Below are 57,671 nucleotides of genomic sequence, written 5' to 3' on the forward strand. Positions count from 1 at the left end.
GGGTGGCCAGGGCGGTGCCGTCCGGCTGGTCTGCAGGGTTGCGTGCTCCGGATCCCGATCCCATCATTCCCGGCATGGCCCCCCGGTCCTGGTAGAGCGCGCGCAACGTGGAGTCCCCGGTCGTCGTGGTCACGAGGAGGTCTGCCCGATTCCCCGGCGTCAGGAGAAGTTCATTCACTGTCCGCGGTGTCGGGAAGCGGCCGGAGTCCATACCGAGGAGCTGCAGCCGCTGTCCGTCGAGCCGCAGACGGAGGTAGCGGGACACGCACGTGTTGATGATGCGCCACCGTTCGCGTTGTCCCGGGCGGGCGCTGATGTGGGGGTTGCTTTGACCGTTGACCAGGATCAGTTCACCCTCCCGGCCCCTCATCCGTTCCATCGCGGGGACCTCCGGGATGTTCCCCAGGTCGTCCAGGGTGGTGTCCGAGATGACCAGTACCCGTTCCGCACTTGCCTCGACGGGTTCAGGGTCCTCGACGATGATGGCTCCGAAGAGTCCGGCGAAGATCTGATCGGCGACCATGCCGTGGTGGTGGGGATGGTACCAGTAGACGCCCGGGGGATGATCGTCGGGGAGTCCGTATTCGTAGTCGAAGGTGCCGCCGGGGTCCACTGCGACGAAGACGTTGTCCCCGTTGCCCTCCGGGGATACGTGGAGGCCGTGCACGTGCAGGTTGGTGGTCTGGGCCAGCTTGTTGACGAGCCCGATCTTCAGGACGTCACCCGCCCGTATGCGCAGTGTCGGGCCGGGGATGCCGCCGTTGTAGCCAAGGGCCGCGGCCTGCCGGCCGGCCAGCAGCAGCTGTCCGGGTGCGGCTTCGAGCCGTACCTGCAGCTGGCCGTCGGTGCTCCGTTCCTCCGGAGGCTGGGTCAGGTCGCTTCCCGTGACGGGGGCCTCCCGCGCGGTCAGGGTCCAGATCAGCCCGGCCCCGCCGGCCGCCGTCCCCGCAACGCCGATCCCGCCCAGCAACAATGCCTGACGGCGACTGATGGGCTTCACTACGGGCCCTCACCGAGTACCTTGAGATATTCGCGGTACTGATCCGCGGTGAGTTCTCCTCGCGCAAAGCGCTCGTCGAGGATCTCGCGGGCCCTGCCCCCTCCAGCCGGCGGCGGCCCGCCCGGCCCCGAGGGGCCTGGAGGTCCGTATCCGTTACGGATGCCGCCGCCGAAGACTCTTACCGCCAGCAACACCAGCAGCGCGACCCCAATGAGTAGCAGAGGAATCCAGAGCCACATCCATCCCATGCCTTGTCCGTAGCCCGACATCATGATGTGTGCCTTTCGTGTCAGAGTTGCTTTCGACTCTTCGCGCGGCCTCAGCTGACAGGTAGAGTCCGAGGTCCCGCCCCCCTGGACCGGTGGTCTACGCACCGCAACGGTCGGCGGAAGGCCCGGCCCCATGTGGAACGCCACGACCGCCGTTCCAAGCAGCGACTCAACCGCTATTCCGGGCCGACAGTCACAGCTATGAGGCTCTTGCGACGGTTTGCTGCATCCCTGGCTCCGACCGTGGCGCGGCGCGCTGTCCTATCCCGGCGGATCCGCCTCCTCGTCGCCGCGACGATCACCTGCAACGTCCTTGACGCCGTGGTCGCGCTCAGCGCCGGCACCATCGCGTCCTCAAGCGCCCCGGGCCGGCCGCGAGCTCGGCTCCCGGTCCGCTGTCGCGGACTCCGAGCAGACCCTGCTGTGCGCCGTCGTTCGCAAGCCTCGACACCGACGCCACGACGGACGCCGCAGACCCAAGGAGCTGCGCGGGACTCGCACCACTGACGATCACGGCCCGACCCGCCGGTCCTAGCGCCCCGGTGAACATGACAGATGACACGGCGTCGACCACGGCCAGCTCTTCCTGATCTCCGCTGAAGCGTCCCGCGATCGTCCTACTCGCCAGCCCCGCCTGGCGGGCATCCGTCTGGTGCACATCCGTGTCTTGTGGCAGCAGGTGCCTACGGCGCCACGGGGTTGAATGTTGCCCCGTTGTCGCTGGATACTTCGATCCCTTCGTTCGTGGCTACCCAGATGCGGTGCGTGTCATCTCCTGCGTGGTCTGCGGCGATGGCTGCGGGTTCGCCCTGGATGCTTCCTGCTTGTGTCCAGGTGAGTCCGGCATCGGTGCTGGTGTGGATCGTTCCGTCGGGGGTCACGCCGATGGCGGTGTCCCCGGCGAAGGTCGTGAAAGCCAGGAGGGGAGCGTTCGGGACGGTGGTCCAGGTGGCCCCGCTGTCCGCGGACCGGTAGAGCCCTTGCTCGGTGGTGGCCAGGACGGTCCCGTTGCCGGCTCCGGCGAGGTTGTACACGGGTACATTCTCGGCGGTGACGGTCCAGTGATGCCCGTCGGCGCTGGTGACGATTCGCCCTTCATAGCCGATGAGCCCGGTGCCGGTTGCGGCGAGGGCGTGGAAATCTGTCTCACCCTGGCGGGAGACGGGCTCCCATGAGCGCCCGTCGTCGGTGCTGGTGATCAGGCCGACCGGGTCGGGAAGATCGGTGCCGGGGCCGGGGTGCCCGGAGGCGTAGAGGGTTCCATCACTGGTGCCGGTGAAGCCCATGAGGTCGATCGTCGGGCCGATCTGCTGTGCGGGGGACCGCGTGACATCGAACAGGCCGTCGTGGGTGGCCAGCAGGATGCGGTTGGTTCCCGGGTCCACGCTCATCCCATGGATATGCCCGGACGGGTACCCCGCCGACGCGGCAGGAGCCACGGGCGTGTCCTGAATCGTGGGGGTGGAGGTGGAGGTGGTGGTGCAGGCGCTGAGCAGGACGGCGACACCGGCCATCAGGCTCAGGCGTGTGGTGCGGGACAGGGTCGAAGGCAACAGGCAATCCTTGAGGAGTCGAGGGCGGGCAGAGCGGGTGGTCGACCTGATGGTCGACCTGGTGGTCGGAAGGGTGCCGGTGTGGATGGAACGGGGACACCTACACCGGCACCGGTCAAAGGCCAATCACAGTCCCTGCAACGCCGGACCGGACCGGACCGGATCCGATCACGGCGCAGGGGATCCGGGGTCGGGGACGGATTGCGGGGTGGTGCTCGCGGGGATCAGAGGCCCGCGAGGAGCTCTTCCATCTCGGTGATCTCGGCCTGCTGCGTCGTCGCGATCGTTTCCGCCAGCTCGATCGCTTCCGGGCTCCGGCCGTTCTCGATCTCGTTTTCCGCCATGCCGACCGCGCCCTCGTGGTGAGCGGTCATCGACTCCAGGAAGATGCGGGACGCCTCGGTGCCCTCGGCGGACTCGAGCTCGGACATCTGGTCCTCGCTCATCATGCCTTCCATCGACCCGGACCCGCCCATGCCAGATCCCGTGGTGCTCATGGAGTGGCCGTCCATGCCGCCTTCGGGCTCCATGGGCTCATCCCAGGCTTCCAGCCAGCCGGTCATGGTCTCGATCTCGGGACCCTGGGCGTCCTTGATCCTCGTCGCGAGGTCGGTGATCTCCGGGCTGATGCCGTCCTTGGAGAGCATCATGTCGCTCATCTCCACGGCCTGCTGGTGGTGGGGGATCATCATCTGCGCGAACATGACGTCCGCGTCGTTGTGCTCGGCCGTGGCCTCGGATGAGCCCGGCGTCGCTTCGGTGGTCGCCCCGGTGCCGGCTTCGGCAGTAGCGCTGGGGGCGGCCGCTGCGGAGCTTTCGCCGCTCGTGCCCGCCGTGTCTCCGCCGGAGGAGGAGCCGCACGCGGACAGGGTGATGAGGGTTGCGACGGACAGGGATGCAAGGGAAAGGGAACGCTTCATGGTGGTCAGATCCTTCAGTACTCAGGGGGATGTCAGCTGCTCGTACGGCACAGGGCGGGTACGGCGAGGGCCAGGCCGCGCGAACGCGCAGTCCATGGCGTGGCGGCGGCCCTGCTGCTCCGGTGAAGGGGCAGGTGCGGGCCGCGGATTCTAGGTGCGGCTGATACAGAGCTGAGTCAGGGAAGGAGCAGGTGCAGGTCGGGACACCCAGGACAGTACAGGAGGACCCCGCCGCCCCATCGTCGACAGGAGGGCGCGGCCGGCAGGAGTCAGCAGACCGGCAAGGCCGACGACGATCATCGCCAGCACACACATGCCCAGCATCATCTCGTCGGAGCAGTCCCCGGCGCACCCGACCGACCCGCCACCGTCCGGGACAGCCGTCATGACGGTGTGCGAGGCGGCATGCGGCGCGGCGTCCAGGACAGGTGCTTCGACCGTTGCTATGGCAGCGACAGCCGCAGTCGTTGTCTGGGCAGGACGGGTCGTGTGTCCGTGGCCTGTCCCGTCGACCGGATGAGTACTCGCGGTCGTGCTGGCGGCGGGAGCCGCTACATGGTGGGGGGTGGACCCGTGGCCGCCCATCCAGACGTGCATCGCGAGGATCCCGACGATGACCGCTGTCAGGCCGACGAAGGCGACAACTGACGGTACGGCGGCGCGTAGCAGGGAGGAAGCAGTGCGTGATGCCCGGTTTCTCGTCACCTATTCCGTCCTCTCTGTCCGCGCTGTCACTGACGCCTGGGCGCCACGGTCGCCATCTGGTGTCGTCCTACCAGCCTAACGAAACGGGCGAGTCGTCCCGTTCACGCCGTCCGTCCGGTCACAGCTCTGTCCACGGCGCCACCTGATGAGCGGCCAGGCCCGTCCATGCGTTCTCCGATGAGCCCGGGCTCACGTCCCGAGGGGCCCTGCATCCACTGTCTCGGGGCTGGTCCGGTCGGTGCCGATCCGCTCGGGACGGAGATCGATCCGCCGCAGCAGCTGCGCGTTGAGGGCGACGACGATCGTGGAGACGCTCATCAGGACGGCACCCGCCGCGGGGGAGAGGAGGATCCCCGCGAAGGCCAGCACCCCTGCGGCGAGGGGCACGGCCAGCACGTTGTACCCGGTGGCCCAGACCAGGTTCTGGATCATCTTGCGGTAGCTGGCGCGGGACAGGTCGATCATCGCCAGCACCGAGCGTGGGTCGTTCCCCGCCAGGACCACGCCGGCGGACTCCATGGCGACATCCGTGCCGGCTCCGATGGCGATGCCCACCTCGGCGCGCGCGAGGGCCGGGGCGTCGTTGACGCCGTCCCCGACCATCGCGACCCGCAGGCCGCGCGCCTGCAGTTCGGCGACCTTCGAGTCCTTGTCCTGCGGCAGGACGTCGGCGAACACCTCGTCGATCCCCAGGTCCGCTGCGACGCCGTCGGCCACCTGCCGTGCGTCGCCGGTGATCATGGCGACCTTCACCCCGCGGGCCTGCAGGGCGTTCACGGCGGCCCGGGATTCCTCGCGGACCTTGTCCTCGAGCCGGAGGGCGCCGATCACGGCGCCGTCGCTGATGACGTGCAGGACGGACGCGCCTCGGCCCACCCATGCCTGGACGGTGCCCCCGATGTCCGCCGGGGTGTCGAGGCCGAGTTCCCTGAGCAGGTTGGGCCCGCCCACCATGACGTCGTGGCCGTCGACGGTCGCCCGGACGCCGCGGCCGGTCAGGGAACTGAACCCTGTGCCGGGGGAGGAGAGGCTTGCCGCAGCCGGATCGGCCTGTGCGGCCGCGGTGATGGCCCGTGCGACCGGGTGCTCGCTGTCCGCCTCCGCGGCACCGGCCAGCGCCAGCAGCTCGGCCTCGGTCACGCCGTCGACGGCGGTGGTCGCCGTGACCGCGGGACGGCCCTCGGTGAGGGTGCCGGTCTTGTCGAACAGCACGACGTCGACCGTGCGCGTGCGTTCGAGCGCCATCCGGTTCTTGATGAGCACCCCGGCCTTCGCGGCGCGTTCGGTGGAGATCGCGATGACCAGGGGGATGGCGAGTCCCAGGGCGTGCGGGCAGGCGATCACCAGGACGGTGACGGTGCGGATCACCGCATCGTCCGGACTCCCGAGGAGCATCCAGGCGATGAAGGTGAGGATGCCGGCGCCGAGCGCGAAGTAGAACAGCAGGGCCGCGGCCCGGTCCGCGAGGGCCTGGGCCTTCGACGAGGACGCCTGCGCCTCGGCCACGAGGCGCTGGATCCCGGCGAGCGTGGTCTCCGAACCGACGGCGGTCACCTCCAGGCGGACCGCGGTGTCGGTCGCCACCGTGCCGGCGACCACCGTCTCCCCGACGCCGCGGGAGACCGTGCGGGACTCCCCGGTGATCATCGATTCGTCGAACTCCGCGGTCCCGTCGACGATCCTCCCGTCCGCCGGGACCCGCGCACCGGAGCGTACGAGCACGACGTCCCCGGTGACCAGCGAACTCACCGGCACGGTCTCGACACCGGCCTCGGTGACCCTGTCCGCCTCGTCGGGGAGCAGCGCGGCCAGGGCGTCGAGCGCTCCGGCGGCCGAGCCGAGGGCCCGCATCTCCATCCAGTGCCCGAGCAGCATGATGACGATCAGCAGGGCCAGTTCCCACCAGAAGTCGAGGTCGAACCCGCCGATACCCAGGGTGGTGATCCACGAGGCGGCGAACGCGACGCTGATCGCCATCGCGATCAGCAGCATCATGCCCGGCTGCCGCGACCTCAGCTCCGACACGCCGCCCTTCAGGAACGGGGTACCGCCGTAGACGAAGATCACCGTGCCCAGGATCGGGGCGATCCACGCGGAGCCGGGGAACTCGGGCGGCATGGACCCGAGCAGCATGGTGAACATGGGACTGAACGCCAGGACGGGGACCGTGAGGGCCAGGCTGACCCAGAAACGCTGCCTGAACATCGCCGTCGAATGGCCGGCGTGCTCGCCCTGGGAGTGGACCTGGTGGTCCTCGTCCACGCCGTGACCCTCGTGCTCCGCCGTCGATGGAGCTTCGGTGAATCGATTCCTGTTCATGGTGTCCTCTCCTTCTCTCCGATGTCCGCAAAGATATACCCCCAGGGGGTATGCGTCAAGGGTCTGGCCCGCATCCCACCCATGGTCATTTCGCCGGGCCGCGCCTACGGTGGTGGGATCACGCGAGGGGGACTTCCATGAAGCAGTTCAGGGCGCCCGTGGCGCGCATCGTCGTCGAGCCGGGCCGGTATGCCGAGGCGGAGGACGCCCTCCGGCGTTCCGCCTTCCGGCTCGGCGTGGCACTCGTCGCACGCCCCGACAGCAATCAGGTCGCCAGCCCGGTCAGCGCGCTCTATGCCCTGTCCATGCTGCGCGCCGGCGCGGGGACCACGACGGCGGCGGAGCTGGACGCGGCGCTGGGGCTCCCAGCGGAGCACCATGCGGCGATGAACGCCCTGCTCGCGACCGTGCAGTACTTCGACGGCGATCCCGCCGCCGTCGACGAGGAGGATCTACCCGGACAGCCCCTGGTGCACCTCGCCAACGCGGTCTTCGTCCCCGAGGGCGGTGCGATCGGGGAGGCGTTCCTCGACACGCTCGCCCGGTACTACGGCACGGGGGTCCGCCCGGTGGACTTCGCGGACCCCGCCACGCCCGGGCTGATCGACGACTGGGTGTGGCGGGAGACCGGGGGCCGTGTCGCCAGGGCCCCGCTGGCCGTCGGCCCGGACATCGGGCTGTCCCTGCTGAATGCCGTGTACTTCGCCGCGGCCTGGGACGAGCCGTTCGATCCCGCCGGTACCGGCGAGGACCCCTTCACCCTGGTCACCGGCACGCGGGTCCTCGTCCCGACGATGCACGGCTACCGCTGGGTACGGTATGCCGCGGGACACGACTGGCAGGGCATCGACCTGCCGTACGGGGGCGGTTTCTTCCTGCGGCTCGTCCTGCCTGCGGAGGGGGTCCTGCCCGCCTGGGACGAGCAGGAGCTGGCCGTGGTCGCGGACGGACTCGACGCGGCGGAGAGCCTCCGCGTGGATCTCTCGCTGCCCAGGTGGGAGCACACCCACCACCTGGACCTGATCGAGGTGCTGGCGGGGCTGGGGCTGGCGAAGACCGTGGGTCCGGGCGCCGACTTCGACGCCATCCATCCCGGGCTCCGCGTCTCGGGGGCTGCCCAGGCCGCGACCATCACGGTCGCCGAGAAGGGCACCATCGCCGCGGCCGTCACCCAGCTGGCCATGATGACGAGCGCCCCGGTATCTCCCGAGGTGAGCATCTCCTTCGACCGGCCGTTCGGCTACCAGATCATCCACGAGGACACCGGGCTGCCGCTCTTCCTCGGCACGGTCGCCGATCCACGCTGACGGACCGCGAGCGTCAGCGGACGCTGCGCCGCCAGGATCCGGGGCCCGGCGTCGGACCCAGCCGCAGCAGCGCCCGCCGCACCCAGGACCGCCGATGGTTCCGGCCGTCGTCCTCGGTACCGGCTCCCTGCAGGGCGACGACGACGGCGGTGAGCGCCGCGAGCTCCTCGTCGGTGGGGTTGCCGGACACCACGGAGAGGACCGCCTCGTCCTCCGCGGGGGGAGCGACGGCAGCGCCGTCGCCGGCCCTGGCGCCGGCCGTGTCGTCCCGGGGATCCTGGCCGGTCACAGCGGGATGTTCCCGTGCTTCTTGGCCGGGTTGGCCGAGCGCTTGTCCCGCAGGGCACGGAGGCCGCGCACGATCTGCAGGCGCGTCTCGGACGGCGCGATGACCGCGTCCACGTAGCCGAGCGCGGCCGCCTGGTACGGGTTGAGCAGCTCCTCCTCGTACTGCTGGACGACGTCCGCGCGTGCTGCCTCGACGTCCCCGCCGGCGTCGGCGACGGCCTTCAACTGACCCCGGTACAGGATGTTGACGGCTCCCTGCGCACCCATCACCCCGATCTGCGCGGTGGGCCAGGCGAGGTTGAGGTCCGCGCCGAGCTTCTTGGACCCCATGACGATGTACGCGCCCCCGTACGCCTTGCGCGTGATGACCGTCAGCTTGGGGACCGTGGCCTCTGCGTAGGCGTAGAGCAGCTTCGCGCCGCGGCGGATGATGCCCTGGAACTCCTGGTCCTTGCCGGGCAGGAAGCCCGGCACGTCCACGAGGGTCAGGAGGGGGATGTTGAAGGCGTCGCAGTGGCGCACGAAGCGCGCGGCCTTCTCCGAGGCGTTGATGTCGAGGGTCCCGGCGAACTGCAGGGGCTGGTTGGCGACGATGCCGATGGTGTGCCCCTCCACCCGGGCGTAGCCGGTGATGATGTTCGGCGCGTACAGCGCCTGCATCTCGAGGAAGTGGGCGTCGTCCACCACCGCCTCGATGACGGCGTGCATGTCATAGGGCTGGTTCGCGGCGTCGGGGATCAGGGTATCGAGCGCGAGGTCCTCGTCCGTCTCCTCGGGTTCCTCGAGGAACGCCGTCAGCGGGGCCTCGGCGAGATTGTTGGAGGGCAGGAAGTCGAGGAGTTCACGGACGAAGCCGATGGCGTCCGCCTCGTCCGTGGCGAGATACGCGGAGGTGCCCGTCGTCGTGTTGTGCTGGCGTGCCCCGCCGAGGGTCTCCATGTCCACGTCCTCGCCCGTCACCGTCCTGATGACGTCCGGACCCGTGATGAACATGTGCGAGGTCTTGTCCACCATCACCACGAAGTCGGTGAGCGCGGGGGAGTAGGCCGCCCCGCCGGCGCACGGTCCCATGATCAGGGAGATCTGCGGGACCACCCCCGAGGCGTGGACGTTGTTGCGGAAGATGTCGGCGAACATCGCCAGCGACGCCACACCCTCCTGGATGCGGGCGCCGCCGCCGTCGTTGATGCCGATCACCGGGCAGCCGTTACGCAGTGCGAACTCCTGCACCTTGACGATCTTCTCCCCGTTCACCTGGCTCAGCGAGCCGCCGTAGACGGTGAAATCCTGGCTGTAGACGGCGACCAGCCGGCCGTCGACGGTCGCGTACCCGGACACCACGCCGTCGCCCAGGGGTTTCTTCGTCTCCATGCCGAAGGCCGTGGAGCGGTGCACCGCGAGGGCGTCGAACTCGACGAAGGAGCCCTCGTCCACGAGGAGGTCGATGCGCTCGCGCGCCGTGTTCTTGCCGCGGGCGTGCTGCCGCTCGATCGCCTGGGGCCCGGAGGGCTGCTCCGAGAGCTCCTTGCGCCTCCGGAAGTCGGCGAGCTTCCCGGCCGTCGTGGTGAGGTCGGGCTGCAGGTCCTGATGCATGAATACTCCGGTCGGCGGGTCGGGGAGGGCGGGCGCCGCGGGGGATCCCAGCCATGACTGGAGGTTTCCGACAACGGACGGCGCGTTCGTTCCAGTCTAGTGAGGATCCGGAAGCCCACCGTTGTAGGACGTCTACAGTTTCCGCTGCCATCACTTAGCCGGGCCACCGATGTTACCCACGGGTAACATCGGTGCGTCGCGGGCCGTCCGGGACCCGTCGCTGCTTATGGTGGAGCCATGACCGAACGCAACGAAGCGCACGCATCGCAGGCCCCCACCACGCTCGCCGGGCGCACCATCCTCATGTCCGGCGGGAGCCGCGGCATCGGCCTGGCCATCGCCCTCCGCGCCGCCCGTGACGGCGCGAACGTGGCCATCATGGCCAAGACCGGGGAACCGCACCCGAAGCTCGAGGGCACCGTCTACACCGCGGCGGAGCAGATCGAGGCCGCGGGCGGGATGGCCCTGCCGATCGTGGGGGACGTCCGGAACGACGACGACGTCGCCTCCGCCGTGGACGCGACCGTCGAGGCGTTCGGCGGCGTCGACGTCGTGGTGAACAACGCCTCCGCGATCGACCTGTCGAAGACCCCCGATGTGGACATGAAGCGCTACGACCTCATGGCCGACATCAACGTGCGGGGCACCTTCATGCTCAGCAAGTTCGCCCTCGAGGCGCTGCGCGGCTCGCAGAACCCTCACATCCTGACGCTCTCCCCGCCCCTGAACCTCGCGCCGAAGTGGGCGGGCCTGCACCTGGCCTACACCATGGCGAAGTACGGGATGAGCCTGACCACCCTCGGCCTCGCGGAGGAGCTCAGGGACGACGGCGTGGCCGTCAACTCGCTGTGGCCCGCCACCCTGATCGACACCGCGGCCATCCGCAACATGCCCGGCGGAGGCCGCCTCGTGCAGGCGGCCCGTAGCCCCGAGATCGTCGCCGACGCCGCCCACGCCGTGCTCGTCCGTCCCTCGCGCAGCTGCACGGGGAACTTCTACACCGACGAGGAGGTGCTGCGGGAGGAAGGCGTCACCGATCTGACCCGGTACAGCCTCGGCGCGCCGGAGGACCGGCTGGTCCCCGACATCTTCCTCTAACGCTCCGGCCGGTGCGGGCGGGGCCGGATAGGATCGATGACATGTCCTCCCCCTACTCCAATCTCGAGCGCCCCGGCTTGAACCTCGGCGCCCTGAGGACAGCCCTGTGCATGCCGGCCGGCCCGTTCCCGCGGCTCGACATCGTGGACACCACCGGTTCCACCAACACCGACCTCGTGGAGCACGCCCAGGTGGAGGCCGCCGGGTGGCCGGACCTCAGCGTGCTCGGCGCGGAGACGCAGACCGCGGGGCGCGGCCGGCTGGACCGCCGCTGGGTGGCGCCGGAACGCTCCTCGCTCTTCGTGAGCGTGCTCCTGCGCCCCTTCGACCGGCACGGACGGCCCGTGCCCACCACCGCCTACTCCTGGTTCTCACTGCTCGCCGCGCTCGCGCTCGCCGAGAGCGTCGAGGAGCGCACCGAGATCTCACCGCAGCTCAAGTGGCCCAACGACGTCATCGTTGACGGCCGGAAGCTCGCCGGCGTCCTCGCCCAGTTCGTGCCGGGCGCGGGTGCCGAGCCGCCCGCCGTCGTCGTCGGGGTGGGACTGAACGTCAGCCTCACGGACGACGAGCTCCCCGTGCCCACCGCCACGAGCCTGCTCCTGGAGTACGCGGGGACCACGGACCGCAACATCCTGCTGAAGTCCTTCCTGCGCACCTTCGCCGACCACTACCGCGCCTTCTGCGACGTGGACGGCGACGCCGCCGCGGCGTGGGACTCCGGGCCCTCGCTGCTGGAGCGCATCGGAGCCCGCATGGCGACGCTCGGCCAGGACGTCCGCGCGGAACTTCCCGGCGGCGTCGTGGTGGCCGGGCGAGCGCTGGCCCTCGACGCCCACGGCGGGCTCGTGGTGCGCGACGACGACGGCGAGCGGCACACCATCTCCGCCGGCGACGTGGTGCACGTGCGCCCGCAGGTGTAGCCCGTGCGGATCAGGCTGCTGCCCGGGGAGCGTGTCCTCGTCCGCACCCGGCCCAACCCCCTCCCGCTCGTCGGGCCGGTCATCGCCGGGTTCCTCATCCTCGCCGTCGGGGGCTTCGGGCTCGGCTACCTCGCCCGGCCGGACCTCCCCGGCGTCCTGACGGGGTGGCAGCCCGTGCTCCTCCCGGTGGTGTTCGGCGTCGTGGTGCTGGTCCTGCTGCGGGTGGTGGCGCTGCCGCTGGTCCGCTGGGCCGGCAACCGGTACGTGATCACGAGCATGCGGCTCATCCACCGGACGGGGACCGCCCGGCGCACCGAGCACCAGATCAACCTGTCGGCGATCTCGCAGCTCCAGACGGAGCAGGGGCTGGTCGAGCGGATGGCGGGCAGCGGGACGCTGGTCGCGGACCTCGGGTTCGACCGGTCGCACGCCTACCGGCACGTTCCGCAGATTGCGACGTTCAAGGACTATGTGGTCCAGGCCATCGGCGAGCTCCCGCTCACGCGCATGTTCGACGGAGTAGACATGGAAATCGATCCGCAGTACGCCCACGGCGGGACGCCCTGGGTGCAGCAGGAATGGAGGGACGCGCAACCGTGACAGTCGAGGACCGCCGTAAGGCCGGGCAGCCCGCAGACCCCGAGGGTGGCGCCGAGATCGCTGCCGGCGAGGCCATCCGGGCTTCCGGACAGGCCGACGCCGCCGACGCCGCGGCGTCCACGGCGTCGAAGGCCGTGTGGCAGCTGCTGCCCGACATGGCGACCGGCGGCGGCCCGGAGGCCGGGCCGTCGAGCGCGGCGCCGATCGAACTGGACCGCGAGACGATCCGGCGACTGGAACGCGAACTCCTCGGGGCCGAGCGCACACTCAAGCGCCGCGACATCGCGGCGGGCGCGGGCGTGTCCCTGCTGTCCGCCCGCAAGCTGTGGCGCGCCATGGGCTTCCCCAACATCGGGGACGACGACATCGCCTTCACCGAGAAGGACCTCGGCGCCCTCACCACGATCATCGACCTGGTGCGCCAGGAGCAGCTCACCGAGGACGCGGCCATCTCCATCACGCGGGCCGTCGGCCAGATGACGGACCGCATGGTCGTCTGGCAGATCGAGGCGATCGTGGAGGAGATGGTGGCGCAGCGCGGACTCTCCGACGCCGACGCCCGGAAGACGCTCGTGTCCGAACTGCCGGACCTCATCGATCCGCTCGAGAAGACGCTGGTCTACGCGTGGCGCCGGCAGATGAACGCCGCGGTCCAGCGGCTGGCGCTCCGCGCCGAATCGGGCCTGGCCTCGAGCGAGACGGGCCGCGCCGGCGACGAGCAGGACGCCCCGCTGCCGCTCGCGCGCGCCGTGGGCTTCGCCGACCTCGTCTCCTACACGAGCCTGTCCCGGCAGATGAACGAGCGGACGCTGGCGCAGCTCGTGCAGCGGTTCGAGAACAAGAGCGCCGAGATCATCTCCGTGGGCGGTGGCCGGCTCGTGAAGACGATCGGTGACGAGGTCCTCTATATCGCCGAGTCCCCGGAGGCGGGCGCCGAGATCTCACTGGCGCTGGCCAAGGCCTTCTCCGAGGACGAGTTCCTCCCCGCCGCCCGCTGCTCCCTCGTCTGGGGTCGCGTGCTCTCGCGGCTCGGCGACATCTACGGGCCCACGGTCAACCTCGCGGCGCGCCTGACCGCGCTCGCGGAACCGGGCGAGGTCCTCGTGGATTCCGGCACGGCCGCGACCCTCACCGCCAACGAGAAGTTCGTGCTCACGCCGCACGAGCCGCGGCAGGTGCGCGGCTTCGGCGAGGTCCAGCCCGTGACCCTCGCGCGGGGGACCGGCACGGGGATCGTCCTGGACTGATTCCACGACCTCGAGGGTCCTGCGGCGGCGCCTCGGCGTCTCCGGCCGGGTAGAGGGCAGAATGGGGACATGACCGACCAGCAGGGCTGCATGCCCCTCACCCCGGCCCGTCCCCTCCCCATGTCAGGGCGAACGGCATGAGTGAACCGCGGGCCAACGGCTCCCACGCCGTCGACATCGGCCATACCTCCGGCCCCGCCCCCCGCCAGCAGGACGCCGGGACGGCGCCCGGTCTCGGTGTCCGGCTCACCTACGGCTTCGGCACCGATCGCGGGCTGCGCCGCGAACTGAACGAGGACTCCTTCCTCGCCGTCGAGCCCATCTTCGCGGTCGCCGACGGGATGGGCGGCCACGAGGCCGGCGAGGTGGCCAGCAGCGTCGTCGTCCGCACCCTGGAGGCCAGCGGCATCGCCGGGGCGCCGATGTCGAAGCTCACGGCCGCCGACCTCGAGGACATCATCCAGCAGGCCGACCAGCGCATCCGGAGCGAAGCCGGAGGGCAGGCCGGAACCACGCTGACGGGCGTCGTGCTGGTCGAGGAGTCGGGCGCTCCCGCCTGGCTGTTCTTCAACGTGGGGGACTCCCGGGCGTACCGGTCGAGCAGCGGGACCTTCGGGCAGATCTCCGTGGACCACTCCGAGGTGCAGGAACTCGTGGACCTCGGGAGCATCACCGAGGACGAAGCCCGGACCCACCACCGGCGGCACGTGGTGACCCGCGCCCTGGGGACGGGCGACGACGCCGACCCCGATTTCTGGCTGATGCCGGTGGAGGACCGCGACCGCATCCTGCTCTGCTCGGACGGGCTGAGCGGCGAGGTGACCGACGAGGACATCCACACCATCCTGGACACCGTCCGCGATCCGCAGGAGGCGTGCGACGCGCTGATCGCGGCGGCCCTCCGGTCCGGCGCCCGCGACAACGTCACGGTGATCGTCGTCGACGCCTCGGATCCGGACGTCTCTGATCCGGCCGGGGACGTGCAGCGTCCCGGCGCCGCTGCGGGCGGCCGTTTCACCGCGGACGGCGACCGGTGGCCGGTGTCGGAGGCGTAGGGCAGGATGAGGAAAGTGACCCCAGGACCTGAGAGTGCATCGGTAGACGCCACCCCCGCCGGGCAGGGCGGACTTCCCAGCGAGGAGCTCCGCGAGGAGTATGCGCAGCTCGCCGAGGACGTCCGCGCGCACCGCACCGCGTACTACCAGGACGCGGCGCCCACGATCTCCGACGCCGAGTTCGACGCCCTGTTCCGGCGCCTCGAGGAGCTCGAGGCGCTCCACCCGGAGCTCGTGGCGAACGACTCGCCGACGCAGGAGGTGGGTGGCGAGGTGTCCGCGGCCTTCACGCCCGTGGACCATCTGGCCCGCATGTACAGCCTCGAGGACGTGTTCTCCCTCGACGAACTGACGGCCTGGCTGGACCGCGCGAGTGCCGGTGTGGAGCAGCGCAGCCCCGGCGCGACCATCGGGTGGCTGACCGAACTCAAGATCGACGGCCTCGCCGTGAACCTGCTGTACCGCGACGGCGAACTGGTGCGTGCCGCGACGCGCGGCGACGGCGTCACGGGGGAGGACATCACCCACAACGTCCTCACCATCGCCTCGATCCCCAGGCACCTCGCGGGCACGGACCACCCCGAGGAGGTGGAGATCCGCGGCGAGGTGTTCTTCCCCACGAAGGAGTTCGGCCAGCTCAACGAGCGGATGGTGGCCGCGGGCAAGGCGCCTTTCGCCAACCCCCGGAACGCGGCCGCAGGGTCCCTGCGCCAGAAGGACCCGGCCATGACGGCGGAGCGGCCACTGGACATGTACGTGCACGGCATCGGCGCCCGGACGGGTCTGGCGGCGGCGACGCAGTCGGAGACCTACGAGCTGCTGAAGGGGTGGGGCCTGCCCACGTCGCCCTATTACAGGGTGCTCCACAGCCAGGACGAGGTGGTCGACTTCATCGCGCACCACGGCGACCACCGCCACGACCTGCTGCACGAGATCGACGGCATCGTGGTCAAGGTGGACAGCTTCGCGCTGCAGCGCGCACTGGGCCACACCTCCCGCGTGCCCCGCTGGTCCGTGGCCTACAAGTACCCGCCCGAGGAAGTGAACACGAAGCTGCTCGACATCCTCGTGAATGTCGGGCGGACCGGTCGCGTCACGCCGTTCGGCCTCATGGAACCGGTCAAGGTCGCCGGCTCCACCGTGGGCATGGCCACGCTCCACAACCAGGAGGTGGTCAAGGCCAAGGGCGTCATGATCGGCGACATCGTGGTGCTCCGGAAGGCCGGCGACGTCATCCCCGAGATCGTGGGGCCGGTCATGGCGCTGCGCGACAAGCAGGACCCGCCCGTCCGCGAGTTCGTCATGCCCACCGAGTGCCCGTCCTGCGGCACCCCGCTGCAGCCGGCGAAGGAGGGCGACGTCGACATCCGCTGCCCCAACGCCCGCTCCTGCCCCTCGCAGCTGCGCGAACGGGTGTTCCACCTCGCAGGCCGCGGTGCCTTCGACATCGAGGCCCTCGGCTGGGAGGCGGCCATCGCGCTCACGCAGCCCGCCGAGCCCGCGGTGCCGCCCATCACCACCGAGGCGGACATCTTCGACCTCACCCCGGAGAAGCTCGCGGACGTCCGGATCGAGCGGGACAAGAAGGTCAAGGGCGTGGTCACGGGCCGCGAACTCGTGCCCTACTTCTACTCCAAGGGAACGGCGAAGAAGCCCTCCGAGCCGAGCGCCACCACCCGGAAGCTGTTCACCGAGCTGGAGAAGGCGAAGACGCAGCCGCTGTGGCGCGTACTCGTGGCGCTGTCCATCCGGCACGTCGGCCCCACGGCGTCCCGCGCGCTCGCCACGGCCTTCGGGTCCATGGAGCGGATCCGCGCCGCGAGCGAGGAGGAGCTCGCCGACGTGGACGGCGTCGGCCCCACCATCGCCGTCGCGCTCACCGAGTGGTTCGCGGAGGACTGGCACCGGGAGATCGTCGACCGGTGGGCTGCGGCGGGCGTGCGCATGGAGGACGAGGTCGACGAGAGCACGCCGCGCACCCTCGAGGGCCTGACCGTCGTCGTGACCGGCTCCCTCGAGCGCTACAACCGCGACGAGGCGAAGGAAGCGATCATCACGCGCGGTGGCAAGGCCGCCGGCTCGGTGTCGAAGAACACGAGCTACGTGGTGGCCGGGGAGAACGCGGGCACCAAGCTGGAGAAGGCCGAGACGCTCGGCATCCCGGTCCTCGACGAGGAGGGGTTCACCGCCCTCCTCGAGAACGGTCCCGCGGGTGCGGGGCCCGACGACGGCGACACTGCGGGGACCGACGGCGACGAGAGCGAGGACGCCGAGGTGGCCGAGGAGCTCGAGGCGGGCGCCGGCACGGATCCCGGCGGGCGGGCCGTCCCATGACCGTTGCGCCGGGGAGCGGCGACGCGCGGGATCCCTCCCCGGAGGTGCTCCTGCACCTCGCCCGGCAGGCAGCCGCGGCGGGCGCCGCGGTGCTGGCCCGGCGTGATCCCGAAGCGCTGGACGCCACCAGCAAGAGCTCGGACAGCGACTGGGTGACGGCGTTCGACGTCGCCGCGGAACACGCGGTCCGGAGTGTCATCAGGTGCGCGCGGCCGCACGACGCGATCACGGGCGAGGAGCTCGGGACCACCGTGCCCAGCGGGTTCATCCCCGACGGCGACCGCGTCCGCTGGTCGATCGATCCCCTCGACGGCACCACCAACTTCATCCGCAACATCGTCTACTACGGCACGTCCGTGGCCGCCGCCGGCGCGGACGGCACGTGGCTCGCCGGCGTGGTGCACGCGCCCGCGCTCCACCGCATCTACTGGGCGTCCCGCGGCGGGGGAGCCTGGGTGAGCGAGAACGGGTCCGTGCGGCGCCTCATCGGCCCCCGCGCCAGGCAGGGACGGCTCCTCGGCACCGGGTTCTCCTACGACGCCGCCATCCGGACGGAGCAGGTCGTAGCCCTCGGGACGCTCCTCGAGGGCTACGGCGACGTGCGCCGGCTCGGTTCGGCCGCCCTGGACCTGTGCCTCGTGGCCGACAGCACGCTCGACGCCTTCGTGGAGCGCGGCCTGCACGAGCACGATTTCGCGGCGGGCGCCCTGATCGCCGAGGAGGCAGGACTGTCCGTCCACCGGCCGGCGCTCAGGCCCATGCTCGACGGCGGCCCCACCGAGGCAGAGCGGCTGGCGGGCGTCACTGCGGCCGGACCCGCAGAAGTCATGGACTCCCTCACCGGTTCGGCGTCCGGTTCGGTGTCCGGTTCGGTGTCCGGCGAGGACCGGGCGTGACCGCGCCGTCCTGGCAGAAGGTCCTGTCCACGCTCGCCGGCGCCCGCTCGCTCGAGCTGTACGCGCGGGCCGTGCTCGGGCAGCCGCTCGACGCCACGCCGAAGGAGCTGCAGCGGCTGGTCGACGCCGGGTTGCTGACGCCGGAGCACGCCGTGGCGGACGGACTGTTCAAGGAGGTGCTCGCCACCGCGACTGCGCCCACCCCGAAGGGTATGGACCGGTTCTTCCGGGACGGGCGGATCGACGGCCTGCCGCGTGCCGGGCAGGATCGCACCGATCTGCTGGCGCACCTCGCCGGGAGGCTCCTCCCGGCCGACGAGGAGCTCGGCGAGCCCGAGGTCAACCGGCTGCTGGCGACCGTCACGCACGACATCCCGACGCTGCGGCGTGCGCTCGTGGACCACGGCTTCGTGGAGCGCCGGCCCGATGGAAGCGGCTATCGGCGGGTCGCAGAGGCCACCTGAGGACACATGCAGGTGTTCGGTCGGGGTGCCGTCGGTCGGGGCATCGTCAATCCGCGTGCCGTCAGTCCAGGTGCCGGAACCGCGGCCAGAGATCCGACCACGGCTGGGTACGATCGCACACGAGGACGGGCTGCCCCTGTTCCTCGTTGTCGACGTCGAGCCCGTTGTCCAGGCGCGCCACCTCTTCGCAGGACACGAACGGGGCCCCTGCCAGGTCGGCCTGCCCGCCGACCACGATCACGGTGCGCGCATCCTCAGGAGGGGTGGAGAGGTAGTACAGCTCGTTGTGGCCGCTGTGCGCCGGGGGCAGTCCGCGGGCGGGCCCGTACCGGTGCAGGGCCCCGGCCTCACCGTAATTGCCGGCGATGATGGTGACGCCGGACGGGTCGGGAAGATTCGCGACGACGTCGCCGATCTGGGCGACATACGCGGGCCAGCCCACCTGGTCGCGCGCCAGCTGGTTGATCTCCGGGACCGGGGTGCGGCCCACCACGCCGACGGGGATGACTGGCAGGGCGATCATGGTGGAGGCGACGGCATTGACCGCCACCACGGTCCACACCGCAAGGCGTCGTGCGCGGGACCGCATGATCTCGGCGGAGGGGATGCACCCGACGGCGAAGAACACGACGACGAGCCCGGCGGAGTAGTAGATCTGTCCTCCGGCCGCGAAGGCGAGGGCCAGGAGCACCAGAAACGCGATGGCGATGAAGCGCACAGGTCTCCACGCGGTGCGGCGCATCAGGTGCCACCAGCCGAGGCACCACACCAGGGCCAGCGGCGGGCCGAGGGTGACGAACAGGAACCACCACATGTCCACGCGGGTATCGGCGGCGTTGTTCTCGTTCAGGGCGGCGCCCATGGACAGCTGCGGCCAGCCGTGGGTGGCCTGGTACGCGAGGTTGGGGGCTGCCACGGCCAGGGTGAGGGCGCCGCCGATCCACGGCCACGGAGTGGTGAGCGCTGAACGGGGACCGGCGACGAGCAGCCCGGCCAGGAGTGAGATCAGCAGTCCCGCGATCAGCAGCTTGTTGTAGGTGGCCAGCCCGGCGATGATCCCGGCGGCCAGCCACCACGCGGGTGCCTGCCGCAGGAGCGCCCGGACCACGCACAGGACGACGGCGGGCCAGAACACGAGGTCCACCGATGCGGTCAGCATGACGTGGCCGAAGAGCAGGGGCACCACGCCGAAACCGAACCCCCACGCACACAGGCCCTGGGCGTAGGCTGCGCCGCCGAATTCCCGCGTGATCAGGACAACGACCACGAGTGCCAGGAGGGTCGAGAGGGTCGCAGGGATTCGGACGGCCCACACCTCGTCCGCGATGAGGCCGAACGATCGGACCAGCCACGGCGTCAGGGGCGGCTGATCGATATATCCCCACGCGGGAGGGAGCATCCGGAAGTACAGTTCGTCCCGGTGATAGCCGTAGTTCCCGGACACGAGCGTGAGCAGCAGGCAGAGTGCCGCTGCGGGTATCGCCACCGTACGACCCGCGAAGGGTGGCAGAGTGCGCGTCGGCGCCGCCGGGGACATCGCCGGCCGTGTCGTCCCGTCGCCGATCATCGGGACGGCTCGCATTCGGGCCGTCGACAGGGTGGGCGCGGGTGGACCGCAGGCATACGATCTCCCCTTCGTCGCGTGCTTGGCGGATGTCAGGGCGGGCTTAGCAGGAAGCTTGCAGTGTTGCACCCTGGTCGTCACCACACCAGAGGTAGTTGCCCAGTCCTCTGCCTCGGCGGTGCCGGTCCCGCCCGCGGAGGCCAGTGGGTGGGGCTGCAGGCCACGGACGCCTGGACTCCACGTCGACTGGTCGTCACGGCCCGATGTCGATCAATAGGCGCAGAACCGGTGGACCGACGGGCGATCTATCCTGCCTTCGCGCTGGGCGGGTCGGTCAGGCGTCCTCCCTGCACGGTCAGGCGAAGAGCAGTTCTGCCCGTCGGGAGGCTCGCGTGGAAGGGTATGCCGGGGTGTTGTGATCCTCCGGCGCGAAACTCGACGCTGCGGGCGGTGTCGGCGGGAGTGGGTGTCTCCCGGTCTCCTGTTTGCGTTCCCGTTGGTGCCCGCGTTCAGTCGGGCTGCTGCCGGGGAGGGGTGGCGCGGTGGAGTGGTAGGTGTGGCCGGTGGGCGTGGTGAGCTCGAGGGTATGCCGGGCGTGGCTGGTCCCGGGATCGGGGTGCGGTCTGGTCTTCCAGCCGGGGAGTTCCTTGGTGTGGTTGCAGGCCTCACACAGTCCGGCACCATTGGCGAGGCTGGTGGGCCCGTCCTTGTGCCAGGGGATGATGTGGTCGTAGTGGCGGATCGGCGCATCACAGTACGGGGTCCTGCACAGATCGTCCCGGGCCTGGATGAACCGGCGCTGATTTGCGGTGAAGAGTCGGGTGCGGGACTCGGCAGCCGCCAACTCACCGGTTCCCGGTGCGGTGTAGAGGCGCCGCAGCCAGACCTCGAAGCCGTGCGCCTGATCTGCTGACGGCCCGCAGTCCTGTGTAGGGGGCTGCTTGGCGGGCTGACCGGAAGCCTGCCCGGTGGTTTGCCCGGTGGTTTTCCCGAGGGTGAGGAGGTCCCGGGCCCAGCCGGCGGGGACGATCCCGTAGCCCGGCAGGCGGGCCGGCTCGCTGTCGCCCTGGATGAGGGTCCGGTCNGCGGCCATCGTATGCGGCATCTCCGCCACCAGCGCCCGCGCGACCCCGAGCAGCCGCCCGCCCCGGGCCGGGGACTCACGCCGGGCCAGGGCCACCTGCGCCGCCACACCCCGACCCTGCTCCGCCACCGGCACACCCGCCCCAGCCTGGGCGTGCCGTTCCCCGACGTCGAACGCGACCGCGGTCCGGGCCTGCCGGGCGGCGATCGCCGACGTGAAATCTTCCAAGGACCGCATCTCATCGATCAGCTCCACACCACCCGCCGGCATGGGAAGCGCGGTCATCTCCTCCATCAACTCGCGCATCCGAGCCGCCGACGAAGAGGCAGGGACAGCCGCAGGTGCGACGTGGTCTGCCGAGGACGTGGCCAGGACGGCAGCAGACGAAACGTCGCCCTGATGCTCAGCCCCACCGGACATGGGGGCGCCTTGGTGCGCAGCACCACCGGACACGGTGGCGCTGAACCGATGAATCAACTCGCTCAGGTGCTGGATGAATTCAGCACTCCCGGTGCCCGCAGGAAGGGACGCCACCAGATCGATCAGATCCTGCACAGAGTCAGCATGAACCGCAGCGGACGGGACAGCGCCACGCCGCGAACCACCACCAGGATCGGTGGTTTCAAGCGGAGCGTTCGAGCTGCTGGCCATACTGAAGTCTCCCAACCACCACCGACATCATGAGGCCGTCACGGCCAGCCGGCGCATGGTGAAATCCCGCCGGTTGCCGGTGGCGGCGCTCGTCCCTCACTCGTCCAATGGCGGGCGACTGGCGTCACGGATCGGGTCGAGAACGAGCAGGGGGCAAGTGGAAGTCCCGGCATCGGATCCTGAGGACGCAGGCGTCCCGAGGGACGAGCCGGATCACCGTGGTCGCGCTATCCCGAGCCGGGCGATCCTGCGGTAGATGGTCGCGCGACTGATGCCGAGTTCCGCCGCCGCCGCGGTGACCGTTACCCCCGGCTGGGTCAGGCTCCGCACGATCTCGTCGCGTTCGAGCGCCTCGATCCGGCTGAGATGCGGGCCGGGCCTGCCCAGGATGTAGGCGGGCAGATGCCGGACATCGATTCGCTCCGCGCGGACCGCCGCATCGTGCACCACGGTGAAGAGTTCGTCCACGTTGTCGGGCCACTCGTGCTCCAGGAGTGCCCGCTCGGCTGCTGGAGTGAAGTCGATCTCTCGCAGCCGGGTCTGGCGGGCAGCGAACCGCGCCAACTGGAGGACGTCATCGCCGCGATCCCGCAGCGGTGGCACGGCGACCACGGTGTCCACCGCGGCTGCCAGCGGACGCGGGATGGCGTCCAGGGCGGTGGCCGTGACCGCCCATGCGAGGGCCGGTGTCGTTCCCGTGTCCGACGGCGGGAGGGCCCGCAGTGCGCGAACGGCATACGCCTTCAGCTCCTGGGCGGCCCAGGCGGGCAGGAGGTCGATGTTCTCGACGATCACCGCGGTGTCCGGCTTGGCCAGTTCGGGGGTCCAGACCGACAGCCAGGCGTCGACGTCGTCGGGCGCGGGTGCGGCGGCCGACAGGATGCGGGCCCCCGGCCGTGAGCAGCGGAACGCCTGCGCCAGGAGCGTCGCCCGCCCCGCTCCGTGCTCCCCGACGGCGGCGACGACGCGCCCGGCGGCCAGTGCCTTCGTCGCCTGGTCGAGTGCGTCCGTCCAGGACGAGGACAGGGCTCGCATGGTCCCGACGGCGGGTTCGAGTCCGTCACGCCGCATCCGGAACACGCCGCCCCGGGGGCCCTGCTTCTGCCGGTGGCCGTGGGCCCGAGCGAGCATCAGTGCCGTGGCGTTCCCGGCCGCCGACTGCGCAAGGGCCAGCAGCAGCCCGGGGGAGGCATCGGACCACGTGGTGATGTTGACGCAGCCCTCGAGGTTTCCGCTGGCGGGGTCGAAGACGGGAGCGGCAGCGCACGTATAGGTGCGCAGGCTGGCGCTGTAGTGCTCCTCCGCGCGGACCAGGACCGGCGAACGGTCCGCCAGCGCCAGACCCATGCCGTTGGTCCCGGCGTCGCGCTCGGAGTAGGTGAAGCCGGGGGCAAGATGCACCCGGTCGAGCGCGCGCAGGAGGGTGGAGCTGCCGCTCAGCCGTTGGAGCAGCAGGCCGTCGGCGTCGGTGAGCATGAGGCTCACGGGCTCGTCCGCCAGTGTGCTGCGCAGGGCCGTGAGCACTGCCTGCCCGCACTCGAAGAACAGGGAATCGGTCGGCGCCGGGCCGGCCCAACTCGGGTCCACCTCCTCCGCGGACACCCCGTACTCCTCGCTGCGCAGCCATGAGGCAGCCAGGCGTTTGGCCGTGACGAGCGGCCGCCCGGTGTCAGGGTCCCGTCCGAGCGTGAAAAGCCCGCCGTCCTGGTTCGGCACCATTGCCGTCCTCCTCGGTCGATGTCGAGGCTGCTGACCCGCGTCCCACCCCAGGGGAGGAGGATCGTCTCAAAATGAGACACACCCCGCGTGATAGGAGCCATTTTCGCACCTAACGTCGGTCCTGTCGCGGCTACGGCAGCCGCCAGGAGGAGACCGAAGATGTACAGCAAAGACGGCGAGAACTATTTCATTGTCGACGCGCACATAGCTCTTTGGGACGCCCGTCCCGAGAACCAGCGCAGCATCCACGGCAAGCAGTTCATCGATTGCTTCTACGACTACCACCGCAACCTCTCCCCGGAATCGGAGACGTGGAGCTACGAGGACTATCTCTACCAGGGTGGCGAACGCCTGATGAAGGACCTGTTCACCGACGGGTACGTGGACCACGCGATCTTCCAGCCCGCATACCTCGGCGAGTTCTACCACCGGGGGTTCGGGCAGACCGAGGAGGCCTACGGCCTCGCCTCGGCGCACCCGGACAAGCTCACGTACAACCACTGCTTCGACCCCCGGAACGGGGAGGCGGGCCTGGACCAGCTGCGTGCCGACCACGAGAGGATGGGGTTCAAGGGCGTGAAGCTGTACACGGCGGAGTGGCACGGCGACTCGCGCGGCTACAAGCTGTCCGACCCGTGGGCCTCCCGGTACTTCGAGGAATGCCGCGCCCTCGGGATCAAGAACATCCACGTCCACAAGGGCCCTACCATCCGGCCCCTCGACCGGGACGCGTTCGATGTGTCCGACGTCGACCACGCCGCTACCGACTTCACCGACCTCAACTTCATCGTGGAACACGTGGGCCTGCCCCGGCTGGAGGACTTCTGCTGGATCGCCACGCAGGAGCCCAACGTCCACGGCGGCCTGGCGGTGGCGATGCCGTTCATGCACACCCGACCGCGGTACTTCGCGCAGATCATCGGCGAGCTCATCTACTGGATCGGGGAGGACCGCATCCAGTTCTCCAGCGACTACGCGCTGTGGACACCGCGATGGCTCGTCGAGCAGTTCGTGGACTTCCAGATCCCTGAGGACATGACCGAGTACGCGCCGCTCACCATCGAGCAGAAGAAGAAGATCCTCGGCCTCAACGCGGCGAAGATGTACGACATCCCGGTGCCGGCGGAGCTCCAGCTCCCCGACGCCGGGGAGACGGCGACAGGGCCCCGGCAGCCGGAACGGGCCGATCTGGCGAGCGCACAATGACCGCTGCGCACGCAGAACTCGCGGGAAGCGTGCACACGGTCACCGAGGACGCCGTCCGCCGGAGCCTGGCCACCGTCTTCGACCCGGAGCTCGACGAGCCGATCACCGAGCTCGGATTCGTCCGCTCCATCCGGGTGGACGGGGGCCCGGACCCGACGGTCCGGGTGCACCTGCGCCTGCCCACGTCCTTCTGCTCGCCGAACTTCGCCTACCTCATGGCGTCCGACAGCAAAGATGCGGTCGCGGCGATCCCCGGAGTGGCCGCCGTCGTGGTCGAACTGGACGACCATCACGACTCGGACCTGATCAACACCGGCCTCGCCGCGGACGCGGGGTACCGCGGCACGTTCCTCCACGAGGCGGAGGACAGTCTCGAGGACCTGCGGCGGATCTTCCGCAGGAAGGCCCACACGGCCGCGATGGAGCGCTGCCTCACCGGCCTCCTCCGCGCGGACCCCGCACTCCGCGTGGAGGACGTCGGCGGCGTGCGCCTCCGGGACCTCCTCCCGGGCCGCGAGACGGACGCGCTGCTGCGCCGACGGACGGCGCTCGGACTGTCAGCAGACCCCGAGGCGCCCGTGCTGGTCGATGACGACGGCCTTCCCTACCCCGCCGAGGCGGTCCCGCTCGCCCTGCGTCGCGCCCGGTCCACCCGCATCTCGATCGACGGGAACGCGCACTTCTGCCGCGGGCTCCTCCGGACCCGCTACGAGGGCTCCGGCGCCGACCAGGCCTTCCGGCCGGAAGGCGCCGAACCCGCCGACCACCACCCGCTACTTCCCCTCACCGTCAAGGAGTCCCACCCATGAGCAGCATGCGAGCAGTGCAGGTCGTCGGCTACCACGAAGCCCTGAAGATGGCCGAGGTGCCCATGCCCGGCATCACCGGCCCGTTCGACGTCGTGGTCAGGATCGGCGGCGCGGGGGTCTGCCGCACCGACCTGCACATCCTCGAGGGCCAGTGGTCGGCGAAGTCCCAGGTCCCCCTGCCCTACACGATCGGGCACGAGAACGCCGGCTGGGTGCACGCCGTCGGGAGCGCCGTGACGAACGTCGGCGTGGGCGACAAGGTGATCCTGCACCCCCTCATCACCTGCGGGCTGTGCCGCGCGTGCCGGTCCGGGGACGACGTGCACTGCGAGGTCAGCCGGTTCCCGGGCCTCGACACCCACGGTGGGTACGCCGAGTACCTCCTCACCTCCGCCCGCTCCGTGGTCCGGATCGACGATTCCCTGGAGCCGTCGGATGTCGCTGCGCTCGCTGACGCAGGGCTCACCGCCTACCACGCGGCTGCCAAGGCCGCGAAGCGGCTCACCCCGCGGGACACGTGCGTCGTCATCGGGGCCGGCGGGCTCGGGCACATCGGCATCCAGGTCCTGAGGGCGCTCACCCCGGCCCGCATCGTGGTCGTGGACCGCAACGCTGAGGCCCTCGAGCTCGCGCTGGGTATCGGGGCGCACGAGGGCGTACTGGCCGACGGCAGCCAGGTGGAGCAGGTGCTGGCCCTCACCGGCGGGAACGGCGCCGAGGCGGTCATCGACTTCGTCGGCGAGGGCGGCGCGACCACCCAGGGCCTCGCCATGCTGCGGCGGGCGGGGGACTACTACGTGGTGGGGTACGGGGAGAACATCGACGTCCCCACGATCGACGTCATCTCCACAGAGATCAACATCATCGGGAATCTCGTCGGCTCCTACAACGACCTGCAGGACCTCATGGCGCTCGCCGCGCGTGGCGCCGTCAAACTCCACACCCAGAAGTACGCGCTGGACGACTTCCAGCGGGCCATCGACGACCTCGACGCAGGCCGGGTGAGAGGCAGGGCCGTCCTCGTCCCCTGACACACCACCGGTCACCAACCAGCCCACCCACGAGACCCCCAGGAGGTCCCCATGCCCAGCCCCATCCGCTCCGTCATCAGTCCCGGCCGGTACGCCCAGGGTCCGGGGGCCATCTCCCGGCTCGGCGAGTACCTCGCACCGATCGGGAGCACACCGCTCGTCGTCGCCGACGACGTCGTCTGGGGGTTCGTGGGACACGACGTCACCGCGTCCCTCGAGGCGGCCGGGCTCCCGGTCACGCGGGAGGCCTTCGGGGGCGTGCCGTCCGCCCGCGAGATCGACCGCCTCGTCGAGGTGATCAAGCGGACGAAGGCCGACGTCGCCGTCGCGGTGGGCGGGGGGAGCACCATCGACGCCGTCAAGGCCTCCGGATTCCTGGCCGGCATCCGCTGGGTCACCGTCCCGACCGTTGCGTCGACCGACGCCCCGACGTCCGCCCTGGCCGTGGTATACACCGAGGACGGCACCTTCGAGGAATACCGCTTCTTCCCACGTAACCCGGACCTCGTGCTCGTCGACTCCCTGATCGTCGCCAACGCGCCGGCCGCCTTCCTCGCTGCCGGCGTGGGCGACGCCCTGGCGACGTGGCTCGAGGCGCGGGCGACGGCGGCGTCGAGCTCGCAGACCATGGCGGGAGGGCTTCCCACCCTCACCGGCACGGCCCTCGCGCGGCTGAGCTGGGACGTCCTCTGGGACAACGCGCTGCCGGCCCTCGACGCGGTCCGCGACCACCTCGTGACCCCGGCCGTGGAGAAGGTCATCGAGGCCAACACGCTGCTCTCGGGCCTCGGCTTCGAGTCGGGGGGCCTGGCGGCGGCCCACGCCATCCACAACGGGCTCACCGCGGCGCCGCAGACCCACGGGCTGGCCCACGGCCAGAAGGTGAACATCGGCTCCCTCACCCAGCTCGTCCTCGAGGGCGCCCCGACGCAGGACATCCGGGACTTCATCGAGTTCACGACGCGGGTGGGGCTTCCCACCACCCTCACGGAGATCGGGCTGACCCCGGAGGACACCACGGAGCTCGAACTCATCGCGACCACGGCGACCGTGGCGGGCGAGACCATCCACGCGATGCCGTTCGAGGTCCGGCCCGCGGACGTCGTGTCCGCACTCACGTCGATCGAGCGGTTCGCCCGGCGGGTCCGGGAGGAGGCAGGCCTCCCCGCACCGACGCCCTACACGGCCAAACACTGAGCAGCGTCAGGGTCTTTCGTCCCTGTCCGTGCCGGCAGTGTCGGTGTCTACTCGGAGGAACCTGGCCCTGATCGGGCCGATCCCACCGAGAGTCTGGAGTTTGTCATGACTGATGCACGGCGATGGCCGCCCTTCGGGTCCAGTCGGCGGAACTTCCCCTTCAACGGCGGCACCAGGTCGCCCATGGACCTGCTCGATTCGATGGAGCGGCTCTTCGAGTCGTCGTCGTCCGGGCCGTCCTCCATCCGGGTCGAGGAGTTCGTCGACGGCAAGGACATGGTGGTCCGTGCGGAGATGCCGGGGCTCGATCCCGAGAAGGACATCGAGGTCAGCATCGAGAACGGCTTCCTGCGGATCAGCGCCCACCGCGAGGAGAAGGAGGAGCACAAGGAGAAGGACCGCTACCGGTCCGAATTCCGGTACGGATCCTTCCGGCGCGACATCGTGCTCCCCGACGGGGTGAGGGACGAGGACATCCGGGCGAGCTACGCCGACGGTGTGCTGAACGTCAGGACGCCGCTCCCGGACGACGCGAGGCGCGAGGGACCCCGGAAACTCCCGATCACGCGGGGCTGACCTCCCGCACCGGCAGCACCGGCGGCCGCCGGGACGACGGCGTCCCGGCGGCGTCGTCGCGTGGCAAAATGGGCCGGTGACCACCCCACCCTCCGACGCCCGCATCACCGTCCGGCCCGTCCGGCCCGAGGACTACGACGACGTCCGCCGCATCACGCGCGGCGCCTACCTCGAGGCCGGGTACTTCACCGACGAGGCCCACCCCTACATGGCCGTGCTGGCCGACATCGAGCACCGCGCCGAGCACGCCGAGGTCTGGGTGGCGGAGCGCGACGGCGTCATCGTCGGGTCGGTCGCCCTCACGTTCGCCGGCCAGCGGTACACCGACATCGCCGTCGAGGGGGAGCTGGAGTTCCGGATGCTCGCGGTGGACCCGGCCGTGCAGCGCGGGGGCATCGGCCGGGCCATGGTGGAGCGCATCATCGAGCACGCCCGCACCCTCCCCGGCATCGAGGCCGTGAGCCTGACGAGCGGTTCCGACATGGTCCGGGCGCACCGGCTCTACGAATCGATGGGCTTCGTCCGCGTGCCCGGCCGCGACTGGGAGGTCCCGAACGAGGACATCCTGCTCTGGGTCTTCCGCCTGCCCCTGTAGGCGCACGCGTCGCCGGCGCCGCGTGCCGCCTCCGCTGATGCCGGGCGCCGACCGCGCCAGCACTAGACTGGGGGCAGATACCCACCTCCGACTTCCAGGGGAGATCCATGGCTGAGATCAACCGGGACGACGTCGCGCACCTTGCGCGGCTCGCCCACATCGACATGACCGACGACGAGCTCGACCGCATGGCCGGGGAACTCGCGGTGATCGTCGAATCCATCAAGAGCGTGAGCGAGGTCGCCGGCGACGACATCCCCGCGACGAGCCACCCGATCCCGCTGAGCAACGTGTTCCGCGACGACGTCGTGGGGGACACCCTCAGCAACGAGGAAGCCCTCCTCGGCGCGCCCGACAACGCCGACGGCCGCTTCAAGGTCCCGGCAATCCTGGACGGGGAGTAACCCATGACAGACCTGATCCACCTCTCCGCCGACGCCCTCTCGCAGAAGCTCGCCGCGAAGGAGGTCTCCGCCGTCGAGGCGACGCAGGCCTACCTCGACCGCATCGACGCCGTGGACGGCGCGATCAACGCGTTCCTGCACGTCAACACCGACGAGGCGCTGCTCGTCGCCGCCGGGGTGGACAAGGCCCGGACCGACGGCGACACGCTGCACCCGCTCGCGGGCGTCCCCATCGCCGTGAAGGACCTGATCGTCACGCGAGGTCAGCCCACCACGGCCGGGTCGAAGATCCTCGAGGGCTGGCAGAGCCCCTACGACGCCACCGTGGTCCGCAAGCTCCGCGCCGCGCGGATGCCGATCCTCGGCAAGACGAACCTCGACGAGTTCGCCATGGGCTCCTCCACCGAGCACTCCGCGTTCGGGCCCACCCGCAACCCCTGGGACCTCGACCGCATCCCCGGCGGGTCCGGCGGCGGGTCAGCGGCCGCCGTCGCCGCGTTCGAGGCACCTTTGGCACTCGGCACCGACACCGGCGGCTCCATCCGCCAGCCCGGCGCCGTCACCGGCACGGTCGGCGTGAAGCCCACCTACGGCGGCGTCTCCCGCTACGGGGCGATCGCCATGGCCTCCTCGCTCGACCAGATCGGCCCCGTGTCCCGTACGGTCCTCGACAGCGCCCTGCTGCACGAGGTCATCGGCGGCCACGACCCGCACGATTCGACGTCGCTCACCGACCCGGTCGGTGCGCTCGTCGAGGCCGCCCGCCTGGGCCAGGTCGAGGGCATGCGCATCGGCGTCATCAAGGAGCTCCAGGGCGAGGGCTACCAGGCCGGCGTCCTCACGCGGTTCCACGAGTCGCTCGAGCTGCTGCGCTCGGCGGGCGCCGAGATCGTCGAGGTCTCCTGCCCCAACTTCCGGTACGCGCTCGCCGCCTACTACCTGATCATGCCGTCCGAGGCCTCCAGCAACCTGGCCAAGTACGACGGCGTGCGCTTCGGCCTGCGCGTGGTGCCCGAGGGCACGCCCACGATCGAGCGCGTCATGGGAGCCACCCGCGCGGCCGGCTTCGGCGACGAGGTGAAGCGCCGCATCATCCTCGGCACCTACGCACTGAGCGCCGGCTACTACGACGCCTACTACGGTTCGGCGCAGAAGGTGCGCACGCTCATCCAGCGCGATTTCACCGCCGCGTTCGGGCAGGCCGACGTCCTGATCTCGCCGACCGCGCCGACCACGGCGTTCAAGCTGGGCGAGAAGCTCGACGACCCGCTGGCCATGTACCTGAACGATGTCGCGACCATCCCGGCGAACATGGCCGGCGTCCCCGGACTGTCCCTTCCCGGGGGCCTCGCGGACGAGGACGGGCTGCCCGTCGGCATCCAGCTCCTCGCCCCCGCCCGCCAGGACGCACGCCTCTACCGCGTGGGCGCCGTCCTCGAATCGCTGCTCGAAGAGACGTGGGGCGGGCCGCTGCTGGCCCAGGCCCCCGAGATCACAGGTGGTAAGTAATGACTGCTGGAACAGATGAGGTCCTGTCCTTCGACGAGGCCATGGAGAAGTACGATCCGGTGCTCGGGTTCGAGGTCCATGTGGAGCTCAACACCCGGACCAAGATGTTCTCCTCCGCGCCCAACGCGTTCGGGGACGTGCCCAACACCAACGTGACCCCGGTGGACCTCGGCCTGCCCGGCGTCCTGCCCGTCGTCAACGGCGTCGCCGTCGAGTCCGCGATCAAGATCGGCCTCGCGCTGAACTGCAGGATCGCCGAGAAGTGCTACTTCGCGCGGAAGAACTACTTCTACCCGGACACCCCGAAGAACTTCCAGACGTCCCAGTTCGAGGACCCCATCGCCTACGACGGCAGCATCGACATCGAACTCGCCGACGGCACGGTGTTCACCGTGGAGATCGAGCGCGCACACATGGAGGAGGACGCCGGCAAGCTCACCCACATGGGCGGCGCGACGGGCCGCATCCAGGGCGCCGAGTTCTCCCTCGTGGACTACAACCGGGCGGGCGTGCCCCTGATCGAGATCGTCACGAAGCCGATCGTCGGCGCCGGCTCGCGGGCCCCCGAGCTCGCGAAGGCCTACGTGGCCGCGATCCGCGAGATCGTCAAGAACCTCGGCGTCTCGGACGCCCGCATGGAGCGCGGCAACGTGCGCTGCGACGCGAACGTCTCCCTCAAGCCGAAGGGCCAGGAGAAGTTCGGCACCCGCACCGAGACCAAGAACGTGAACTCGCTGCGCGCCGTCGAGCACGCCGTGCGGTACGAGATCCAGCGGCACGCCGCCGTCCTGGACTCGGGTACGCCGATCCAGCAGGAGACGCGCCACTGGCACGAGGACACGCGCTCCACGACGTCGGGGCGCCCCAAGTCCGACGCCGACGACTACCGCTACTTCCCGGAGCCGGACCTCGTGCCGGTCGTCACCAACGACGCCTGGATCGAGAAGCTGCGCGCCGAACTCCCCGAACCGCCCGCCGAGCGCCGCAAGCGCCTGCAGGCCGACTGGGGCTACTCCGACGCCGAGTTCCGCGACGTCGTCAACGCCGGGGTCATGTCCTCGATCGAGGACACGATCGCCGCCGGTGTCAGTGCCGCCGTCGCCCGCAAGTGGTGGATGGGCGAGATCTCCCGCCGCGCCAAGCTGGCCGACGTCGAGCCCGCCGAGCTCGGCGTCACGCCCGAGCTGATCGTCGAGCTCAACGCGCTCATCGAGTCCGGCAAGATCAACGACAAGCTCTCCCGCGACGTGCTCGACGGCGTCCTCGCCGGCGAAGGCACGCCCGCGGAGGTCGTCGAGAAGCGCGGCCTCGCCGTCGTGTCCGACGACGGCCCGCTGCTCGAGGCGATCGACGGCGCCCTCGCGGCCCAGCCCGACGTCGCGGACAAGATCCGCGGCGGCAAGGTCCAGGCCGTCGGCGCGATCGTGGGCGGGGTCATGAAGGCCACCCGCGGGCAGGCCGACGCCGGCCGCGTGCGCGAGCTGATCCTGCAGCGCCTCGGCGTCGAGGGCTAGCGCCGGCAGCATCCACGGGGAGGGCACGATGGCGGGTCTGCCGAGGGCGGAGCACGACATCGTGCCCTCCCTCGTCATGTCGCTGCTCGCCGACCAGCACCCGGACCTGGCGCACCTCCCGCTGCGTCCCGCCGGTCACGGCTGGGACAACACGCTGTTCAGGCTGGGGGAGGATCTCGTGGTGCGCCTGCCGCGGCGCGCCGTCGCCGACGCGCTGATGGTCGCGGAGCAGCGGTGGCTGCCGGGTCTCACCCAGCCCCTGGCCGTCCGGACGTCGGCGCCCGTGCGGCTCGGCCGGCCCGGTGCCGGCTACCCCTGGCACTGGTCCGTCTCCCGCTGGATCGACGGGGCCGGCGGCATCACGGTCCCGCGGGCCGGGCGCTCCGCCGCCGCCGTGCCGCTCGCGCGGTTCCTCGCGGCGTNCCGACCGTCAGGTGTACGTGGGCGAGCCTGCTGCCGAGCGTCCTGATCTCCTCGTAGGAGTCCATGCCGGCGATCGCGGCGTGCGAGAAGTCCCAGGTGATGCGCTCGTACGGCTCGGGGATCGGGTTCCAGTGCGGCAGGTAGGCCTTCGCCTCGCGGCCCCGGACCTTCCACGGGTACATGTTCTCGACGGCGATGTCGACGCCGTACTCGGTCGCGATGCGCGCGATGCCCTCGGGGAACGCCTCGGCGTACCCGGTCTGCCAGCGGAACGGCGGATGGGTCACGACGGTCGCGGCGCGCGACGACGTCGTACGTCCGCGGCTGGCGTCGCTCCCGGAGATCCCCGGCCTCCCCGCGGACGCCCTGCTGAGCGCCTGGGAGTCCGCCCGTGCGGCACCGGGATGGTCGGGGGAGCCGCTCTGGCTGCACGGCGACCTGCATCCGGCCAACGTGGTCCTCGCGCCCGACGGCGGGCTCGCCGGCGTCGTCGATTTCGGCGACCTGTGCTCCGGGGACCCCGCGACGGACCTCGCCGCGGCGTGGCTGCACTTCGACGCCGACGGTCGGTCCGCGTTCCGCGCAGCACTCGAGGCGCTGCGCCCGATCGACGCCGCGACCTGGGCGCGGGCCCGGGGCTGGGCCCTGAGCATGGGGAGCGCCATGGCGGCATCCTCCGACGACTCCCCGGCGTTCTACCGCCTCGGCGTCGGGACGCTGGCCGCCGTGCTCGAGGACGGACCGCGCTGATACTGTTGCTCCGGGCACATTCCGCCCAGGCACTCGTACCGCACCATCCCGACGCGACCCGTCGGGACGGGCGCGGGATGGAAGGGACCGTTCAGTGAAGGCGCTGTACAAATCCGGGGCGCACGCCGGCTTCGAGCTCGTGGACCGGCCCGAACCCGACGCAGGGTGGGGCGAGGTCAAGATCCGGGTCATCACCACCGGCATCTGCGGCACGGACCTCCACATCGAGAGCTGGGACCCCTGGGCGCAGGGCATGATCACCGCCCCGCTGATCCCCGGCCACGAGTTCTACGGCGAGGTCGTCGCCCTCGGCGACGGCATCCGGGACGTCCGCATCGGCGACCGCGTCTCCGGCGAGGGCCACATCGTCTGCGGGATCTGCCGCAACTGCCGCGCCGGCCGCCGCCAGATGTGCATCCGCACCTCGAGCGTCGGCGTCCAGCGCGACGGCGCGTTCGCCGAGTTCGTCGTCGTGCCCGAGACGAACGTCTGGGTGCACGACGCGACCATCACGCCCGAGCTCGGCGCGGTCTTCGATCCCTTCGGCAACGCCGTCCACACCGCGCTCAGCTTCCCCCTCGTCGGGGAGGACGTGCTGATCACCGGAGCCGGCCCCATCGGCCTGATGGCCGTCGCCGTCGCCCGCCACGCCGGAGCCCGCAAGATCGCCATCACGGACGTCTCCGCGCCGCGGCTCGCCCTCGCGTGCGGCGTCGGGGCGGACCTCGCCATCGACGTCAGCCGGATGCGTGTCGCCGACGCGCAGCGCGAGCTCGGCATGAAGGAGGGCTTCGACGTGGGGATGGAGATGTCCGGTCATGCCACCGCGCTGCCCGAGATGATCGACAATATGAACCATGGCGGGCGCATCGCCATGCTCGGGCTGCCGGCCGGCCCGATCTCCATCGACTGGGGCAAGGTGGTCACCCACATGCTCACCCTCAAGGGCATCTACGGCCGGGAGATGTTCGAGACCTGGTACGCGATGAGCGCCATGCTGCAGTCCAACGGGACCCTGCGCGAGGCCGTCTCGTCCGTGGTCACCGACTGCCTGCCCGCCCGGGACTGGCAGCAGGGATTCGCAACGGCGCGCAGCGGCGCGAGCGGCAAAGTGGTCCTCGACTGGACCACCCTCTAGAGAGGCTTGGAACACCATGTATTCAGCAGTCCGCGACCAGCTCGCCACGGAACTCGACGAGATCCGCGAGGCAGGCCTGTTCAAGCACGAGCGCCGCATCTCCTCACCGCAGTCCAGCCACATCACGGCCGGCGCGCTGGGGGCCGGTGACGCAAGGGTCCTGAACTTCTGCGCCAACAACTACCTCGGCCTCGCCGACCACCCGGACATCATCGCCGCCGCCAAGACGGCCCTGGACGAGCGCGGCTTCGGCATGGCGTCCGTCCGGTTCATCTGCGGCACCCAGGACCTCCACCTGGAGCTCGAACGCCGCGTCGCGCGGTTCCTCGGCACCGAGGACACCATCCTGTTCTCCTCCTGCTTCGACGCGAACGGCGGCGTGTTCGAATCGCTCCTCGGAGCGGAGGACGCCGTCATCTCCGACGCCCTGAACCACGCGTCCATCATCGACGGCATCCGCCTGTCCAAGGCGCAGCGCTTCCGCTACGCCAACCGCGACATGGCGGACCTCGAGGCGAAGCTGCAGGAGGCCTCGGGGGCACGGCGCCGCCTGGTCGTCACCGACGGCGTCTTCTCCATGGACGGCTACCTGGCACCGCTCGAGGCGATCTGCGACCTCGCCGAGCGCTACGACGCGATGGTCATGGTCGACGACTCGCACGCCGTCGGGTTCATGGGCGCCACCGGCGCCGGCACGCCCGAGCACGCCGGGGTCGCCGACCGGGTGGACATCTTCACGGGCACCTTCGGCAAGGCGCTCGGCGGGGCGTCCGGCGGCTACGTGGCCGCACGCGCCGAGATCGTCGCCCTCCTGCGCCAGCGCGCCCGCCCCTACCTGTTCTCGAACTCGCTCGCGCCGTCGATCGTCGCCGCGACCCTCACGGCCCTCGACCTCGTGCAGAACAGCACCGACCTGCGGTCCACCCTGACCACCAATGCCGCGCTGTTCCGCCGCCGCATGACGGAGGAGGGCTTCGACCTGCTCGCGGGGGAGCACGCCATCGTCCCGGTCATGTTCGGCGACGCCGTCCTCGCGGCCCGCACGGCCGACGCCATGCTCGCGCAGGGCGTCTTCGTGACGGCCTTCAGCTACCCGGTGGTCCCGAAGGGAGCCGCCCGGATCCGCGTGCAGCTCTCGGCAGCGCACACCGCGGAGGACATCGAGGCCTGCGTCCAGGCGTTCGTCGCCGCCCGCGCCGAGGTGGCCGGCAGTCCGGCCGGCGTTGAAGGCGCCCCGGGTGCGCACGTGGGCTGACGGCCGACGGACAGGGCAGGGAGCGGGGGCGCCGGCTGGGGGAGGGCGCGCCTAGGATGACGGGATGAGCTCCCTCGAGTGCGACGTCCTGATCATCGGCGGCGGGATCGCCGGCCTCTCGCTGGCCTCCGCGCTGGCCCCGTTCTCCAGCGTGGTCCTCGTGGAGGCCGAGCCGACCCTCGGGTACCACACCTCCTCCCGCTCCGCGCGGCAACTCATCCCGAGCTACGGGCCCGAACCCGTCCTGGACCTGACCCGGCGCACGCTGGAGCTGCTGGGCGGCGTGCAGTCCTCCACGGGACTTCCCCTGACCGTGCCGAGGTCCTTCCTCCTCGTCGGATCCGAGGCCGACGTCGATGCGCGGGCCGGCGCCGCGATGCACCGGATCTCCCACGCCGAGGCCCTCGACCTCTGCCCGCAGCTGCGCCCGGAGGCCTTCGCGGCCGCTGCCATCGACACGGACTGCGTGGGCACGGACACGGACCTGCTGCTCGAATACCACCGGCGGAGCGCGAGCGACGACGGCGTCATCATCCTCACCGGCGCGCACGTCACCGAGGCCCGCTACGACGGCTCCTCGTGGAGTGTCCGCGCCGGGTATCGCCCGATCACCGCGGAGGTCGTGGTCGACGCCGCGGGAGCCTGGGCCGACGGCGTCGCGGCGCTGTGCGGCGTCGCGCCCCAGGGGCTCGTGCCGCTCCGACGGACCGCGGCGATCGTCGCGGCGGACAACGCGCCGCAGGCCGGGTCCCCGATGGTCGCGGCCGCCGACGACTCCTTCTACTACCGCCCGGACGCCGACGGCGTCCTCATCTCGCCCGCCGAATCGGAGCCGGCGGAGGCGGGGGACCCCCAACCGCACCCGGGCGACGTCGAGCGCCTCATCGAGCGGCTCGGAACCGTGACGACCCTCGGGATCACGGCCGTCCACCGGTCCTGGACGGGCCTGCGGACCCAGCGGGAGTCCACCGTGCCGGTCGTGGGGTTCGACCCCGGCCACCCCGGGTTCTTCTGGCTCGCGGGGCAGGGCGGGTACGGGTTCCAGACGTCGTCGGGCATCGCGGAACTCGCCGCCGTCCTCCTCACCGGCGCCGATCCGGCCGATCTCGGCGCCGACCCGCACAGCGTGCTCGCGGCGGCCGCCGCGCTCCGTCCTGCCTGAGGGCACAATACTTTCCGGCCACGGGCGGTCCACATGTCCGTACAGTGGGGAACGGAGGCGGTCCCGGGGCACGACGCCGGCGGCCGGCCCCATACCGGCGGGACGACCCGGCGGACGCGGGGCAGAAGGAACGGAACGGATCATGTCGGCAAGCGGAGGCAACAAGGCGATCATCGCGGCCCTCGCCGCGAACCTCACGATCGCCGCACTGAAGTTCGTGGCCTTCGCGCTCACGAGGTCCTCGTCCATGCTCGCCGAGGGCATCCACTCCGTGGCGGACTCCGGGAACCAGGTCCTGCTGCTCGTCGGAGGCAAGCGCGCCAAGCGGCAGGCCAGCCCGGAACACCCCTTCGGCTACGGCCGCGAGCGGTACATCTACGCGTTCATCGTCTCGATCGTGCTCTTCAGCGTCGGCGGCCTCTTCGCGCTGTACGAGGCGTACCACAAGGCCCTGGACCCGCACCCCATCGAGGGCTCCTTCTGGTGGGTCCCGCTCGCCGTCCTCATCGGCGCCATGGTCGCCGAGTCCTTCTCGCTCCGCACGGCCGTCAGGGAGTCCAACCACGTCCGCGGGGGCATGAGCTGGGTGCGCTTCGTCCGCACCGCCAAGTCGCCGGAGCTGCCGGTCATCCTCCTCGAGGACCTCGGCGCCCTCCTGGGCCTCACGTTCGCCCTGTTCGGCGTCTCGATGACGCTGCTCACCGACAACGGCCTGTGGGACGCGGCGGGCACGGCGATGATCGGCCTGCTCCTCGTGGCCATCGCAGCCATCCTCGCGGTGGAGACCAAGAGCCTGCTCCTCGGGGAGAGCGCCTCCGCCACCGACGTCGCGAAGATCGAGGAGGCCATCGGCGGCGACGGCTCCACCCGGATCATCCACCTGAAGACGCTGCACCTCGGCCCGGACGAGCTCCTCGTCGCAGCCAAGATCTCGGTGGGGAGCCAGGAGAGCGGCGCGCAGATCGCGGCCCACATCGACACCGCCGAGCAGCGCATCCGGGCGGCCGTCCCGATCGCCAGGCTCGTCTACCTGGAGCCCGATCTGTACACGCCGGAGGACGCCTCGACGCCCTCAGCGAACGGCAGCACCACGGGCGCCCTGCCCGCCGGCGAGTAGTCCGCGCGGGTCTAGGATGATCGCATGAACGTCATCGAAACGCGCCTTCCCGGCATCGGGGTGCGGCGCGAGATCGTCACCGGGTCCGGCCGGAGGGTGGGCATCGTCGCGCAGCGCGACGGCGAGCTCGACCTCATCATCTCGAAGGCCAACGACCCCGATGCCTGCGTCGCGTCCATCCCGCTGACCCCGGACGAGGCGGCGACGATCGGCAACCTCCTGGGGTCCCGGCAGCTCGTCGCCCAGCTGACGGAGGAGCACCGGGACCTCCCCGGTGTCTCGACGCGCCAGTTCTACATCAACCGCGGATCGCCCTTCGACGGCCGCGCCCTCGGCGACACCAGGATGCGCTCGCGCTCCGGCGCGTCCCTCGTCGCAGTGCTCCGCTCCGGCCAGGTCCAGGCCTCACCCACCCCCGACTTCACGCTCGCCGGCGGCGACCTGCTGGTGGTGGTGGGCACCTCGGAGGGCCTGGACACCGCAGCGGACATCCTGCGCAACGGCTGATCGCCGCCTATGCACACGACCGCCCTCACCCTGATCGAACTCGGCGCGATTCTCCTGTTCCTCGGGGTCCTCGGGCGGCTTGCGGGCCGGATTGGCCTCTCGCCCATCCCCCTGTACCTCCTCGGCGGCCTGTTCTTCGGGCAGGGCGGCTTCCTCGAGCTGGAAGGGGTCATCGACTTCAGCGAGGTGGCCAGTGAGATCGGCGTCGTCCTGCTCCTGCTGCTGCTCGGCCTGGAGTACACGGCCAAGGAACTCGTCACCGGGATGCGCCAGTCCTGGATGGCCGGGATCGTCGACCTCGTCCTGAACTTCACGCCGGGCGCCCTGGTCGCGGTCATCCTGGGCTGGGGGCCGGTCGCGGCCCTCGTGATGGGCGGCGTCACGTACATCTCCTCCTCGGGGATCGCCGCGAAGGTCATGAGCGACCTCGGCCGTCTCGGCAACCGGGAGACCCCCACGGTCCTCGCGATCCTCGTCTTCGAGGACCTCGCGATGGCCGTCTACCTGCCGGTCCTCACCGCGGTGCTGGCGGGGCTCAGCTTCGCCGGCGGACTCGGCACGGTCGGGGTCTCCCTCCTCGTCGTCACCCTCGTGCTCGTCGTCGCGCTGCGCTGGGGGAATGCGGTCTCGGCCATCGTCGACAGCAAGGACCGCGAGGTCTTCCTCCTGACGCTCATCGGGGCGGCCCTGCTCGTCGCGGGGCTGGCCTCCGCCCTGCAGGTCTCGGCCGCCGTGGGGGCGTTCCTCCTCGGCATCGCGATCTCCGGCGCGACGGCGGAGAACGCCGCGCGCCTCCTCGAACCGCTGCGGGACCTGTTCGCGGCCATCTTCTTCGTGGTCTTCGGGCTCAACACCGACCCGGCGTCGATCCCGCCGGTGCTCGGTGTCGCGCTGATCCTCGCGCTCGTCACGACGGCGACGAAGATCGCCACGGGCTGGTGGGCCGCCCACCGCCAGGGCATCGGGCGTCTCGGCCGGGCCCGCGCCGGCACGGCCCTCGTGGCACGCGGGGAGTTCTCGATCGTGATCGCCGGTCTCGCGGTGACCTCCGGGGCGGTGATCCCGGAGATCGCCGCCCTCGCGACGACGTACGTCCTGATCATGGCCGTGCTCGGGCCCGTGCTGGCGCGGATCGCCGAGCCCGCGATGGGACTCCTGGAACGGCGCCCGAGGCGTGGCCCCCGCACCGTACCGGTCGCCTGAGCGGCGGGCGTCCCGGATCAGTCGTCGAGGATCTTGCCGATGGGTTCCCGCTTCTCCGCCTGGAAGGTGTCCTCCTCGCGGCCGTACGCCCAGTAGCCGGAGAGCGAGACCTGCGAGCGGGCGAGCCCCTTCTCCCTGAACAGGATGTCCCGCAGGGCCTTCATGGCGCCACGCTCCCCGTGCACGAAGGCGTCGACGCGACCCCCGGGCCACGGCCCGGCGGCGACGGCGTCCGCGAGCAGCGTCGTCGTGCCCGGTTCCCGGCCGTCCCGCGTCAGCCAGTGCAGTTCCACGCCTGCGGGGGCCGCGAGGGGGAGCACATCGGCGGCGGTGTCCACCTCGAGGTAGGCATGCCCGACGGCGGCCGGGTGCAGGGCTTCGAGGCCTGCGGCGATCGCGGGGAGCGCGGAGTCGTCCCCGGCGAAGAGGTGCCAGTCGGCATCAGGGTCCGGTGACCATTTTCCGGAGGGGCCCATGAGCACCAGGAGGTCACCGGGGGAGGCCTGCGCCGCCCACGGGCCGGCGATGCCCGAGTCGCCGTGCACCACGAAGTCGATGGCCAGGCGTTCCGCCGCGGCGTCGAGCCACCGGACGGTGTAGGTCCGCTTGACGGGGCGGTCGCCGGCGGGCAGCTCGTGCGTGAGGGCCGCCAGGTCGTAGGGCGGGGTCAGGCCCAGATGGGGTTTGGCGAACAGCAGCTTGGCGTACCTGTCCGTCGCGTCGCAGTCCTGCAGGTCCCGGAAGCCCGGTCCGCCCGCCACGACCCGCACCAGGTGCGGGCTCAGCCACTGCGTCTCGAGCACGGTGAGGACCGCCTGGGGGCGCGGGGGTCTGACGGAGGGCACGGTGACCGGGGAGGACATGGAGCGGTACTTCTTTCTCGGGGGTGGTCAGCCCACCCTAACAAGCCCTACTGGAGGGACCCCGGGAGTGCTTGGCCGGCCGCGGCGAGCAGGGCGCCGTCGTCCACCAGCCGGCGCGCGGCCTCGATCTCCGGGGCCAGGTAGCGGTCGGTGCCGGGACCCTCGACGTCCCGCCGGAGCCGGGCCCGGACGGCGCCGATCGGCGCGGAACTGCTCGGCCCGACGGCGGTCCCGCCGTCGCGCATGTCCAGGGCACGCGCGGCAGTGAGGATCTCGATCGCGAGGACGCGCGTCAGGCCGTCGACGGCCCGGCGCAGCTTCAGGCCCGCCGCCCAGCCCATGGAGACGTGGTCCTCCTGCATGGCCGAGGAGGGGATGGAGTCCACGGACGCCGGGGCGGCGAGGCGCTTGAGTTCGGACACGATCCCGGCCTGCGTGTACTGGGCGATCATGTGGCCGGAGTCGACGCCGGGATCGTGGGCGAGGAAGGCGTTGAGCCCGTGGCTGCGGGACGTGTCGAGGAAGCGGTCGGTGCGGCGCTCGCTCATGGAGGCGACGTCCGCGACGGCGATCGCGAGGAAATCCAGCACGTAGCCCACGGGCGCCCCGTGGAAGTTGCCGTTGGACTCGATCCGGCCGTCGGGCGTGATGACCGGGTTGTCGATCGCGGACCCCAGCTCGATCGCCGCCACCGACTCCGCGTGCGCCAGGGTGGCGCGGGCGGCACCGTGGACCTGCGGCGCGCAGCGCAGGGAGTAGGCGTCCTGGACGCGCGTGAAGCGGTGCCGCCCGGTCTCGGACGTGACCTGGTCGGCGAGCAGCGGGGACCCGGCCAGCAGGGCGCGGATGTTCGCGGCGGACGCCAGCTGGCCCGGGTGCGGGCGCAGGGCGTGGAGGTCCTCCGCGAACACGGCGTCCGTACCCAGCAGCCCCTCGACGCTCATGGCCGCCGCGAGGTCCGCCGTCGTGAGGAGCCGGTGCAGGTCCGCGGCGGCGAGGACGAGCATCCCGAGCATCCCGTCCGTGCCGTTGATGAGCGCCAGCCCCTCCTTCTCGCGGAGCTCGACCGGGGCGATCCCGGCTGCCGCGAGCGCCTCGGCCGCCGCCGCCAGGCGCCCTGCACCGTCCCGGACCTCGCCCTCGCCCATCAGCGCCAGGGCCACGTGGGAGAGCGGCGCGAGATCACCGGAGCAGCCCAGCGAGCCGTACTCGCCGATGACGGGGGTGATGCCGGCGTTCAGCAGGGCGGCGTAGGTGGAGGCCACCAGCGGGCGGACCCCGGTCCGGCCCGTGGCGAGCGTGGAGAGGCGCCCCAGCATCAGCCCGCGCACCACCTCGCGGTCCACCTCGGCCCCGGAGGACGCGGCATGGCTGCGGATGAGGCTGCGCTGCAGCTGGGTGCGCTGGTCCAGCGGGATGTGCCGGGTGGCCAGGGCGCCGAACCCGGTCGAGACCCCGTAGTGCGGCGTGCCGTCGTCCACGAGCGCGTCGACCACCGCGCGGGACCGGGTCATCGCGGCGAGGGACGCGGGCGCCAGGTCCACGCGGGCGCCGCCCCGCGCCACCGCGACGACGTCGGCGGGGGACAGCGGGCCCGGGCCCACAATCACGGTCTGCTGGTCCACGCTGCGCCTCGGTTCCCGCGGCTCCCGCCGCTCTTGCCATGGAGTGAAAAGAGAGTTTCAATAAGTGAAATACACGTCGACTGCGAAAGCAAGGAGGGGCCATGGCCGAATCGCCCACCCGGACCGTGGAGCGGGCCCTCGTGCTGCTCGGGGCGGTCTGCGGGGCCGGATCGCTGACGCTCGCGGACGCGGCCCGCGAGGCCGACTTGTCGGCGTCGACGGCGTTGCGGCTCCTGCGCACCCTCGAGGGCACGGGCTTCGTCCGCCGGGACGCCCTCGGCGCCTACCGGCCCGGCCTCCGCGTGGTGCAGCTCGGCGCGCAGGCCCTCGGCCACGAGTCCCTGGTCTCCCTCGCGGAGCCCGCGCTGGAACGCCTCGTGGAGCGGACCGGCGAATCGGCCTACCTCAGCGTCCCCTCGCACGACGGCGAGGGCGTCTACCTCGCGATGCGCGAGGGCACCCACTCCGTGCGCCACGCCAGCTGGGTGGGGCGCAGCATCCCGCTCGCGCACACCGCCGTCGGCGCGGTGCTCACCGGCGGGCCCCCGGACGGCGGCTTCGTCGTGGTGCGCGACGGCGTCGAGACGGACGTCACGGCCATCGCCGCACCGCTCTCGCCGGGCGGCCGGACGGTCGCTGCGCTCAGCGTCGTGATCCCCAGCTACCGCATCACCGAGGCGGAGGCCCACCGCATCGGCTCGCTCGTGGCACAGGAGGCCGCGGCCCTCCTGGCGGAGCCCGGTGCGGGCGCCGTCCCGGTGCCCGAGGACCTGACAGGAGAACCGGCATGACCACCCCCTCCGCGACCCACGATCCCTCCCGGTCCATCCGGGCCGCGCGCGGCACGCGCCTGACCGCGAAGAGCTGGCAGACCGAGGCACCGCTACGGATGCTCATGAACAACCTCGACCCCGAGGTCGCCGAACGGCCCGAGGACCTCGTGGTGTACGGCGGGACGGGCCGGGCGGCCCGCAGCTGGGACACCTACGACGCCATCGTCCGCACCCTCACGACGCTCGAGGACGACGAGACGCTGCTCGTGCAGTCCGGCAAGCCCGTCGGGGTCTTCCGCACCCATCCGTGGGCGCCGCGCGTGCTGCTCGCCAACTCGAACCTCGTGGGGGACTGGGCCACGTGGCCGGAGTTCCGGCGCCTCGAGGCTGAGGGCCTCATGATGTACGGGCAGATGACCGCGGGCTCCTGGATCTACATCGGCACGCAGGGCATCCTCCAGGGCACCTTCGAGACATTCGCCGCGATCGCCCGCAAACGGTTCGGCGGCACCCTCGCCGGCACCCTCACCCTGACCGGGGGCTGCGGCGGCATGGGCGGCGCCCAGCCCCTCGCCGTCACGCTCAACGGCGGGGCCGTCCTCATCGTCGACGTCAGCGAGGCGCGCCTGCGCCGCCGCGTCGCGAAACGCTACCTGGACACCGTCGCGGACACGCTCGACGACGCCGTGGCACAGGTCCTCGCCGCGAAGCGCGGGCGGCGGGCGCTGTCCGTGGGCGTCGTCGGCAACGCGGCCACCGTGTTCCCCGAACTGCTCCGGCGCGGGCTCGACGTCGACATCGTCACCGACCAGACCTCCGCCCACGACCCGCTCAGCTACCTACCCGAGGGGATCGCCGTCGACGAGTGGGAGCGGGAGGCCGCCGCGGACCCCGACGGCTTCACGAAGAAGGCCCAGGCGTCCATGGCCCTGCACGTCGAGGCGATGGTCGGCTTCCTCGACGCCGGAGCGGAGGTCTTCGACTACGGCAACTCGATCCGCGACGAGGCCAGGAAGGGCGGCTACGGCCGGGCGTTCGACGTGCCGGGGTTCGTCCCCGCCTACATCAGGCCCCTGTTCTGCGAGGGGCTCGGCCCGTTCCGCTGGGTGGCGCTCTCGGGGGACCCGGCGGACATCGCCGTCACGGACGCCGCGCTCAAGGAGCTGTTCCCGGACAACGGGCACCTGCACCGCTGGCTCGACGCCGCCGCCGAGCACGTGGAGTTCGAGGGCCTGCCCGCCCGGATCTGCTGGCTCGGCTACGGCGACCGCGCGAAGGCCGGCCTGCTCCTCAACCGGCTCGTCGCCGAGGGGAAGGTCTCGGCCCCGATCGTCATCGGCCGCGACCACCTCGACTCCGGGTCCGTGGCCTCGCCCTACCGGGAGACCGAGGCCATGGCGGACGGCTCCGACGCCGTCGCCGACTGGCCGCTGCTGAACGCCCTGCTGAACACCGCCTCCGGGGCCACCTGGGTGTCCATCCACCACGGCGGCGGCGTGGGGATGGGCCGCTCCATCCACGCCGGACAGGTCTCCGTGGCCGACGGCACGGACCTCGCGGCGCAGAAGCTCGAGCGGCTCCTCACCAACGATCCCGGGACGGGCGTGATGCGCCACGTCGACGCCGGGTACGGGCGCGCCCGCGAGGTCGCCAGGGAGCGCGGGGTGCGCATCCCCATGCAATCCTGAAGACCCGCCCCCGACCGGAAGGTACGCCCGTGCAGACCGTCTCCTCAGTCCTCGACTCCATCAGCGACGTCGGCCGCGACACCACCCGCGGGGGCTACTCGCGTGGCGTCCATACACCCGCCGAGTCCTCGCTGCGCGAATGGTTCTCCGCCGAGGCGGAGAACCGCGGGCTGGCCGTGGAGACGGACCGCAACGGCATCCTCTGGGCGTGGTGGGACGCCACGGACAGCCGGGACGGCGCGCTCGTCACCGGCAGCCACCTCGACTCCGTGCCCGGCGGCGGGGCCTACGACGGGCCGCTCGGCGTCGCCTCCGCCCTCGTGGCCGTCGACCTGCTGCGCGAGCGCGGGGTGAACCCGCAGCGCTCCCTCGCGATCGCCGTGTTCCCCGAGGAGGAGGGCTCCCGGTTCGGGGTCTCCTGCCTCGGCTCCCGCCTGCTCACCGGCACGCTCGACCCCGACCACGTCCGGTCCCTGACGGACACCGACGGCACCACCTTCGCCGAGGCCTCCCGGGCCGCGGGCATCGACCCGTCGCACCTGGGCCGCGACGAGGAGGCGATCCGGCGCATCGGGGACTTCGTGGAACTCCACGTCGAACAGGGGCGCGGACTGATCGACCTCGACTCCGCGGTGGCGATCGGCTCCACCATGCTGGGCCACGGGCGCTGGCGCCTGTCCATCACCGGCCAGGGCAACCACGCCGGCACCACGCTCATGGCCGACCGCGCCGACCCCATGGTCGCCGCCGCCCAGGTGGTCCTCGCCGTCCGGAAGGCCGCCGCGGAACAGGACGGCGCCCGCGCGACCGTCGGCCGGCTGCAGCCCGTACCGGGCGGGACGAACGTCATCGCCTCCCGCGTGGACCTGTGGCTGGACGTCCGCCACGAGGAGGACGCCCTGACGGCCGCCCTCATCGAGAGGATCCACGGCCAGGCCCAGAAGATCTGCGCCTTCGAGGGCTGCAGGGCCACCCTCACCGAGGAGTCGCGCAGCGGCACCGTCCACTTCGACGGCGCCCTGCAGCGCACCCTCGGCCAGTCGCTCCGCCGGTCCTTCCCCGGCACCCCCACCCTGCCCACCGGCGCCGGGCACGACGCCGGCATCCTCGGGGCCATCGCGCCCACCGCCATGCTCTTCGTCCGGAACCCCACCGGCATCAGCCACTCGCCCGAGGAGTTCGTGGAACGCGACGACGCCGACGCCGGGGCCACCGCGCTCGCGGACGTCCTCGACGACCTGCTGTGATGGGCCCTCTCCCGTGAGCGGCGTCTGGTGCGAGCACGCGTGGCTGGAGGCCGAGGGTATCGCGGACGCGGTGCGGATCGAGGCCGACGCCGACGGGCTGGTGGTGGGCGTGCTGCCCGGTGTCCCCGCGCGGGAGGGCGACGTCGTCCTCCGTGGCGTGGCGTTCCCCGCCGCCGCCAACGCGCACTCGCATGCGTTCCACCGCGCGCTGCGCGGGCGCACCCATGGCACGGTGGGCGGCGGGACCTTCTGGACCTGGCGGGAGACGATGTACCGTGCGGCGGACGCCCTCACGCCCGCGCTGTACGAGGAGCTCGCCACCGCGGTGTACGCCGAGATGGTGGTGGCGGGATGGACGAGTGTCGCCGAGTTCCACTACGTCCACCACCGCCCCGACGGCACGCCGTACGGGCAGGGAGCCGACAGCCACGACCACGACGACGGGCCGCACGCCATGGAACTGGCCCTCGCCCGGGCCGCGGCGCGGGCCGGCATCCGCCTGACGCTGCTCGACACGTGCTACCTCGCCGGCGGCTTCGGGACGCCCCTCGAAGCACGCCAGCGACGCTTCTCCGACGGGACCGCGGAGCGCTGGCTCGCACGGCTCGGCTCCCTGCGCACCGCGATCTCCTCCCACCACCCCGCACACCGGGTCACGGTCGGGGCGGCGATCCACTCCGTCCGCGCGGTGCCGGAGGAGGATCTCGCCGTGATCGCGCGACACCTGCCGCCGGGGCTGCCCCTGCACGTCCACCTGTCCGAGCAGCCCGCCGAGAACGAGGACTGTCTCCGGGCGACCGGCTGCACCCCGACGGCCCTGCTCCACCGGCACGGGCTCGTGACCGACCGCCTGTCGGCCGTCCACGCCACCCATGTCACCGAACGCGACATCGCCACCCTGGCGGACGCCGGAGCGGTGATCGTGCTCTGCCCCACCACGGAGGCGGATCTCGCCGACGGACTGGGCCCGGCCGGCGACTTCCACGAGGCCGGAGCGCAGCTCGCCCTCGGCACCGACCAGCACGCCGTCGTCGACCCCTGGCTCGAGATGCGGGCCCTCGAGCACGGCGAGCGCCTGCGCACCGGCCGGCGGGGCCACTTCGACCCGGAACGCCTGCACGGGATCGCGTCCCTCGGCGGCGCACGATCGCAGGGACGCCCGGGGGCGGGCTTCAGCCCGGGCCTGGCGGCCGACTACATGGCCGTGGACCCGCACACGGCCCGGACCGCCGGATCCTCCTGGGAGCAGCTCGCCTACACGGCGACGGCGCAGGACGTCACGGGCGTCGTCGTCGGCGGAGTCCTGACGGCGCGGGACGGCCTCCACGCGACGCTCGGCGACCCCGGGCCCCTGCTGGCCGCCGCCATCGGCCGCCTCGACGCCGCCGCGAACGCACGGAACGAGCCCGGGAGCCCCGCGGCACGGTACACGCAGCCCTGGGAGCGGCACTGATGTCCGTCCTCGTCACCAACATCGGTGAGCTCATGACGCAGGACGCCGACGGCGCCGTCCTGCGGGACGCCGCCCTGGTCCTCGAGGGGGAGCGGATCAGCTGGATCGGACCGGCCGGCCGGGCTCCCGCGGCGGACGAGGCGTACGACGCCGGGGGGCGCGCCGGGCTGCCCGGCTGGGTCGACAGCCACACGCACCTCGTGTTCGCCGGTGACCGGACCGCCGAGTTCGAGGCCCGGATGGCGGGGGAGGCGTACGCCGCGGGCGGTATCGCGGTCACCGTGGAGGCCACGCGCGCCGCCGGGGACTACGACCTCACGCGGCTCCTGCTGGCCCGCGTCGCCGAGGCCGCCGCGGGCGGCACCACGTACCTCGAGACGAAGACGGGGTACGGGCTCGACGTCGCGCAGGAGGCGCGCGGTGCCCGGATCGCGGCAGGCGTGGTGGACGAGGTCACCTTCCTCGGCGCGCACCTCGTGCCGGCGGGGGAGGACGCCGACGACTACACGGACCTCGTCTGCGGGCCGATGCTCGACGCCGTCCGGCCCTCCGTGCGCTGGGCCGACGTCTTCTGCGAGACCGGCGCCTTCACCCCCGACCAGTCACGCCGCGTCCTCGCGGCCTGCGCCGCCGCGGGCCTCGGCCTGCGCGTGCACGGCAACCAGCTCGGCCCGGGCGCCGGCGTGGCGCTCGCCGTCGAGTTCGGCGCCGCCAGCGTCGACCACGTGAACCACCTCTCCGACGACGACGTCGACGCGCTCGCGGGCACCTGGTCGGGATCCGGTACGGACGACGCGCCGGGTACCGTCGCCACGTGCCTGCCCGCCTGCGACCTCTCCACGCGCCAGCCGTTCGCGCCCGCGCGGCGGCTGCTCGACGCCGGGGCCCGGATCGCCCTGGCGAGCAACTGCAATCCCGGCACCTCCTACACGAGCTCCATGGCCTTCTGCGTCGCCACCGCCGTCCTGCAGATGGGGCTGACCGTCCACGAGGCGGTCCGCGCGGCGACCCATGGCGGAGCCGTGGCGCTGCGGCGCCACACGGGATGCGACGCCGACGGCCTCCGCGCCGTCGGGTCCCTCGCCGTCGGGCACCGTGCGGACCTGCAGCTGCTGAACGCGCCGTCGGCCACGCACCTGGCCTACCGGCCCGGGATGCCGCTCGTCCACGCCGTCTGGCGGGCGGGGGTGCGCGTCCGGTAGGAGGGTGGGAGCGGGTGACTCCCACCGGCTTCATGTTTGAGAACGATTCTCATATAGTGGGGGCATGCATCCCATCCTCGTCACCTCCCTCGATGGGCTCAGCCGCAACAGCGCGGCGTTCTCCCTGGCAGGACGCTCCTCGGGCACGCCTGTCGTCCTGCATGATCTGCTCGACGCCGGAGTGGTGGTGCGCCGCGTGCATGGCGCTGACCGGCTCGTCGAGCGGGAGTCGATGGTCCTGGAGCACGGCTGCCTGAGCTGCACGGTGCGGTTCGACCTTGCGCCGATGCTCCTGCAACTGGCCGAGGACGGTGCAACCCGTGTGATCGTGGGCCTGCCCCCGGGGACGACCGCCGAGGACGCGATCGAGGGCCTGCGCACGGTGGCCCCACGGGCCTTCACCGTGGACACGATTGCCCTGACAGTGCGTCTGGAGGACCTGGAGGACCAGCTGTGGGACCATCACACGCTCTTCGAATCCGGCTACACGGCGATGCCGGAGGACTCCCGCACGCCGGGTGAGTTCCTCATCGGGGAGTTCCTCTTCGCCGACACCGTCGTCACCATCACGAACGACCACCTGCCGAGCGATCCGACCCTGTGGGATCGCGGCCTGCACCTCATCGGCGAAGTCGCCCCACACGCGACGATCGTCCACGTCGGAGGGAACGTTGATCCCGACGGCGCGGCGCGCCCGCTCGGCGCCCGGAGCGCTGTGACTGCGCTGGGCATGCACGACCTCGCGGGGGCGCACGCTCGCAGCCTTCCCGGGACCATCCTGGCCCCCGCGACGTCACCCTGGAGTACCGGGTCGCCCGACCGCTCCATCCCGAACGCTTCCGCACCGCCCTTGGCTCCATCTCGCAGGGCTGCTGCTTCGTCCGCGGGAACGTCTGGATCGCGGGAGTGGACGCGCGCATCGCGGTGCACGGGGTGGGCCCGCGGATCTCCCTCGGCACCGAAGGGGCCTGGAACGCGGGTCCGCGGCACGGCGAGTGGTGTACGGGTACGCACCTGGCCCTCACCGGCGACGACCTCGACGACGACATCATGACCCTGCTGGATGCCTGTGCGCTCACGGACGAGGAGCTGCGTCTGGCGACGGCGCACCGCCCGGGCAGGACACGTCGAAGCACCACCACAGAAGGAGCACCATGAAGGTACGCAATTCCCTCCACGCCCTCAAGAAGATCCCCGGGGCGCAGATCGTCCGGCGTCGCGGCAGGACGTTCATCATCAACAAGAAGAATCCCCGCATGAAAGCCCGCCAGGGCTAGGGCTGGTGGTCCGGCATGACACGGGGAACCGGCACGTTGTTCGGAACCGATGAGGTCGACCGGCCGAGTGCACCGCAGGACGCCTCGGAGACCGGCACGCCCGCCGGTGTCGTCGTTGCCCTCTGTGCGGGTCACCGGTGTGCTGCCCTGACCAGAACGAGCGGTGACGGCCGTCTCGCGGCTGCCGTCGCGCGTTCCTCAGGGGGTGTGTTGATTTCTGCACCGTGCCTGCAGCAGTGCGCGCAAGGAGCCGTTGCCGCCGTCGCGATCCGCACCTCAGGCAGCGACCTGACGGGACCGTCAGTGTGGTTGGGTGGCATCGAAGCTGCCGGACACCTGCGGACACTCGGGGCTTGGGTGGAACAGTGGCGACCCATCGCGGGTCAGGACAACGCCCTGCCCAAAGACCTCTCCGGTACGGTGCTCGGCGTCGGCCCACCGGTCCGCCTGGCGCCGCCGAGCGATCCATAGCCCTCGCCCCTGGAGGATGTGCGAAGAATCGAGGACCGCTCGTTCGATCCGCAACGGTTCTAGCCCATCCTGTCGCTCGCCTCGGTGCTCGTCGTAGTGGTCCTCGTGTTCGGCGTGGCGGTGGCCGTCGTGCAGGTAGTCGGTGTGGTCGCCGTGCTGCATGGTCTCGTGGCTGCAGTCGGCGGTGCCGTGCCGGTGCTCGTCGAGGGTGTGCCCGGCCTTGATCTCGGTGCTCATGCTGGTCTCCTCGGCGCGTAGATCGCTTCGCGTCCCGACCTGCTGACGGTGACGAGGTTCATGCACCGCAGCACCCGCAGGTGCTGCGACACCAGAGGCTGGGACAGCGCAGTTGCCTCCACGAGTGAACCCACAGAGCCCGCACCGCCGGCAAGGGACGTCAGGATCCTCAACCGGGATACCGTGCTGAGCGCCCTGAACAGCTCCGCTACTTTCTCGAGCTGAGCGTCATCCGCCATACCGATACATGAACAGGCATGCATGCGACCATGCAGGTAGGAAAAGCGTCCTCTGAACCGGTGGGTCACCGGGGTCGGGCTGCGACGGGTGCGCCGTCCTCGATGGCCGTCCTCTTCAGGCGGCGTGGGATTGCGGGGAGGGTGAGTCCGGACGCCGAGACGGCCAGGACGGACGCGAGGACCAGGGCTGAGGCTGGAGCGAAAACGGTCCAGGGGGCGCGTTCGACGTAGGCCATGCCTTCGGCGAGCACCAGGCCCCAGTCGGGACTCGGCGGGTTGGCGCCGAGTCCGAGGAAGCCCAGTGCTGCCAGGGCGAGTGCGGTTCCGGGGAGGCGCAGCATGGCGTGCCGGACCAGGGGCCCGATGATGTGCGGGAGGATGTGCCGGAGCAGGATCCGGGCCCGCCCGACGCCGAGGACCGGCAGGACGGTGACGAAGGGCAGGCTGCGGGCCTGCAGGGTCAGGGCGGAGGTGTGCGCTGCCAGGGGCGCCCAGCTCACCAGGGCGACAGCGAGGGCGGCGCCCCCAATGGATGCGCCGGAGATCGCGGCGACGATGATCCCGGTGATGACGGGCGGGGCGGCGTTGGCGACCTCGAGTGGACCGGCTCCCAGGCGCGGCAGGGAGCCGATCAGGACGCCGATCAGCAGGGACACGAGGACGACGACGAGGGCGGTCCCCACGGTGGTCACGGTCCCGTGTCCTACGCGGGCGAGCAGATCGCGGCCGCTGGCATCGGCCCCGAACGGTAGATCCCAGCTCGGCGGTGCGAGCCGCGGGTCAGCTGAGGCGAACGGGTCGCGGAGGACACCGGCGATGGTGATGAGCCCGAGCAGTGTCGCTGCCCCCAGGGGTACGGCGAGGTCCCGTCGGTGGAAGACGGGAGGGACGACGGCGACGGGGATCACGCCCAGCCGTCCGGCCGGGCCGAGGAGCGCCGTGCGGATCAGTGCCGCGCCGATGCCGGCCATGATCGCCAGGACGAGGAGGGCGAGGACGCCGGCCTGCAGCACGGGGATGTCCTGCGACGTGGCGGCACCGAGGGTGGCCCGGCCGATTCCGGGGATGGCGAAGACCCGCTCGACGGCGACCGCCCCGCCGGTGAGCCCGACGACGACCAGGGCCGCCTGGCTGGAGACCGTCGGCAACGCCCGCCGCAGAAGACCGACAGCGATCTGGCGGCGGGTAAGACCAGCCGACAACCACGCGGACACCCACTGTTCATCGCCGGCGGAGCTGATGGCGTCGGCCAGGAGTTTGCCCATCAGCCCGCCGGCCGGTAAGCCCAGGGCGAAGGACGGCAGGATCGCGTAGTGCAGTCCCAGCCACCCCGACGGCGGGAACCAGCCCAACCAGACCGCGCCGATGACCAGGAACAGGGAGGCCAGCAGGAAATCGGGCAGGGAGGTCGCCGTCGTGGCGAGGAGCCCTGCCCCTCGCCGCCGCTCACCGCGGGAGCCGCGCAGGAGTGAGGGCAGCGCGAACAACCCGGCAATCAGCAGTGCCACGACACCGGCGCAGATCATGAGCGTCACGGACACAGCGAGGGCTGTGAGGGTTCCTGGCAGAACCGGGGAGGTGGAAATCCAGGATCGGCCGAAGTCCCCGGTGAGGATCCCGGCGCACCAGTCGAGGAAGACCAGGATCGGGCCCCGGTCCAGGCCGAGTTCGGCCCGGACCATCGCCAGCGATTCAGGCGTTGCTTCCAGGTCGGCGTATCGGGCCCGAAGGACCGTGTACTCAGGGCTCTGCCCGGAGAGCCAGGGCAGCATCCCGATCACCATAACGACGGCCAGCAGGGCCCCCGCCCGGGACAGGCCTATCAGGACGGCACTGGCCGGAAATGCCGTGGTGGGGAACCGTGTCACTGCTCGACGCGGGTGTCGCCGGTCACCAGGGACCGCTCCCTAGGGTCCCGGGCCGCGCCGTCCACGCCTGCGGCCTCGCCCTGGATGACGCGCTCGTGCAGCATCGGGATCGCCGCGTCCCGGGCGAGGATCTCCGCCTCGGCGGCGATGATCGCCTGCCGCCGTTCGGCGCCCGCCGGGATGGCGGCGGCCTTCTGCAGGGCTTCGTCGACGGCCGGGTCGCAGAACTGCGAGACATTGAAGGACCCTTCGCAGGCGAAGTCGCTGTACATGTAGGCCACGGGATCCCCGGAGTCGAGGACCGTGGCCCGGGACAGGATGAACGCGTCGAACGCGCCGTCCAGGGCGTCGGCCTCGATGAACTGGTACTCGCGTACGTCCTGCTCGACGACGAAGCCGGCGGCTTCGAGCTGCTGCTCGAGCTGCACGGCGACCTCGGGGAGCTCGGCGCGGTCCGTGAACGTGCCCAGGCTGATCCGCACCCCGTCGACCGGTGCCGGCTCGGGCCGGTCCTCGAGGATCTCTTGGTAGTCGACGTCGCGTTCCTCCGCGGCCCAGGGCAGGGCGGGCCCGAGGAGTCCTTCGGCGACATCCGCGCGGCCCTCGTACACGGTCGCGACAATGGTCGCCCGGTCGATGGCCTCCCGAGCCGCGGCACGCACGGCGGGGTCCGCGAACGGGCCCGATTGCGTGTTCAGGTACAGGGTGTTCGTGCGCGGCATCGGTACCTCGAAGACCAGGTCCTCGTCGATCTGGGCGACCTGGCTGACCGGGATGGACTCGACGACGTCAGCGGTACCTGCGCGCAGGGCTGCGGCACGCGCCGTGCCGTCCGGCACGAACTGGACGTCGATGCCGGACGAGGCAGCGGGTTCCCCCCAATAGTCCTCGTTGCGGTCCAGGGTCGCACTCGAGGTGCCGTCCAGCGCGGTCAGGACGAACGGACCGGTGCCGGTACCACGCGAATCGACCATGTCGCCGTCGTAGGCGCTGGCGGCCAGGATGGAGAGCTGGGGGCTGGACATGCGCTGCGGCACGAGCGGGTCCTCGACCGCCGTTGTGACGGTCACCGTCATCTCATCGGTGGCCGCAGCGGTCAGGTCGACGCCGTCCAGGATCCGCGGGGTGGGGGATGCGCCCGCGGCCGCGGTCAGGGACCGGGCGACGTCCTCGGCGGTCAGCGGGGTGCCGTCGTGGAAGCTCACCCCGTCGCGGACGGTGAACGTCCACTCCGTCGGAGCGGTCTGTTCCCACTCCGACGCCAGGGAGGGCTGGGCCTCTCCCAGGTCATCGAGGATGACGAGCGTCTCGGCTGCAGACCAGCGCGAGAGTTTGAAGGCGTCGTCACTCAATGGTGTGAGGCCCGAGCGGGGTGGCTGCATATGGACGATGGAGATACGGCTGCCATCTGTCTCTTCCGTAGCAGGGGCCGATTCGGAGGACCCCGTCGAGAAGCAGCTCGTCAGGGCGAGGCAACTGATGGTCGAGACAGCGAACAGGGCGAGGGAGGGGCGGCGGGTCATGACTGAACCTTCTGATCGGGAACGGGCGGAAGAACGGGCGGAGAGACGGGCGAAAGAACGGGACGTTGAGGACGTCCGGGAGGAACGGGATGCTCGGAGGTGGCGGGGAGGAAGCGGGGAAGCAGTGTCGCGCTGACGAGGGCCACGAGGATGAGGAGCACCCAACTGGAGGTGCTGCCGAGGGTGTCGCGGAGGAGACCGGTCAGGCCGTTGCCCGTCAGCACGGCGATGCCACCGCAGCTGGCGAGGAGGCCGTAGTAGGCGCCCAAGGGCTGGTGGTTTGCGAACCGGTGGACCTGCTGCATGCCGGCGGGTCCGACGAGCATGTGCCCCAAGGCGAGAAGGGTGACGAGGGCGACCGGTCCGGTCAGCACGGGAAGCCCCGGCAGAAGATGCAGTCCCGTACTTCCGAGGAGGACGATCGACGCGAATCCCGCCGCGATGCAGATGAAGCCGGTGCGCAGAGCAGCGGCCGGGCCGAGGCGGGTGGCCAGGGCGGACATCGGCAGCTGCAGCGCGATGGTCAGGACCGAGGCGACAGCGAACAGGATGGCCAGCGACCCGACGCCAGAATCACCCTGGCCGAGTTCGAGCGGGAGGGCGAAGTACAGCTGGTTGTAGGCCAGCAGGTTCACGCCGAACAGTGCGGCGAAGCAGACGAACCGGCGATCCTGCAGGCAGGCGAAGGCACCGCGTATCCCTGAGTTAGCAGGCCCAGGCTTGGGTTCGGCACCGTTCCCGGTCGAGTCGGCGTGGTGTGGCAGGAGGAGCCATAGCGCCATGCCGACGATGAGGAAGAGGCCCCCGGCCGATACTGCGACCACCGGAAAACCGAACGGTAGAAGACCAAGGCCGATGAGGGGCCCGGCGACAGCGCCGACCTCCCCGAACAGCACGAGCCAGGCGAACACGTTTCGCTGCGGGGTGCCGTGTCCTCCGCTGTCTGTCGTGGTTGCTGAGGTGCGGGCACGATCGAGTGTGCCGACGAGTCCTTCGATGGCCGGTGAGAAGAAAGCACCGCCGACACCGGTGAGCACGGCGCTGAGCAGGAAGGGCCAGAAGCTGTCGGAGGCCGCGAGCCCGAAGTATCCGGCGGCGCGAAGGATGCAGCCGGTGAGGATGCTGCGGCGTGGCCCCCAATGGTCGGCGATGACCCCGCAGAGGAGGAACATGCCCTGCTGGCTGAAGGTCCGCGCACCCAGGACGAGGCCGACCGCCGCGGCACCAAGACCGAGGTCCTCGCTCATGACGAGGGCAAGGAAGGGGACGACCGCGTAGAAGCCGATGTTGAACACCAGCTGGGTGGGCAGGAGCAAGGATACCGAGGCGGAGTTCCTCGGAGGAGTGCTACCGGTCATCGAGCGACAGCCCCCGGGACAGTCGTGCGGCATTGAGTTCGCGGGCCGCCTCGTGCTGCGGATCGTTCAGGATCCGCTCGGTGGGTCCTTCTTCCACGATCCGGCCGTCGGCGAGGACCGCGGTCCTGGCGCACACGGCGGCGATCGCGTCGAGGTCGTGGGAGACGAACAGCAGCCCCATCCCCTGATCGCGGATCAGCATCTGCAGGACCTCGAGCACCTGATTGCGTAACGGCAGGTCCAGCCCGCTCACCGGCTCGTCCGCGAGGATGATCATCGGGGAGACCACAAGGGCGCGGGCGACCGCCACACGCTGGTTCTGCCCGCCGGACAGTTCGGAGGGCCTCTTCCCGGAAGCCGCCGCAGGAAGTTCCACCCGGGACAGTGCGTCGCGGATCCGGGTGGAGTGGTGGCCGTCGACGCCGAGGCAGACCAGGGGTTCACGCAGGAGCTGGTCGACGGTCATCCTGGGATCGAGACTGCTCGCGGGATCTTGGGGTACGTACTGCACCTGTTGCCGGTACCAGCGGAGCGACGTCGGCGACCCGGGCCGGATAACTCGATCCTGCAGGGTCACCGACCCCGAGTCCGGTGCCTCCAGGGCCAACAGTGTGCGCAGTAGCGTCGATTTACCGGAACCGGAGCTGCCAACAAGTCCCATGCTGCTGCCGCTGGAAACCTGCAGCGACACCCCATGAAGGACCTCCGTCGCCGCACTCCTGCGGAAGGCCCGCCCGGGCCGCGACAGTGAGAGCCGTAGATCCCGTGCCATGAGAGTCGCGGTAGGAGTGGAAGTCATGCGGCCGTGATGCTTTCCCCGCCGGGCGCAGGCCGTGCGGACTGCATCAGCGCACGTGCGCGCGGATACGCGGTACTGCCGGCGAGGTCGACGAAGGAACCCTCACCGACGACCACCCCGTCGTCGATGACCACTGCCCGCGAACACAGGGAAGCGGCCGCCGCGACGTCATGGGTGATGAGCAGGATGCCGGTGCCGGCTTGAGCTGCTGTCCGTAACGCCGAGAGCACGAGCTGCTGTGACACGACGTCGAGAGCCGTCGTCGGTTCATCCGCAACCAGGAACGAGGCACGACAGGCCAGCGCCTGAACGATGCAGACGCGTTGCCGCTGTCCCCCGGAGAGCTCCATCGGGAAGCTTCGCAGGATGCGCAGCGGGTCAGCGAAACCGACATCCTCGAGCATCGACGCAACCCGACCGGTCGCCGCTTCCCGGGTTGTGGCGGCACCCGATCGAAGGAGAACGGGTACGAGTTGCCGATCGATCCGCACCAGCGGATGAAGAGCAGTCAGGGAGTCCTGACGCACGGCGGCCACCTCCGGGCGGAGCCTCGTGGCAAGACGAACGTCCCGACCATGGATCACCAGACGACCAGTAACGTGTGCGCTTCCCGGGAGGGATCCCGTGATGGCCGCGGCAGTCATCGACTTGCCCGACCCGGAAGCCCCGATCAAGGCCGCTGCTTCACCAGGAGCAACCGCCAGGGTTACATCCCTGATGACCCCCCGGTCCCCGATGCGCACCGACAGGCCACTGAGGTTGAGACCCACACCACACCGACCCTCCCATTATTGATTACCATTGTCACTAACGGTAACGACATGAGCATGGTTCTCAAAACGGTGACGGTTCTTCGAGCCGGGTGGCGTCCTGCCTCCGAAGCCAGCGACCAGCCCGTATGCGGCCACCGCATCGACGGCAGGAGGAATCCCACCTGGTGCGGGCTCGTGTCTGGATGGGCACGGTAGGCGAAGCGGGTGCGGCCATCGGACAATTCCTGCGGGACAGGCGCAAGGGGGTTAGGCACGCCGCCGCAGTGATGGAACTGACTGGGCCGGCCGCG

The 57,671-nt window shown here is 71.0% G+C and carries 52 protein-coding genes and 1 pseudogene (1 of these 53 cut by a window edge); 33 read left to right on the forward strand and 20 right to left on the reverse strand.

Annotated features, from left to right (window positions below; genetic code table 11):
• The 5 genes from RY94_RS15400 to RY94_RS15420 form a co-directional block, all read right to left on the reverse strand.
• A protein-coding gene (locus RY94_RS15400) for a multicopper oxidase family protein (protein WP_043447259.1) crosses the window boundary here: on the reverse strand, positions 1-1,000 show its 5' portion. Its footprint begins 497 nt before the window's first position; only the first 1,000 of its 1,497 coding nucleotides appear in the window; the start codon lies at positions 998-1,000; its stop codon lies beyond the left edge, outside the window.
• Positions 1,000-1,272 (reverse strand): hypothetical protein, encoded by a 273-nt coding sequence (locus RY94_RS18500; protein ID WP_082046428.1) that lies wholly within the window; start codon positions 1,270-1,272, stop codon positions 1,000-1,002. Before RY94_RS18500 ends, RY94_RS15400 begins: the two co-directional genes overlap by 1 nt.
• A 680-nt stretch (positions 1,273-1,952) precedes the next feature.
• Positions 1,953-2,822, reverse strand: a complete 870-nt coding sequence (locus RY94_RS15410) for a F510_1955 family glycosylhydrolase (RefSeq protein ID WP_043447266.1) — start codon at positions 2,820-2,822, stop codon at positions 1,953-1,955.
• 224 nt (positions 2,823-3,046) lie between these two features.
• Entirely contained in the window at positions 3,047-3,742 is a 696-nt protein-coding gene (locus RY94_RS15415; RefSeq protein ID WP_043447268.1) for a DUF305 domain-containing protein, read from the reverse strand.
• An 894-nt stretch (positions 3,743-4,636) separates the two neighbouring features.
• Positions 4,637-6,766 carry a copper-translocating P-type ATPase gene (locus tag RY94_RS15420; protein WP_052274476.1) on the reverse strand — a complete coding sequence of 710 codons (2,130 nt, stop codon included), beginning with the start codon at positions 6,764-6,766 and terminating at the stop codon, positions 4,637-4,639.
• Positions 6,767-6,903: 137 nt separating this feature from the next.
• On the opposite strand from RY94_RS15420, the gene RY94_RS15425 reads away from it, so the two are divergent.
• Positions 6,904-8,073 carry a serpin family protein gene (locus RY94_RS15425; protein WP_197060696.1) on the forward strand — a complete coding sequence of 390 codons (1,170 nt, stop codon included), beginning with the start codon at positions 6,904-6,906 and terminating at the stop codon, positions 8,071-8,073.
• Between the two features lie 13 nt (positions 8,074-8,086).
• On the opposite strand, the gene RY94_RS15430 is transcribed toward RY94_RS15425, so the two are convergent.
• Both RY94_RS15430 and RY94_RS15435 read right to left on the reverse strand, forming a co-directional pair.
• Positions 8,087-8,362 (reverse strand): acyl-CoA carboxylase subunit epsilon, encoded by a 276-nt coding sequence (locus RY94_RS15430; RefSeq protein ID WP_052274478.1) that lies wholly within the window; start codon positions 8,360-8,362, stop codon positions 8,087-8,089.
• Positions 8,359-9,942 carry an acyl-CoA carboxylase subunit beta gene (locus RY94_RS15435; protein ID WP_156135225.1) on the reverse strand — a complete coding sequence of 528 codons (1,584 nt, stop codon included), beginning with the start codon at positions 9,940-9,942 and terminating at the stop codon, positions 8,359-8,361. The genes RY94_RS15430 and RY94_RS15435 overlap by 4 nt, the downstream gene beginning before the upstream one ends.
• Positions 9,943-10,191: 249 nt before the next feature.
• On the opposite strand from RY94_RS15435, the gene RY94_RS15440 reads away from it, so the two are divergent.
• From RY94_RS15440 to RY94_RS17020, 8 genes are all read left to right on the forward strand, one after another.
• Positions 10,192-11,052 (forward strand): SDR family oxidoreductase, encoded by an 861-nt coding sequence (locus RY94_RS15440; protein ID WP_043447275.1) that lies wholly within the window; start codon positions 10,192-10,194, stop codon positions 11,050-11,052.
• 41 nt (positions 11,053-11,093) lie between these two features.
• A complete protein-coding gene (locus RY94_RS15445) occupies positions 11,094-11,975 on the forward strand; it encodes a biotin--[acetyl-CoA-carboxylase] ligase (protein ID WP_043447277.1) in 882 nt (293 codons plus the stop codon).
• Positions 11,976-11,978: 3 nt separating this feature from the next.
• On the forward strand, positions 11,979-12,575 hold the full coding sequence (locus tag RY94_RS15450) for a PH domain-containing protein (RefSeq protein ID WP_043447280.1): 597 nt from the start codon (positions 11,979-11,981) through the stop codon (positions 12,573-12,575).
• Positions 12,572-13,822, forward strand: a complete 1,251-nt coding sequence (locus RY94_RS15455; RefSeq protein ID WP_442853460.1) for an adenylate/guanylate cyclase domain-containing protein — start codon at positions 12,572-12,574, stop codon at positions 13,820-13,822. Before RY94_RS15450 ends, RY94_RS15455 begins: the two co-directional genes overlap by 4 nt.
• A 137-nt stretch (positions 13,823-13,959) precedes the next feature.
• Positions 13,960-14,877 carry a PP2C family protein-serine/threonine phosphatase gene (locus tag RY94_RS15460; protein WP_082046432.1) on the forward strand — a complete coding sequence of 306 codons (918 nt, stop codon included), beginning with the start codon at positions 13,960-13,962 and terminating at the stop codon, positions 14,875-14,877.
• 6 nt (positions 14,878-14,883) lie between these two features.
• Positions 14,884-17,211 (forward strand): NAD-dependent DNA ligase LigA, encoded by a 2,328-nt coding sequence (gene ligA, locus RY94_RS15465; protein ID WP_043447283.1) that lies wholly within the window; start codon positions 14,884-14,886, stop codon positions 17,209-17,211.
• Positions 17,208-18,107 carry an inositol monophosphatase family protein gene (locus RY94_RS15470; RefSeq protein WP_082046433.1) on the forward strand — a complete coding sequence of 300 codons (900 nt, stop codon included), beginning with the start codon at positions 17,208-17,210 and terminating at the stop codon, positions 18,105-18,107. The genes ligA and RY94_RS15470 overlap by 4 nt, the downstream gene beginning before the upstream one ends.
• The gene (locus RY94_RS17020) at positions 18,104-18,571 is read left to right on the forward strand and encodes a DUF2087 domain-containing protein (protein ID WP_052274479.1); all 468 of its coding nucleotides are present in this window, start codon (positions 18,104-18,106) and stop codon (positions 18,569-18,571) included. Before RY94_RS15470 ends, RY94_RS17020 begins: the two co-directional genes overlap by 4 nt.
• A gap of 61 nt (positions 18,572-18,632) precedes the next feature.
• On the opposite strand, the gene RY94_RS15480 is transcribed toward RY94_RS17020, so the two are convergent.
• From RY94_RS15480 to RY94_RS15490, 3 genes are all read right to left on the reverse strand, one after another.
• Complete coding sequence (locus RY94_RS15480; protein WP_197060697.1) at positions 18,633-20,057, reverse strand: glycosyltransferase family 39 protein; 1,425 nt, start codon at positions 20,055-20,057, stop codon at positions 18,633-18,635.
• Positions 20,058-20,490: 433 nt separating this feature from the next.
• Positions 20,491-21,870, reverse strand: coding sequence for an HNH endonuclease (locus tag RY94_RS17025; protein ID WP_442853461.1), 1,380 nt, complete (start codon positions 21,868-21,870; stop codon positions 20,491-20,493).
• 213 nt (positions 21,871-22,083) lie between these two features.
• Positions 22,084-23,589, reverse strand: a complete 1,506-nt coding sequence (locus RY94_RS15490) for a GAF domain-containing protein (RefSeq protein WP_082046434.1) — start codon at positions 23,587-23,589, stop codon at positions 22,084-22,086.
• Positions 23,590-23,748: 159 nt separating this feature from the next.
• Between RY94_RS15490 and RY94_RS15495 the strand changes: the two genes are divergently transcribed.
• From RY94_RS15495 to RY94_RS18640, 10 genes are all read left to right on the forward strand, one after another.
• Positions 23,749-24,795: an amidohydrolase family protein gene (locus RY94_RS15495; RefSeq protein WP_043447285.1), complete on the forward strand. Its 1,047-nt coding sequence runs from the start codon at positions 23,749-23,751 to the stop codon at positions 24,793-24,795.
• A complete protein-coding gene (locus RY94_RS15500) occupies positions 24,792-25,604 on the forward strand; it encodes a metal-sulfur cluster assembly factor (protein ID WP_052274482.1) in 813 nt (270 codons plus the stop codon). Before RY94_RS15495 ends, RY94_RS15500 begins: the two co-directional genes overlap by 4 nt.
• Positions 25,601-26,635, forward strand: a complete 1,035-nt coding sequence (locus tag RY94_RS15505; protein ID WP_197060698.1) for an NAD(P)-dependent alcohol dehydrogenase — start codon at positions 25,601-25,603, stop codon at positions 26,633-26,635. Before RY94_RS15500 ends, RY94_RS15505 begins: the two co-directional genes overlap by 4 nt.
• Positions 26,636-26,686: 51 nt before the next feature.
• Positions 26,687-27,832: a glycerol dehydrogenase gene (locus tag RY94_RS15510; RefSeq protein WP_043447287.1), complete on the forward strand. Its 1,146-nt coding sequence runs from the start codon at positions 26,687-26,689 to the stop codon at positions 27,830-27,832.
• 105 nt (positions 27,833-27,937) lie between these two features.
• On the forward strand, positions 27,938-28,408 hold the full coding sequence (locus RY94_RS15515) for an Hsp20/alpha crystallin family protein (RefSeq protein WP_043447289.1): 471 nt from the start codon (positions 27,938-27,940) through the stop codon (positions 28,406-28,408).
• A 76-nt stretch (positions 28,409-28,484) separates the two neighbouring features.
• Positions 28,485-29,003 carry a GNAT family N-acetyltransferase gene (locus RY94_RS15520; RefSeq protein ID WP_052274483.1) on the forward strand — a complete coding sequence of 173 codons (519 nt, stop codon included), beginning with the start codon at positions 28,485-28,487 and terminating at the stop codon, positions 29,001-29,003.
• A gap of 107 nt (positions 29,004-29,110) precedes the next feature.
• A complete protein-coding gene (gatC, locus tag RY94_RS15525; RefSeq protein ID WP_043447292.1) occupies positions 29,111-29,407 on the forward strand; it encodes an Asp-tRNA(Asn)/Glu-tRNA(Gln) amidotransferase subunit GatC in 297 nt (98 codons plus the stop codon).
• 3 nt (positions 29,408-29,410) lie between these two features.
• Positions 29,411-30,916 (forward strand): Asp-tRNA(Asn)/Glu-tRNA(Gln) amidotransferase subunit GatA, encoded by a 1,506-nt coding sequence (gene gatA / locus RY94_RS15530; RefSeq protein WP_043447295.1) that lies wholly within the window; start codon positions 29,411-29,413, stop codon positions 30,914-30,916.
• Entirely contained in the window at positions 30,916-32,430 is a 1,515-nt protein-coding gene (gene gatB, locus RY94_RS15535) for an Asp-tRNA(Asn)/Glu-tRNA(Gln) amidotransferase subunit GatB (RefSeq protein ID WP_043447297.1), read from the forward strand. The genes gatA and gatB overlap by 1 nt, the downstream gene beginning before the upstream one ends.
• Positions 32,431-32,506: 76 nt before the next feature.
• Positions 32,507-32,899 carry a phosphotransferase gene (locus RY94_RS18640; RefSeq protein WP_331376448.1) on the forward strand — a complete coding sequence of 131 codons (393 nt, stop codon included), beginning with the start codon at positions 32,507-32,509 and terminating at the stop codon, positions 32,897-32,899.
• Here RY94_RS18640 and RY94_RS18505 read toward each other — a convergent pair.
• Positions 32,859-33,146: pseudogene (locus RY94_RS18505) on the reverse strand (sugar phosphate isomerase/epimerase family protein); the annotation flags it as partial. The gene RY94_RS18640 and the pseudogene RY94_RS18505 overlap by 41 nt on opposite strands.
• Between RY94_RS18505 and RY94_RS18510 the strand changes: the two are divergent.
• The 7 genes from RY94_RS18510 (at position 33,082) to RY94_RS15575 (ending at position 39,985) form a co-directional block, all read left to right on the forward strand.
• A complete protein-coding gene (locus RY94_RS18510) occupies positions 33,082-33,603 on the forward strand; it encodes a phosphotransferase (protein WP_231554583.1) in 522 nt (173 codons plus the stop codon). The pseudogene RY94_RS18505 and the gene RY94_RS18510 overlap by 65 nt on opposite strands.
• Positions 33,604-33,697: 94 nt before the next feature.
• Positions 33,698-34,741: an L-threonine 3-dehydrogenase gene (tdh, locus tag RY94_RS15550; RefSeq protein ID WP_043447299.1), complete on the forward strand. Its 1,044-nt coding sequence runs from the start codon at positions 33,698-33,700 to the stop codon at positions 34,739-34,741.
• Positions 34,742-34,757: 16 nt separating this feature from the next.
• Entirely contained in the window at positions 34,758-35,996 is a 1,239-nt protein-coding gene (locus RY94_RS15555; protein ID WP_052274486.1) for a glycine C-acetyltransferase, read from the forward strand.
• 64 nt (positions 35,997-36,060) lie between these two features.
• Entirely contained in the window at positions 36,061-37,158 is a 1,098-nt protein-coding gene (locus RY94_RS15560; RefSeq protein ID WP_043447302.1) for an NAD(P)/FAD-dependent oxidoreductase, read from the forward strand.
• A 142-nt stretch (positions 37,159-37,300) separates the two neighbouring features.
• A complete protein-coding gene (locus RY94_RS15565; protein ID WP_043447304.1) occupies positions 37,301-38,275 on the forward strand; it encodes a cation diffusion facilitator family transporter in 975 nt (324 codons plus the stop codon).
• A gap of 24 nt (positions 38,276-38,299) precedes the next feature.
• Positions 38,300-38,782 (forward strand): cation:proton antiporter regulatory subunit, encoded by a 483-nt coding sequence (locus RY94_RS15570; protein ID WP_043447306.1) that lies wholly within the window; start codon positions 38,300-38,302, stop codon positions 38,780-38,782.
• Between the two features lie 9 nt (positions 38,783-38,791).
• Positions 38,792-39,985: a cation:proton antiporter gene (locus RY94_RS15575; RefSeq protein ID WP_043447310.1), complete on the forward strand. Its 1,194-nt coding sequence runs from the start codon at positions 38,792-38,794 to the stop codon at positions 39,983-39,985.
• Between the two features lie 17 nt (positions 39,986-40,002).
• On the opposite strand, the gene RY94_RS15580 is transcribed toward RY94_RS15575, so the two are convergent.
• Both RY94_RS15580 and hutH read right to left on the reverse strand, forming a co-directional pair.
• Entirely contained in the window at positions 40,003-40,848 is an 846-nt protein-coding gene (locus tag RY94_RS15580) for a siderophore-interacting protein (protein ID WP_043447313.1), read from the reverse strand.
• 47 nt (positions 40,849-40,895) lie between these two features.
• A complete protein-coding gene (gene hutH / locus RY94_RS15585; protein ID WP_043447316.1) occupies positions 40,896-42,473 on the reverse strand; it encodes a histidine ammonia-lyase in 1,578 nt (525 codons plus the stop codon).
• A 101-nt stretch (positions 42,474-42,574) separates the two neighbouring features.
• On the opposite strand from hutH, the gene RY94_RS15590 reads away from it, so the two are divergent.
• The 7 genes from RY94_RS15590 to ykgO all read left to right on the forward strand — a co-directional run bounded on the left by RY94_RS15590 (position 42,575) and on the right by ykgO (position 50,113).
• Positions 42,575-43,264 carry an IclR family transcriptional regulator gene (locus RY94_RS15590; RefSeq protein ID WP_043447318.1) on the forward strand — a complete coding sequence of 230 codons (690 nt, stop codon included), beginning with the start codon at positions 42,575-42,577 and terminating at the stop codon, positions 43,262-43,264.
• Positions 43,261-44,934: a urocanate hydratase gene (hutU, locus tag RY94_RS15595; protein ID WP_043447321.1), complete on the forward strand. Its 1,674-nt coding sequence runs from the start codon at positions 43,261-43,263 to the stop codon at positions 44,932-44,934. The genes RY94_RS15590 and hutU overlap by 4 nt, the downstream gene beginning before the upstream one ends.
• A 29-nt stretch (positions 44,935-44,963) precedes the next feature.
• Positions 44,964-46,181 carry an allantoate amidohydrolase gene (locus RY94_RS15600; protein ID WP_043447323.1) on the forward strand — a complete coding sequence of 406 codons (1,218 nt, stop codon included), beginning with the start codon at positions 44,964-44,966 and terminating at the stop codon, positions 46,179-46,181.
• A gap of 13 nt (positions 46,182-46,194) precedes the next feature.
• Positions 46,195-47,634 carry a formimidoylglutamate deiminase gene (locus RY94_RS15605; protein WP_082046435.1) on the forward strand — a complete coding sequence of 480 codons (1,440 nt, stop codon included), beginning with the start codon at positions 46,195-46,197 and terminating at the stop codon, positions 47,632-47,634.
• Entirely contained in the window at positions 47,634-48,836 is a 1,203-nt protein-coding gene (gene hutI, locus RY94_RS15610) for an imidazolonepropionase (protein WP_043447326.1), read from the forward strand. Before RY94_RS15605 ends, hutI begins: the two co-directional genes overlap by 1 nt.
• Before the next feature lie 798 nt (positions 48,837-49,634).
• Complete coding sequence (locus tag RY94_RS18515) at positions 49,635-49,994, forward strand: GTP-binding protein (RefSeq protein WP_231554584.1); 360 nt, start codon at positions 49,635-49,637, stop codon at positions 49,992-49,994.
• Positions 49,991-50,113, forward strand: a complete 123-nt coding sequence (gene ykgO, locus RY94_RS15620) for a type B 50S ribosomal protein L36 (protein ID WP_043447329.1) — start codon at positions 49,991-49,993, stop codon at positions 50,111-50,113. The genes RY94_RS18515 and ykgO overlap by 4 nt, the downstream gene beginning before the upstream one ends.
• A 300-nt stretch (positions 50,114-50,413) precedes the next feature.
• Here the strand turns inward: ykgO and RY94_RS18520 are convergent, their stop codons facing one another.
• From RY94_RS18520 to RY94_RS15655, 7 genes are all read right to left on the reverse strand, one after another.
• Positions 50,414-50,821, reverse strand: coding sequence for a hypothetical protein (locus RY94_RS18520; RefSeq protein ID WP_231554569.1), 408 nt, complete (start codon positions 50,819-50,821; stop codon positions 50,414-50,416).
• The gene (locus RY94_RS15630; RefSeq protein WP_052274488.1) at positions 50,818-51,060 is read right to left on the reverse strand and encodes an ArsR/SmtB family transcription factor; all 243 of its coding nucleotides are present in this window, start codon (positions 51,058-51,060) and stop codon (positions 50,818-50,820) included. The genes RY94_RS18520 and RY94_RS15630 overlap by 4 nt, the downstream gene beginning before the upstream one ends.
• A 65-nt stretch (positions 51,061-51,125) precedes the next feature.
• Positions 51,126-52,928 carry an ABC transporter permease subunit gene (locus tag RY94_RS15635; RefSeq protein ID WP_052274489.1) on the reverse strand — a complete coding sequence of 601 codons (1,803 nt, stop codon included), beginning with the start codon at positions 52,926-52,928 and terminating at the stop codon, positions 51,126-51,128.
• Positions 52,925-54,451, reverse strand: coding sequence for an ABC transporter substrate-binding protein (locus RY94_RS15640; RefSeq protein WP_043447331.1), 1,527 nt, complete (start codon positions 54,449-54,451; stop codon positions 52,925-52,927). Before RY94_RS15640 ends, RY94_RS15635 begins: the two co-directional genes overlap by 4 nt.
• On the reverse strand, positions 54,448-55,767 hold the full coding sequence (locus tag RY94_RS15645; protein WP_052274490.1) for an MFS transporter: 1,320 nt from the start codon (positions 55,765-55,767) through the stop codon (positions 54,448-54,450). The genes RY94_RS15640 and RY94_RS15645 overlap by 4 nt, the downstream gene beginning before the upstream one ends.
• A gap of 31 nt (positions 55,768-55,798) precedes the next feature.
• Positions 55,799-56,608, reverse strand: coding sequence for an ABC transporter ATP-binding protein (locus RY94_RS15650; RefSeq protein WP_082046439.1), 810 nt, complete (start codon positions 56,606-56,608; stop codon positions 55,799-55,801).
• Positions 56,605-57,378, reverse strand: coding sequence for an ATP-binding cassette domain-containing protein (locus tag RY94_RS15655; protein ID WP_043447336.1), 774 nt, complete (start codon positions 57,376-57,378; stop codon positions 56,605-56,607). Before RY94_RS15655 ends, RY94_RS15650 begins: the two co-directional genes overlap by 4 nt.
• Between the last annotated feature and the right edge of the window lie 293 nt (positions 57,379-57,671).

Source organism: Arthrobacter sp. L77 (assembly GCF_000816565.1).
GTDB lineage: Bacteria > Actinomycetota > Actinomycetes > Actinomycetales > Micrococcaceae > Arthrobacter_D > Arthrobacter_D antioxidans.

Coding starts and splice junctions, on each gene's coding strand:
- RY94_RS18500 (WP_082046428.1), bottom strand. CDS start 1,272: ATGATGTCGGGCTACGGACAAGGCATGGGATGGATGTGGCTCTGGATT.
- RY94_RS15415 (WP_043447268.1), bottom strand. CDS start 3,742: ATGAAGCGTTCCCTTTCCCTTGCATCCCTGTCCGTCGCAACCCTCATC.
- RY94_RS15420 (WP_052274476.1), bottom strand. CDS start 6,766: ATGAACAGGAATCGATTCACCGAAGCTCCATCGACGGCGGAGCACGAG.
- RY94_RS15425 (WP_197060696.1), top strand. CDS start 6,904: ATGAAGCAGTTCAGGGCGCCCGTGGCGCGCATCGTCGTCGAGCCGGGC.
- RY94_RS15440 (WP_043447275.1), top strand. CDS start 10,192: ATGACCGAACGCAACGAAGCGCACGCATCGCAGGCCCCCACCACGCTC.
- RY94_RS15445 (WP_043447277.1), top strand. CDS start 11,094: ATGTCCTCCCCCTACTCCAATCTCGAGCGCCCCGGCTTGAACCTCGGC.
- RY94_RS15460 (WP_082046432.1), top strand. CDS start 13,960: ATGAGTGAACCGCGGGCCAACGGCTCCCACGCCGTCGACATCGGCCAT.
- ligA (WP_043447283.1), top strand. CDS start 14,884: ATGAGGAAAGTGACCCCAGGACCTGAGAGTGCATCGGTAGACGCCACC.
- RY94_RS15470 (WP_082046433.1), top strand. CDS start 17,208: ATGACCGTTGCGCCGGGGAGCGGCGACGCGCGGGATCCCTCCCCGGAG.
- RY94_RS15490 (WP_082046434.1), bottom strand. CDS start 23,589: ATGGTGCCGAACCAGGACGGCGGGCTTTTCACGCTCGGACGGGACCCT.
- RY94_RS15495 (WP_043447285.1), top strand. CDS start 23,749: ATGTACAGCAAAGACGGCGAGAACTATTTCATTGTCGACGCGCACATA.
- RY94_RS15500 (WP_052274482.1), top strand. CDS start 24,792: ATGACCGCTGCGCACGCAGAACTCGCGGGAAGCGTGCACACGGTCACC.
- RY94_RS15505 (WP_197060698.1), top strand. CDS start 25,601: ATGAGCAGCATGCGAGCAGTGCAGGTCGTCGGCTACCACGAAGCCCTG.
- RY94_RS15510 (WP_043447287.1), top strand. CDS start 26,687: ATGCCCAGCCCCATCCGCTCCGTCATCAGTCCCGGCCGGTACGCCCAG.
- RY94_RS15515 (WP_043447289.1), top strand. CDS start 27,938: ATGACTGATGCACGGCGATGGCCGCCCTTCGGGTCCAGTCGGCGGAAC.
- gatC (WP_043447292.1), top strand. CDS start 29,111: ATGGCTGAGATCAACCGGGACGACGTCGCGCACCTTGCGCGGCTCGCC.
- gatA (WP_043447295.1), top strand. CDS start 29,411: ATGACAGACCTGATCCACCTCTCCGCCGACGCCCTCTCGCAGAAGCTC.
- gatB (WP_043447297.1), top strand. CDS start 30,916: ATGACTGCTGGAACAGATGAGGTCCTGTCCTTCGACGAGGCCATGGAG.
- RY94_RS18510 (WP_231554583.1), top strand. CDS start 33,082: ATGCCCTCGGGGAACGCCTCGGCGTACCCGGTCTGCCAGCGGAACGGC.
- RY94_RS15555 (WP_052274486.1), top strand. CDS start 34,758: ATGTATTCAGCAGTCCGCGACCAGCTCGCCACGGAACTCGACGAGATC.
- RY94_RS15560 (WP_043447302.1), top strand. CDS start 36,061: ATGAGCTCCCTCGAGTGCGACGTCCTGATCATCGGCGGCGGGATCGCC.
- RY94_RS15565 (WP_043447304.1), top strand. CDS start 37,301: ATGTCGGCAAGCGGAGGCAACAAGGCGATCATCGCGGCCCTCGCCGCG.
- RY94_RS15570 (WP_043447306.1), top strand. CDS start 38,300: ATGAACGTCATCGAAACGCGCCTTCCCGGCATCGGGGTGCGGCGCGAG.
- RY94_RS15575 (WP_043447310.1), top strand. CDS start 38,792: ATGCACACGACCGCCCTCACCCTGATCGAACTCGGCGCGATTCTCCTG.
- RY94_RS15580 (WP_043447313.1), bottom strand. CDS start 40,848: ATGTCCTCCCCGGTCACCGTGCCCTCCGTCAGACCCCCGCGCCCCCAG.
- RY94_RS15590 (WP_043447318.1), top strand. CDS start 42,575: ATGGCCGAATCGCCCACCCGGACCGTGGAGCGGGCCCTCGTGCTGCTC.
- hutU (WP_043447321.1), top strand. CDS start 43,261: ATGACCACCCCCTCCGCGACCCACGATCCCTCCCGGTCCATCCGGGCC.
- hutI (WP_043447326.1), top strand. CDS start 47,634: ATGTCCGTCCTCGTCACCAACATCGGTGAGCTCATGACGCAGGACGCC.
- ykgO (WP_043447329.1), top strand. CDS start 49,991: ATGAAGGTACGCAATTCCCTCCACGCCCTCAAGAAGATCCCCGGGGCG.
- RY94_RS18520 (WP_231554569.1), bottom strand. CDS start 50,821: ATGAGCACCGAGATCAAGGCCGGGCACACCCTCGACGAGCACCGGCAC.
- RY94_RS15630 (WP_052274488.1), bottom strand. CDS start 51,060: ATGGCGGATGACGCTCAGCTCGAGAAAGTAGCGGAGCTGTTCAGGGCG.
- RY94_RS15640 (WP_043447331.1), bottom strand. CDS start 54,451: ATGACCCGCCGCCCCTCCCTCGCCCTGTTCGCTGTCTCGACCATCAGT.
- RY94_RS15650 (WP_082046439.1), bottom strand. CDS start 56,608: ATGACTTCCACTCCTACCGCGACTCTCATGGCACGGGATCTACGGCTC.